This is a genomic window from Marinobacterium lutimaris, assembly GCF_900108065.1.
Classification (GTDB): domain Bacteria; phylum Pseudomonadota; class Gammaproteobacteria; order Pseudomonadales; family Balneatricaceae; genus Marinobacterium_D; species Marinobacterium_D lutimaris.
The window spans coordinates 400573-457930 of record NZ_FNVQ01000005.1 but is presented as its reverse complement, the minus strand read 5'-3'; the positions used below and the strand labels follow the sequence as shown (position 1 = coordinate 457930).

The window sequence follows — 57358 nt, the reverse complement described above, 5'->3', positions numbered from 1 at the left end:
ACATGGAGGCAAAGGCGAAAATCATCAGTGCGAAGAATTCGGCGGGGCCGAATTTCACGGCGACCATGGCCAGCAGCGGGGCAAACAGGGTCAGGCCGATAATGGCCAGGGTTGAGCCCACGAAGGACGCAATCGCAGACATCCCCAACGCGGGTCCCGCCAGGCCTTTCTGTGCCAGCGGATAGCCGTCTAGGGTGGTCATAACCGCACCGGCGTCGCCGGGTACGTTCAATAGAATACTGGACATGCGGCCGCCGTATTCGGAGCCACAGTAGATGCCCGCCAGCAGAATCAGTGCGGATTCAGGGGGCAAACCCAGGGTGTAAGCCAGCGGCATCAGAATGGCGATGCCGTTGATGGGGCCGATGCCGGGAAGTGCGCCAAACAGGGTACCCAGCAGCGCACCGCCCATGACCAGGGCGATGTTGAGCGGGGAGACGGCGACGGCAAAGCCTTGGAAGAGAAAATCCCACATAGAGTGTTACTCCGAAATCAGGCCAGAGAGGTCAGCCAGGCACCCCAGGGCAGCGTAATGCCCAGAGCGAAGGTGAACAGCAGGTAAGAGCCGATCGACAGCAAAACGCCGGAGATCACCGCTTTAGCCGGACCCGAATTGAACAACCAGGCAAGTACAGCGACAGTAATCGCCGTGGTGATAAGGTAACCCGCCAGAGTAAAGAACCAGGCGTACAGGCCCAGCAATACCAGCACGCCGAGCAGGCGCAGCAGCAGCGCTCCACGGGGCCATTTACCGCCCTGACCGGGACGGAAAAACAGAATCACGGAAAGAAGCGCGAGTATGCCGGACAACAGCATCGGGAAGGCCTTGGGGCCCACCGGATCATAGCTGAAGGGCACATCGAGCTGGCTGGCCTGGACAGCGATAAACGCTGCCAGACCGAGCAGCAGAATACTCAGCACTCGGTCGGCAGCACCACTCATTTAACCAGTCCCACTTCCTTGGCCAGACCGCGGAATTCCTCGACCTGGTCTTTCACATAAGTATCAAAGTCGCTACCGAACTTGCTCATCGGGAACAGTCCGCGCGCTTCACGCATTTCGGCAAATTCAGGTTTGCCATCCAGTTCCTGCAGACGCTCAACCCAGGCCTGGTAATCAGCATCGCTGACTTCCGGTCCCATGTAGTAACCGCGCCAGATCGGCCACTGAACGTCATAGCCCTGTTCTTTGGCGGTCGGGATCTCGGCATAGGCGCCATCCATACGCTCGTCGGAAAGTGCCGCAAGAACGCGGATGGTGCCGCTGTCGAGCTGAGGCTTGAGTTCGGCCAGGTCGCCGGTGAAGACCTGAATGTGGCCGCCCAGCAGTGCTGCCAGAGACTCACCACCGCCTTCGAAAGAAACGTAGCGCAGGGAGCGCGGATCAACGCCGCCAGATTTAGCCATCAGTGCGGCTTTCATCCAGTCCTGGCTGCCAACAGTACCGCCGGCACCGATAACGACGCTGGTCGGGTTGCTCTGCAGCTCTTTCATCAGCTCATCCAGGTTCTGCCAGGGAGCGTCGGCGGCAACAACCACGGCACCGTAGTCAACGCCCAGGGCGCCAACCCAGCGAACGTTGCTGGCGTCGTACTGGCGACCGAACTTGCCAAGAGCCAGGTTCAGGGCTGCACCGGTGCTGGCTGCAACGATCAGATCGGGGTCGCCTTTGCGCACGCCGTTCACATGGTTGAAGGCTACTGCACCGATACCGCCGGGCATGTAGTTAACCAGCATCGGGGTTTCCAGCAGGCTGGCTTGTTCCAGGCCGTTGGAAGCGAGACGACAGGTCAGGTCATAGCCGCCGCCGGGTTTGGCCGGGGCCAGACACTCGGGCTTGCCGCCCTGGGCGTAGCTGACAGAAGCGGCACCGGCCAGGGCAACAGCCAGCAGCGGGCGACGCAGGGATGCGAAAGAGAAAGTGGACATGCGCATTTCCTTATTTTTGATTCTTCTGATCTTTAGAAAAGCATTGGGGTCGGATTAACCGATTCTGCGAGTCTAGGGAGACAACCTTTCATCAACCTGTCATCTGGTTCATCTATGTGATGAATTTATCTCACCTAATGTGCAGCACGGTGCTGCAGCGGTGATATTACGAGCGATCGGAGGGAGGCAGGCTGGGAGTCTGCGAGGCTAAAACAGGGTGGGGATAGAGCGGAGATGGGAGGGGAGGAAGCCGCTCCCAGCCTGAAGCTGAGGGCGGCCATGCTCGGTTGAGCGTTATTGCGCAGCTTCGGCTTCAGCCGGAGCCTCAGCCGTCTCGGTGTGTTCCTTCCAGCCGCCGCCCAGGGCGCGGTAAAGGTCGACACGGGACTGCAGCAGTGACAGACGGGCGGTGATGCTGGCCTGCTGGCTGGAGACCAGGTTCCGCTGGGCATCCAGGCGGGTCAGCATGCTGTCGACGCCGTTGCGATAACGCTGTTCGGCGATTTCGAAGTAGCGCTGGTAGGCTTCTTCGGCACGCTGCTGGCTTTCCAGTTGCTGGGCATAACCGTCACGCTCGGCGATGGCATCGGACACCTCGGTGAAGGCGGTCTGGATGCTCTGCTGGTACTGGGCCAGGGCGATATCGCGATCGATCTCGGAGGTATCCAGCTGGGCGCTCAGGCGTCCGGCATTGAAGATCGGCAGGCTGATGCTCGGGGCGAACAGCCAAGTGTCGCTGCCGTGATCGAACAGGTTATCCAGGTCGCTGCTCATGGTGCCCGCATTGGCCGTCAGGCTAATGCTGGGGAAGAACGCGGCCTTGGCGGCACCTATATTGGCGTTGGCGCCACGCAGCTGATATTCCGCTGCGAGGATATCCGGGCGGCGGTTGATCAGGTCAGAGGTCAGGCCCGCCTGGACTTCACCGATGGCCACAGCCTGCAGAGACTCGGTAGGAGTCCAGCCCTGCGGCAGCGGTGCGCCGACCAGCAGGGTCAGTGCATTGCGGTCCAGCTTGGTTAGGCGCTGGTACTGGGCCAGGCGGACTTCCGCATCCTCGTAGGAGGCGCGCGCCTGGGAAAGCTCCAGCTCGGAAGCGACGCCCAGGTTGTAGCGTTTCTCGACCAGATCCAGGTTATCGGCCTCGATATCGCGGGTCTCCATGGCCAGCTTCAGCTGGTCGTTATCCGCCACCAGGTTCAGGTAGGCGTTGGCGACGTTGGCGACCAGGGTCAGCTGAGTGCTGAGCTGGGTCTGCTGCTGGGCGAGGAACTCTTCCAGCGCCTGCTGCTTGAGGCTGCGCACGCGGCCAAACAGGTCCAGCTCGTAAGAGGTCAGCCCCACGGTGGCGCTGTACTGGCTGGAGATGCTTGATTCTCCGGCACCGGAGTAGGTGGTCGGAATACGCTGTCGCGTACCGCCGCCATCTGCCGAGATCGACGGGAACAGATCAGAGCGCTGAATACGGTACTGAGCCTGGTAACGCTCCACGTTCAGCAGCGCGATCTGCAGGTCCTGGTTGCTTTCCAGTGCCAGTGTCACCACCTGCTGCATGGCAGGGTCGGCAAACAGGTCACGCCAGCCGGTCTCGGCGGATGAGATCTGGTCCGACTGATCGGCGTTCTGCCACTCGTTAACGCTCTGCGCTTCGGGGCGCAGGTAATCCGGGGCCAGGGAGCAGCCGCCCAGCAGGGCGGCGGCCAGTATCAAAGGTAAGGGTTTCATCGTCATCATTCTGCGGTTTGCTCCTCGGCATGGTTTGCCCGCTTGGCACCCGTCAGCTTCATTACAAGAATGTAGAACAGCGGTACGAAGAATATGGCCAGGAAGGTGGCTGCGAGCATACCACCGATAACCCCGGTACCGATGGCGTGACGGCTCTGGGCACCAGCACCGGAGCTGATCGCCAGCGGTGTCACACCGAGGATAAACGCCAGTGAGGTCATCAGGATCGGGCGCAGACGCATGCGGGCGGCTTCCAGGGTTGCCTTGGTAAGGTCCATGCCCTGATCGTACATCGACTTGGCGAACTCGACGATCAATATCGCGTTCTTAGCCGACAGACCGATGGTCGTCAGCAGACCAACCTGGAAGTACACGTCGTTGTCCAGTCCGCGCAGCGTGGCTGCAACCAGCGCGCCGAGTACACCCAGGGGCACTACCAGCATGACCGCGAAGGGTACGGACCAGCTTTCATACAGCGCCGCCAGGCAGAGGAACACGATCAGGATCGACAGAGCGTAGAGCGCTGGCGCCTGGTTGCCGGCCTGACGTTCCTGGTAGGACATGCCGGTCCATTCGATACCGAGGCCCGCAGGCAGATTCGGCAGCATCTCTTCCATCGCCAGCATCGCATCACCGGTACTGTAACCCGGTGCAGCCTGGCCCTGGATATTCATGGACGGCACACCGTTATAACGCTCCAGGCGAGACGGTGCGTAATCCCAGGACGAGGAGGCGAACGCCGAGAACGGCACCATCTCACCCTGATCGTTGCGCACGTACCAGTCGTTCAGATCGTCCGGCAGCATGCGGTAAGGCGCATCAGCCTGTACGTAGACCTTCTTGATACGACCGCGGTCGACGAAGTCGTTGACGTAGTTGGAGGCCCAGGCGGTGCTCAGCGTGCTGTTTACATCAGCGATGCTCAGACCCAGTGCTTCCACCTTCTGGTAGTCGATATCGATATGGAAGGTTGGTACATCTTCCATGCCGTTCGGGCGTACCGCGGTCAGGCGCGGATCCTCGGCAGCCATACCCAGCATCTGGTTACGTGCCTGCAGCAGTGCGTCATGGCCCAGGTTGTTTCGGTCTACCAGCATCATGTCGAAACCGGATGCAGTACCCAGCTCAGGAATTGGCGGCAGGTTGATCGGGAAGATCTGCGCATCCTTGATCTGGCTGAAGGCACCGAAGGCGCGGCCAATGATCGCCTGAGCGGACTGGCTTGGGTCGGTACGCTCATCCCAGGGCTTCAGGTTGATGAAGGCAAGGCCCATGTTCTGACCCTGACCGGCGAAGCTGAAGCCGGATACGGTGAAATACTCCTGCGCATTTTCTTCCGTTTCCAGGTACGCCTCGATCTGCTTCATTACCTCGATGGTACGCTCCTGGGTGGCGCCTGAAGGCAGCTGCACCAGCGTCAGGAACAGACCCTGGTCCTCTTCCGGCAGGAAGGAACTGGGCAGCTTGGTGTACAGGTAACCCAGGCCCACCAGCATGGCGACGAACACCATCATTACGCGCTTCGGCGCATTGATCGTTTTACGTACACCCTGGCCGTATTTATCGTTGGAGCGGTTGAATAAACGGTTGAACGCGCCGAAGAATCCCTTCTGGCCATGGCCCTCTTTGGGTGGCTTGAGAATGGTGGCGCAGAGCGCTGGCGTCAGGATCAACGCGGTCAGTACAGACAGCGCCATGGCGGATACGATGGTCAGTGAGAACTGACGATAGATCGCGCCGGTGGAGCCGCTGAAGAAGGCCATCGGAATAAATACCGCCGACAGTACCAGGGCGATACCGATCAGTGCGCTGGTGATCTGATCCATCGATCGGCGAGTCGCTTCTTTCGGCGGAAGCCCTTCCTCCTCCATGACACGCTCGACGTTTTCCACCACAACGATGGCGTCATCCACCAGTAGACCGATCGCCAGTACCAGGCCGAACATGGTCAGGGTGTTGATGCTGTAACCGAAGGCAGCCATAACACCGAAGGTCCCGAGCAGTACCACCGGTACGGCGATGGTCGGGATCAATGTTGCCCGGAAGTTACCCAGGAACAGGTACATGACCAGGAAGACCAGCAGAATCGCTTCGAACAGGGTGTGAACCACCTCTTCGATGGAGATCTCTACGAATGGTGTGGTGTCGTACGGGTAGATAACCTCAATGCCCTCGGGCACGAAGGCTTTCAGCTCATCAACGGTGGCGCGTACCGCTTCTGCGGTATCCAGCGCGTTGGCGCCGGTGGCCAGCTGAATCGCGATACCGGTGGCCGGAAGCCCCTTGTAACGGCTGTCGACCGCGTAGCTTTCAGCGCCCAGTTCCACGCGGGCTACGTCGCCCAGCTTAACCTGGGAGCCATCCTGTTCCACCTTGAGCAGGATGTCCTTGAACTGGTTTACGTCTTCCAGACGGGTTTGGGCGATGATCGGTGCGTTGAGCTGCTGGTCGGAAACGGCAGGCAAGCCACCGAGCTGGCCGGCAGTGATCTGTGCGTTCTGCGCACTGATGGCTGCGGTTACATCCGGCGGGGTCAGGCCGAAAGAGGTCAGCTTGTCCGGGTTCAGCCATATACGCATTGCGTACTGGGCACCGAAGACTCGAATCTCACCGACGCCGGAAGTACGGGATAGCGGATCTTTCAGGGTGCTTTCGGCAAAGTCAGACAGGTCAGCCTTGCTGTAGGAACCATCGGGCGAGTAGAGCCCCACCACCATCAGGAAGGAAGTGCTGGATTTGGTGACAGAGACACCCTGTGCCTGCACTGCTTCCGGCAGCAGAGTTTCTGCCAGCGCCAGTTTGTTCTGCGTCTGTACCTGGGCAATATCCGGGTCGGTACCCGGTGCAAAGGTCAGTGAGATGGTGGCGCTGCCGGAGTTGCTGCTGTTGGAGGACATGTACAGCAGGTTATCCAGCCCGGTCATGTTCTGCTCAATGACCTGGGTAACGCTCTCTTCAAGGGTTTCGGCCGAGGCACCCGGGTAGCTCGCAGAGATACGAACTTCCGGCGGTGCTATCGTCGGGTATTGCTGAACCGGCAGCTCGATGATCGACAGGGCGCCCGCCAGCATAACGACGATGGCGATGACCCAGGCGAAGATCGGTCTGTTAATGAAAAATCTGGCCATGAATCAAAAGCTCCTTACTGACCTTCGCCATTCTGAGCTGCGGGTTTACCACGCTCCTGGGGAACCACGGATGCACCCGGCTGAATTTTCTGCAGCCCGGCGACAATGATGCTTTCACCCGCCTCAAGTCCGGATTTGACCAGCCAGTTGGAGCCGATGGCGGCTTCAACTTCGATTGGGCGAGACTCCACGACGTTGTCGGAGTTGACGACCATGGCGATTACAGAGCCGTTCGGCTGGCGAATCACGCCTTCCTGAGGTGCCAGCAGTGCGCTGTCGCGGTGGCTCAGCACAACGGTAGCGCGCACGAACATGCCCGGCAGCAGCAGGCCGTCGCTGTTTTCGAAGACCGCACGTACGTTGACCGTGCCGGTGCCTTCATCGACGCTGCGCTCGGAGAACTTCAGCGTGCCGACCTCTTCCAGAGTGGTACCGTCTTCCAGTGTCAGGTGTACGCTTCGGTCGTTACTGTCACGTTTCATTTTCAGCGCGGTGGTCGCTGGCTGGCGGATATCTACGTAGGCCGGCGAGTACTGGCGTATGGTGGCCAGCGCCTGGCTCTGGCCCACGGATACCAGCGCACCTTCGGTGATGTTGGAGCGGCTGATGATGCCGGAGATCGGCGCGGTGATCTCGGTGTAATCCAGGTTGATCTGAGCGCTTTTTACAGCAGCCTGGGCTGACTGGATCTGTGCCTGTGCCTGTTTCCAGGCTGCGGCGGCGTCATCGGCTTCCTGACGGCTGACGGCAGAGCTCTGTACCAGCTGACCATAACGCTCTGCCAGCAGTTTGCTGCTCTGGGCGTTGGCCTGAGCCACTGCCAGCTGTGCCTTGGCGCTGGCCAGTTCCGCTTCATAGACGGCTGGGTCGATCTGGTACAGCAGGTCGCCGGCTTGAACTTCACTACCTTCTTCAAAGGTGCGCTTGAGGATAATACCTTCTACCTGAGGACGGATCTCGGCGGTGCGGAAGGCGGAAACCCTGGCCGCATAGGTGTCTTTAATATCTACCGGCTGTTCGTTCAGGGTGACCACGTCAACCTGAGCGGGAGGCTGCTCGGCGCCTGCCTGTTGTTCGCTGGAATCCTGGCAGCCGGCGAGGGCGATCAGCAGGCTGCTGACGACAACCAGAGGCCAGCGACGAGATGAATTGAAAGTTCTTTCCATGATGTCCTCGTTAGAAAAAGCCGGTAGTTCGCGATCTGAGAAAAGGGGGGATCAGCAACATATACTGACATGGATCACTTAAGATTAGGATTTTACATACATCCACGTTTGTATGTAAACTGTTGGCACAGTAAAAAAACGTTAAGTGATCAAAAAGTGCGAAGAACAAAAGAAGAGGCGGAAGCCACGCGCCTTCACATAATGCTCAAGGCCCTAGAGCTTTTCTCCGATCAGGGGATTTCAAACACCAGTCTCACCGAAGTAGCGAAAGCCGCGGGCGTGACACGGGGTGCCATCTATTGGCATTTCAAGAACAAGTGGGATCTGTTTAATGCGATCTGGGAGCGCTATTCCGCGCCGGTCAATGTGCTGGGGATGGCGACCGAATCGGAAGATGAAAGCGACCCCCTGGGTAAACTGGTCGACCTGCTGAAGCTGGTACTTGTCAGTGTGGAGCGTGATGAAGAGTTCCGCCGCATGATCATCATCTGCATCCAGGAAACCACCATGAAGACCCCGCGGGAGATCCCCGAGCCGATGGAGGCGTTCCAGGAAACCCTGCATCAACGTCGAGTGCGCTCCCTGGAAAACGCCAAGGCGAAGGGGCAGTTGCCCGCCGAACTGGACACCGATGCCGGCTCCATGATGATGAAAGTGATGCTCGAAGGAATGATCATGAGCTGGTTGCAGCGCCCGGACTGTTTTTCCCTGAGCGAACGGGCTGATCAGCTGGTTTACTCGGTGATTGTCGTGCTCAAGCATGGACTGCGTGCTCAGCCCTGATTTTGCGGGCTGAACTATGAAGATCATGCTATTAGCTGTTCACATAGATTCGTATTCGGCATGGAAGACAAGCCCGTAAGCTTGGGTATACTAGGGGTCTTCCTCAAATCCTATTGCCAGTGATACTAAGGGGTGAATCAGTGGGCACGAGCAAGGAGATCGAGGGTGCGGAAAAACTGTCCGTGCTGATGGCGCGACAGCCGATCTACACCAAAAGCCAGGATGTTGCCGCCTTCGAGCTGCTTTTCCGCGATCCGGATGGCAATTTCATCGAAGGTCTGAAAGACAAGGACGCGACCCTGGGGGTTTTGCTGGGTACCTACTCGAGTATCAGCCAGGGGGGCCAGGTACAGAATCTGCCCTGTTTTCTGAAGGTGACCGACAGTTTCCTGCTCGACAATGATATGCCCGAGCTGCCCCGCCACGCTTTCGTGATCGAGATCCTGGGCCACTCCAAGTTCACGCCGGCCTTTATTGAACGCATCAAAAGCCTCGCCAACGATGGCTATCGCCTGGCGCTGGCCGACTATGATCCCCGCGATCCCCGCTTTGGCGCCGTGCTCAATATCGTCCATGTGCTGAAACTGGATATCCAGAAGCTGGGGCTGAAGAATGTTCAGACCCTGGCGCAGAAACTGAAGCCCTTCCAGCTCGAACTGCTGGCCGACAAGGTGGAAACCCAGGAAGAGTTCCGTATCTGCCTGGAGATGGGCTTCGAGAAATACATGGGTTACTTCCTCAGCAAGCCTGAGCCGGTGCGCGGCAAGAAACTGTCCGGCAACAAGGTGCTGCTGATTCAGCTGCTGACCGAGCTTCAGCGCCCCAGCGCCACGGCGGAGTCGGTGGAAGAGATCGCTCTGAACGATCCGGCGCTGACCTATCGTATCCTGCGCGTTGTGAACTCGGCTGCGTTCAACCTGCGCAAAGAAATTACCTCACTCTCTCACGCCATCGCGCTGCTGGGCATGGAGCAGATCCGCCGCTGGGTGATGCTGTTTCTCGCTAATAACGATGAAGACAAGCCGGATGATCTGACCCGCAACATGCTGCAGCGTGGCCGTATGTGCGAGCTGCTGGCCGAGATGGCCGGGCGCGAAGAGCCGATCAACCACTTTATCGTAGGCCTGCTGTCCCAGCTTGATGTGATGCTCGATATCGACATGAAGGAGCTGATGGACCAGGTGCCGTTGCGCCAGGATATCAAGGATGCGCTGATCAGCCGTGAGGGCAGCTACGGCGAGATCCTGCAGGAAGTTGAGCACTACGAGCGTGGCGAGTTCGAGCATCTGCGCAAGCTGTTGGACCGCCAGTTCTATGAGGTCGCTTACCGTCACAGCATGAGCTGGGCGACCCAGGTGATGCAGGCGATGCAGGAGTCCGCGTGAGCGGATTGTTACCACCGGATCTTGCCCTTGCCGAAGCGCTGCTGCTGATCGTTACCGCTGGTTTCACCTCAATGTTGACCGCCGCCATGGGTATTGGCGGCGGCCTGCTTCTACTCGCAGTGATGGGGCAGATGGTACCCCTTACCGCGCTGATCCCCGTGCATGGGCTGGTGCAGTTAGGCTCCAACGCCAACCGCGCGCTGATGATGCGCAAACATATCGACTGGCGTATGGCTGGGCTGTTTACAGCGGGCGCGATTCCGGGCGCCATTCTGGCGTCGATGGTGGTGGTTCAACTGCCGCTGGTGACGATCCAGCTCTGTATCGGTCTGTTTATCCTCTGGCTGGTCTGGGGCCCCAAGCTCAGCAAACATGAGCTTTCCAAAGCCAGTTTTATGCTGATGGGTGCCCTGACCACGGTGCTCACCGTCTTCGTCGGCGCTACCGGTCCGATGGTGGGGGCTTTTATCCACCGCAACAGTTTTGACCGTTTCCGCACCGTGGGCACCTTTGCCACCTGTCTCTCGGTGCAGCATATGCTCAAGGCCGCGGTATTCAGCTTTATCGGCTTCAGCTTTATCGATTGGCTGGGGCTGTCACTGCTGATGATCGCCAGTGGCGCACTGGGCACCTGGATCGGTTTGAACCTGCTGAAGAAAATCCCGCCCGAGCGCTTCAGTCTTATCTTCAAGACGCTGGTGACGCTGCTGGCGCTGCGCCTGATCTGGCTGGCGGTAACGGAGCTGATGTAGGTCTCACCTTGCGGTCGATGCGGATCTTTTATGCGGAGGTTTTATGGATGAGTCCTTGCGCAAAAAACTGCAAAACCGGCTGCACGTCCGTGATGCCGGAGAATTTCATTTCCCCGAAATTTATGGTCCCGGCTGGGAGCAGCTGTGGATCGGTGACCGGGTAAAACTGGGTCACGCCTTTCTCAACGCGGTACGCAAGGGCGAGTTTCCCGGCGTTACCGATACCGGCGTTAAACGCGGCGGTGGTCGCTGTTACCGTTGGTCAGGTCTGAATGATGAGCGGAATGCAAGGCAGGACGAAGGATGATTCAAGCGAATTGAAGAAACAAAAAAGAGCGGCCGAAGCCGCTCTTTTTTTGTGCCTGATATTCAGCTGGCTGATCAGTCGAGCTGTTCCAGGTCGCGCACCGCGCCGGTATCGGCGGAGGTGACCAGCTTGGCGTAGGCCTTGAGTGCTGCGGAAACCTTACGCGGACGCTCTGCAGCCGGTTTCCAGCCCTTGGCATCCTGCTCGGCACGGCGCTTGGCCAGCTCCTCATCGGACACCAGCACGTCGATGGTGCGGTTCGGGATGTCGATGCGGATACGGTCGCCATTCTGTACCAGGCCGATAGCGCCGCCGGCAGCCGCTTCCGGAGAGGCGTGGCCGATGGACAGGCCGGAGGTACCGCCGGAGAAGCGGCCATCGGTCAGCAGCGCACAGGCTTTGCCCAGGCCCTTGGACTTGATGTAGGAGGTCGGGTACAGCATCTCCTGCATACCCGGGCCGCCTTTCGGGCCTTCGTAGCGGACGATGACCACATCACCAGCCTTGACCTTGTCGCCAAGGATGTTGGCAACGGCTTCGTCCTGGGACTCGGTCACGTGAGCCGGGCCTTCGAACACCAGGATCGACTCGTCGACACCGGCGGACTTAACCACGCAGCCATTCAGCGCGATGTTGCCGTACAGCACGGCTAGACCACCTTCCAGGGAGAAGGCATTTTCCAGGGAGCGGATGCAGCCGTTCTCGCGGTCGCCATCCAGGGTCGGCCAGCGGGTCGCCTGGCTGAACGCCTGCTGGGTCGGGATGCCGGCAGGACCTGCCTTGTAGAACTCGACCACTTCCGGCGTCGGGTTGCGCATGATATCCCACTCGTTCAGTGCATCGCCGAGGGTGGCGGAGTGAACGGTCGGAACATCGGTGTGCAGCTTGCCGGCACGGTCCAGCTCACCGAGGATCGCCATGATGCCACCGGCGCGGTGTACATCTTCGATATGGTATTTCTGGGTGTTTGGCGCGACCTTGCACAGCTGCGGAACCACGCGGGAGAGGCGATCGATATCCTTCATGGTGAAGTCGATCTCCGCTTCCTGGGCGATCGCCAGCAGGTGCAGGATGGTGTTGGTGGAACCGCCCATGGCGATATCCAGCGTCATCGCGTTTTCAAACGCCTCGATACCGACGGCACGCGGCAGAATGCGCTCGTCGCCACCTTCGTAGTATTTCTTCGCCAGCTCGACGATGGTTCTACCGGCACGCTGGAACAGCTGTTCGCGGTCAGCGTGGGTGGCCAGCATGGTGCCGTTACCCGGCAGGGACAGGCCCAGGGCTTCGGTCAGGCAGTTCATGGAGTTGGCGGTGAACATGCCGGAGCAGGAACCGCAGGTCGGACAGGCGGAGCGCTCAACCGCTTCGACTTCTTCGTCGGAAGCGTTCGGGTCGGCCGCCAGCACCATGGCGTCTACCAGGTCCAGCTTGTGATCGGCCAGCTTGGTCTTGCCGGCTTCCATCGGACCGCCGGAGACAAAGATAACCGGGATGTTCAGGCGCATGGCGGCCATCAGCATCCCCGGGGTGATCTTGTCGCAGTTGGAGATGCAGACCAGGGCATCGGCGCAGTGCGCGTTAACCATGTACTCGACAGAGTCGGCGATGATGTCGCGGCTCGGCAGCGAGTAGAGCATGCCGTCGTGACCCATGGCGATACCGTCATCCACCGCGATGGTGTTGAACTCCTTGGCAACACCGCCGGCAGCTTCGATCTGGCGAGCGACCAACTGGCCCATGTCCTTGAGGTGGACGTGGCCCGGTACAAACTGGGTGAAGGAGTTGGCAACGGCGATGATCGGCTTGTGGAAGTCTTCATCTTTCATGCCGGTTGCGCGCCACAGGGCACGGGCGCCTGCCATGTTGCGACCCGCTGTGGACGTCTTGGAACGGTACTCTGGCATCTGCGGAACCCTCGATAACTGGGTAGAGTTTTTTGAGGCGCAAATTATAGCAGAAACTGACTTTCTTCTCATCAGGTAGGAGGGAAGGGAATCGGCAAAGGTGAAAATCGAAAATGACCGTCTACACTGCCGTTGTCGAGAGAATTTACCCAGTAAGCCTGAAAAAGGCGGGAGGTCTATATGCGTATTGGCGTTCCCAAAGAGATAAAGGTTCATGAATATCGGGTGGGCCTGACGCCGATGGGGGTACGTGAACTGGTCGCACAGGGGCATGAAGTGCGGGTCGAGAGGGACGCGGGCAGCGCCATCGGCTACAGCGATCAGCACTATATCGATGCCGGGGCGGCCATTGTTGAGGACGCGGAAGCCGTTTTCCGTGAAGCGCAGATGGTGGTCAAGGTTAAGGAACCGCAGCTGCATGAGTGTGCCTGGCTCAGTGAAGGTCAGGTTCTGTTTACCTACCTGCATCTGGCGGCAGACAGGCCGCAGACCGATGCATTGTTGGCCAGTGGCTGCACCGCCATCGCTTACGAGACCGTAGAAGACCTGCATGGAGGCCTGCCTCTGCTGGCGCCAATGAGCGAGGTGGCCGGGCGCATGTCGGTACAGGCCGGTGCCCACTGCCTGGAGCGTGAGCAGGGCGGACGCGGCGTGCTCCTGTCGGGCGTACCCGGTGTGTCGCCCGGCAAGGTACTGGTGATCGGTGGTGGCGTCGTTGGTGGCCAGGCGGCGCGCATTGCGCACGGCATGGGCGCGGAGGTCTGGGTTGTGGATAAGTCTCTGCCACGGCTGCGTGAGCTCGATGAGCAGTTTAACGGACAGGTAAAAACGCTCTATTCCAGTGGCGAGAATATCCGCCAGAAGCTGGCGGAGTCCGATCTGGTGATCGGTGCCGTGCTGGTGCCCGGCGCCAAGGCGCCGAAGCTGGTTACCCGTGAGATGCTGGCGCTGATGCCGCCGGGTGCGGTGCTGGTGGATGTGGCGATAGATCAGGGCGGTTGCTTTGAGACCAGTCATCCGACGACCCATGCGGAGCCGACTTTTATGGTCGACGGGATTGTCCACTATTGCGTGGCCAATATGCCGGGTGCGGTTGCTCGTACCGCCACCCAGTCACTGACCAATGCCACGTTACCTTACGTGGAAGCGCTGGCGAATAAAGGCTGGCAGGCGGCACTGGCATCGGTGCCGGGCTTCGCGCCGGGGCTAAATGTTCATGCCGGCCGGCTCTATTGCGAGGGGGTTGCCGCCGCCTTTGACCTGCCGCTCGAGGAGATTGAGGAGTTACTGCAAAAAAACTGAAACCCCGTTGCGGGTTCATGCGCGATTCATCTGCCCGGCGTGAAAATGGCTGCTATGAAGAGGGCGTTCACCTGGGCAGGGAACCCCTCCCGTGGGGAAGGTCCCATTAGACTGGCAAAGCCCTGTTGATCGGGATATCCCACCATTACTGACCAGAGGGGAGATCCCCGGGAGGTAAGCATGAACCTGAAGAGTTTTTCATTATCGCTGGGGTTGGCGCTGTCAGTCGCGCTGACCGGGCAGGCCCTGGCCGGTCCCTATGATCCCTACCAGGGATTTAACGGCCGGCCCCACTACGACAAACACGGGCGTTTTAATTCGCACGATGAATACCCGCGACTGTATGAGCGCTACGACCGCAAGGACCGCAAGCGCCATCGTGGCCAGGTACTTGATGTCAAACCGATCTGGGGGCATGGCCGCCACTCTGATCGTTACTATGAGGACTGCCGCGATCACCGGGTTGATACCGGTGATAGGGACCGGGCGCGTATCGCGGGAGCCCTGGCGGGTGCCGCTGTGGGTGGTTTGATCGGTCGCGAGCATGACAACAGCGCGCTGGGCGCGGTTGCGGGAGCTCTGGCCGGCGTTGCCGGTGGCGATATCCTGGTTCGTCAGGGCTCCAGTCACAGGGGGCGGGAGTGTATCGAACCCCGTAAACTGAAGTATCATCAGAAACCGGTTGCCTACCTTGTGCGCTATCGTTATCGCGACCGGATCTATACCACAAGAACCCGAGAACATCCGGGACGTTATATAAGGATCAATTAAGGTTATGCGAAGGGAAGTTGAACCTGGTTCGCGACTGAGGCGGTCGGCAAAAGCAGCAGGAAAGGTGCTGATGCTGGCTTTCTCCCTGATGTTAGTCGTGCCCTTGCAAGCCGGAGCAGCCCAGGCTGCTTCGGTGCTGGCGCAGAACAGCGTTGATCTGAAACGTGCCGTAGAGATCGCCCGTCAAGCATTCGGCGGCGAGGTGGTCAAGGCTGAAGAGGTAACACGGTCGGGGCAGCGCCTGTTTCAGATCCGCCTGGTGAATAACGGCCGGGTGCGCGATGTGCTGGTGGATGCGACCTCCGGCGAGATCCTTAACCCCTGAAGGAGGCTGTCGTCATGAAGCTGCTGATCGTTGAAGATGATCCGGATCTGCGTCGGCAACTGAAAACCGGGCTTACCGAGCGTGGCTTTACCATCGAGGAAGCGGAAGATGGTGAGGAAGCGCTCTATCTCGGGCGCGAATACCCCTATGACCTGGCCGTGGTCGATATTGGGCTGCCCAAGCTCTCCGGTATTGAGGTGGTGCGCCGCTGGCGCAGCGAGGAGCGTAACTTCCCGGTACTGATTCTGACCGCCCGCGGTGGCTGGCAGGACAAGGTGGAGGGGCTCGAAGCCGGCGCCGACGATTACCTGGTCAAGCCGTTTCATGTTGAAGAGCTGGTAGCGCGCCTGAATGCGCTGCTGCGCCGCGCCGCCGGTCACGCGAGCCCGAAAATGGTGTTCGGGCCGCTGACGCTGGATACCACAGCGCGCACCGTGACGCTCAACGGCGAGGCGGTCAAGCTGACCAGCTACGAATACCGTACCCTGGAATATCTGGTGGTTAATGCCGGCAAGACCATCTCCAAGGCGGAGCTGACCGAGCACCTTTACCATCAGGACTTTGACCGCGATTCCAACGTGCTTGAGGTGTTTATCCGCCGCCTGCGCCAGAAGCTGGACCCGGACCAGACCCTGCAACCGATCGAGACCGTTCGCGGCCTCGGTTATCGCTTCGTTCTGCAGGCTTCCGATAACGCTGGATGACGCTCTCCTCATTACTGCCCCGCTCGCTCAAGGCGCGCCTGTTCTGGGCTTCGGTCGTGCTGCTGCCGATCGTCACGGTATTTGCCGGGGCGGCGCTGCAGCGGGCCTTTCATAACAGCCTGAAAGCCTCAGAAGCCAGCCAGGCGCGTCTGCATGTCTATCTGCTGCTTGGCGAAGCGCAGCTTCGCGATGGCAGGCTCTGGCTGCCCAACAGTGTGCAGGAACCGCGTTTCAGCCAGGTTCAGTCTGGCCTCTATGCCACCGTGCACTCCCGTGGAGGAGAGCTGCTCTGGCGCTCTCCCTCGGCGGAGCTGTTGCCGGAGGATCTGATGAATCGGCTGCCCAGGCCTAACCTGGAGCCGGGCCAGACCCTGTTCCAGCATCTGCCTGAGGATGGCTTGTTCCTGTTCCAGTATCCGGTGGTCTGGGAAGGCGAGGGTGGTGAACGTCACTTCCTGATGTCGATCCTGCATACCGATGACAGCGTGGATCGGGAGATTCAGGCCTTTGCCACCCAGCTCTGGGGCTGGCTCGGCGGTGTTTATATCCTGGCGCTGCTGATGCAGTACATGATTATGCGCTGGGGCCTGAAACCGCTGGACAGCCTGGCGGAGGACCTCAGCTCCATTGAACAGGGGCAGGCGGATAAGCTGAAGGGTAAATACCCGCTGGAGGTACAGGCGGTGACCGATAACCTGAACCGGCTGATCGAGAGTGAGCGCCGTCAGCGCGAGCGTTATCGCAATACCCTGGGTGATCTGGCGCACAGTCTGAAAACGCCGTTGGCGGTGATGAGTGGCGCCGCCGATGAGCAGATGGATAGCGAGCGTTACCGCCAGCTGGTCAGTGAGCAGACCGCCCGCATGAACCAGATCGTGCAGTACCAGCTCTCCCGCGCGGTTAAATCCCCCGGTGCGCCTCTGGCTGCGCCGGTGGCGGTGGAGCCGGTGGTGCGGCGTATTCTGTCTGCACTGGGCAAGGTCTACGTGGACAAGGCGATCGAGGTCAGCATTGAACTGGCGCCGGGGCTCAGCTTCGCGGGCGATGAGCATGATCTGATGGAGTTGCTCGGCAATGTGCTGGAGAACGCCTTCAAATACGGACGGCGGCAGGTGCGGGTGCGTGGCGGAGCCGGTCAGGGGCTGGTGTGGATAGAGGTCGCCGACGATGGTCCGGGTGTCAGCAAGGATATGCGCCAGGTGATTCTTGAGCGCGGCGCCCGCCTCGATTCTTCCGCGCCTGGGCAGGGGATAGGTCTTTCCGTGGCGGTGGATATTCTCAGCAGCTACGGTGGCGCGCTGGAGATACGTGACAGCGTCGAGCCCCCGGGGGCGGCCTTCCTGATTCAACTGCCGACGCTGGATTGAGCTCGTAATCCAGGCCTGAGCGCCGGCAGTTTAAACCGCGGATCAGTCCTTCAGTGGCTTGATGAAGACCTTGGAGTTGCGCTGGAAGTTGTACAGCTCCTTGCGCTGGCCCGGCAATTCATCCAGCGGTGCGGCGCGGAAACCGCGCTCCAGGAACCAGTGCGCTGTGCGCGTGGTCAGCACGAACAGCTTCTTCAGGCCGATGCGCTTGGCCTCTTCCTCGATATGCTCCAGCAGCAGATCACCACGATTGCCGCCGCGATATTCGTTGTTGATCGCCACACAGGCGAGTTCGCCCATGCTGTCTTCCGCGAACGGATAAAGCGCCGCACAGCCGATAATGGCGCCATCGCGGACTACCAGGTGGAAGCGCTCGATCTCAGCCTCAAGCAACTCGCGGGAGCGTCGCACCAGAATGCCTTTCTCTTCCAGTGGCTTGATCAGTTCGATCAGGCCGCCCACATCCTCGATATTGGCCGGGCGCACCTGCTCGTAGGATTCCTTGCTGATCATGGTGCCGGTACCGTCGCGGGTGAACAGCTCCAGCAGCAGGGCGCCATCCTGGGAGTGGCTGACCAGGTGACAGCGCGGCACGCCTTTGTCGCAGGCATCCACGGCGGCCTGCAGCAGGCAGGCGGTCTCGCTCCAGCTATCTTCGGCGGAAATGGTGGCGGAGTATTTGTGTACCAGTCGGCGTGCGGTTTCGGCCAGCAGCTCGCTGCGCAGTTCATCGTTGGAGTCGCGGATCCCCTCCTGCTCACCGAACAGAATCAGCTTGTCGGCTTTCAGTGCGGTGGCGACTCCGGTGGCAACCTCTTCCACCGACAGGTTGAACACCTCGCCGGTGGGAGAGTAGCCCAGGTTAGAGATCAGCACGATGTTATCCATATCCAGCTGCTGGTTGATCCCTTTGACGTCGACGCGGCGCAGCTCCCCGGTGTGACCCATGTCGACACCGTCCACCACGCCGAGAGGACGCGCTGTAATAAAATTACCGCCACAGACGCGGATACGGGCGCCGTGCATGGGTGTGTTGGCCAGCCCCATCGACAATTGCGCTTCGATCTCCATGCGCACGCGGCCCACGGCCTCTATAACACAGCGCAGGGTGTCGCTGTCGGTGACGCGCTGATCATGATGCAGGCGGGTTTCGATACCGGCTTCCTGCATGCGCGTGTTGATCTGCGGGCGGGCGCCGTGAACCAGCACCAGGCGCACATCCAGACTGTTAAGCAGCGCGATGTCCTGGACGATGCTGGCCAGGCGGGTATCGATAATCGCCTCGCCCCCGAGCATCACAACGAAGGTTTTGCCGCGGTGTGCGTGGATATAGGGCGATGAGTGGCGAAACCAGTTTACAAAATCTTGGGTTGTGTCGTTCACGCGGTCAACCTGTTCAGAAGCCTTTAGAAGCAATAACTTAGAGGCAATCACTTAGAGATCGTCAGTTAAAGATCACCAGTTAAAGACAGTAACGAGTTATCAGCTGTTGCAGAATATCGATGGTGGGCCGCAGCTGGTCCAGGGCCAGGTATTCATCCGGTTGGTGAGCCTGGTCGATGGAGCCGGGGCCCATGACGATGGTATCCATCCCCAGCTGCTGCAGAAACGGCGCTTCGGTGCCGAAAGCTACGGCCTGGGCCCGGTGTCCGGTCAGTTTTTCCGCCAGCGCCACCAATCCCTCGTTATCAGGGTTCTGGAATGGCGGAATACCGGGGAACAGGGGGCGGGTCGTCAGCTCTACACCAAACTGCGCACCCAGGGGCGTCAGGCGTTCGCCGATGGCGTTGCGCAGCCCGTCCAGTGACATGCCGGGCAGCGGGCGCAGGTCGAACTCCATCTCGCATTGGCCGCAGATACGGTTGGGGTTATCGCCGCCATGGATGCAGCCAAAGTTCAGGGTCGGAAAATCGACGCGGAAATCGCTGTTGCGATGCTTGGCCTTGAGCTCATTACGGAAGGCGGAAAGCTCGTTGAGCACCTGATGCATTGCATCCAGCGCGTTGGCACCCAGGGACGGATCGGAGGAATGACCGGAACGGCCTTCGATCCGCACCGCTTCCATCATGATTCCCTTGTGCATGTTGATCGGCTTCAGGCTGGTCGGCTCGCCGATCACCGCGGCCCGGGCCTTGGGGCGTCCCGCATCGACCAGGGCGCGAGCACCGGACATGGCGCTCTCTTCGTCGGCAGTGGCGAGAATAATCAGCGGTTGCTTAAGCGGCTGATCAACAAAGCTTTTTGCGGCCTCGATTGCCAGGGCCAGAAACCCTTTCATATCGCAGGTGCCCAGGCCATAAAGGCGCTGATCGCGCTCGGCGACGCGAAACGGATCGCTTTTCCAGAGCTCGGGATCGCAGGGCACGGTATCGGTATGGCCGGACAGAACCAGCCCCCCGGGCCCGGTGCCGAGCGTGGCGATCAGGTTGGCCTTGGTGGGCTGATGCGGGATCGGCATCACCTCGCAGCTGAAGCCCAGCTCCTCGAGCCAGGTGTGCAGCAGCTCAATCACCTTGAGATTGCTTTGGTCCCACTCCGCTGTAGTGGAACTGATCGAGGGGGCGGCGATCAGCTCACGCAGCATCGCCAGAGCGTCAGGAGGGGTGCGAGACATGTCGGACTCCGCATTGGGGTATGGGGTAAAGCCTTATTGTGCAGGCTTTAACTTACAGGGTCCATTATAGAAAAAGCAGCAAAAAGGGGCGCATCTGCGCCCCTTTTTTGATCTCTCCGCTGATGCAGTTTTGATCAGGAGAACATGCCTTTGAGCATGAAGAAGAACATGATCGCTAGCAGTGCGCCGGCCGGCAGAGTAACGATCCAGGATACGAAAATCGTACCGACGACACGCAGGTTCAACGCCGCCATACCGCGGGCGATACCCACGCCAAGCACGGCGCCTACCAGGGTGTGCGTGGTGGAGATCGGCAGGCCGGTACCGGAAGCAAACACCACGGTGGAGGCCGCCGCCAGCGTCGCTGCAAAGCCACGGCTCGGTGTCAGTTCGGTGATGTTGGTACCGACGGTGGCGATCACCTTGTGGCCGTACATTACCAGGCCGACCACGATACCCGCGCCGCCCAGCAGCAGAATCCAGGTAGGCATTGCCGACTGCTGTGCCACGCTACCACCCGCCGATACGACGCCGACGATGGCCGCCAGCGGACCTACGGCGTTGGCCACATCGTTGGAGCCGTGAGCAAAGGCCATGGCGCAGGCGGTAAACAGCATCAGGATGCCGAACACTTTCTCAACGCTGCTGAAGTGATACTCTTCATCAGCCTTGGGATCCGGCTTAATCTTACGCAGCATGAGGATGCCAGCGCCCATGACCAGCAGTGCAACAACCACGGAGATTGCCGCGCTTTCGCCGAAGCTCAGGTGCAGACCTATATGTTTCAGGCCCTTGGTGAAGGTCACCATGGCGACCATGAAGCCCACCAGGAAGATGTAGAAGGGCACGTAGCGTTTGGCGTTTTTGAACGGATCGGTGGTATCCAGAATCAGGTGCTGCACGGTTCGGAACAGGAAGAAGCCTATTATCCCTGCCGTCACAGGCGAGACCACCCAGCTCGCAACGATGGTGCCTACCTTGCCCCAGTGCACCGCGTCGACGGAAACACCCACGGCGGCAAAGCCTACGATGGCGCCGACAATGGAGTGGGTCGTTGATACGGGCCAGCCGAAGTGGGTGGCGATCAACAGCCAGACACCGGCCGCCAGCAGCGAGGCCAGCATGCCGTAAACGAGAAGTTCCGGGCTACCAGACAAGATGCCCGGTTCGATGATGCCCTTGCGTATAGTCGCGGTGACAGCCCCGCCCGCCAGGTAGGCGCCGGCAAATTCAAACAGGATAGCGATGATGATCGCCTGCTTGAGTGTGATCGACTTTGAGCCCACAGAGGTGCCCATTGCGTTGGCCACGTCATTGGCGCCCACGCCCCAGGCCATGAAAAAGCCGAAGACACAGGCCAGAATGACCAGTATGTCGCCGTACTGAGAGATGATTTCCATTGGATCCTCGTTTTACCGATTTAGCGTGCCAGTAGCAGTTGCAGGCGGCTGCCTACCTGTTGAGCGCGGTTGGCGAGATCGCCAATCCAGGTGATGATCTGATACAGGAACATCACATCAACCGGGTACAGATCGCGCTCTACAGCGAACAGGGCGCTACGCAGTTTGCGTTCGTGCGTATCGGTTTCGTGCTCGAGGCGGTCAAGCTCCACCAGCAGGCGTTCCACCAGATCAATTTCGTGGCCGCGAAAACCTGAGGTGACCAGTTCGTCGAGCTCGTTCAGCGCGGTTTTCGCCTGGTCCGTTGTCTGCAGAGCCGTATCCAGGAAACTGAGCAGGTCCTGCTGAAGGTTTTTCGGAATGGTCATCTGCCGTCCAAGAATCAGCCCGGCAATATCTTTTGCCTTGTTGGCGATCTTGTCCTGCATACGCACCAGATCCAGCAGGTCGGTACGTGCGACCGGCAGGAACAGGTTGCCGGGCAGGTTCTGGCGGATCTTGCGTTTGATATCGTCGGCATCATGTTCAAGCGAGGTGATACGCTGCTGACACTCGGCGACTTCAGCCCAGTCCTCCTTGATCACCGCCTGAAAAAACGGGACCAGCTCAGCGGCGCAATCCTGTGCCTTAGCGATATGTTCCTGAATCGGCAGAAAGGGGGAACGGGCGAACATCTGAAATAGGGGGCTGTTAACCATCGATGTATACCTGTTGGCCGGTTGTAATTTGGCGCAAGTATACGTATCGATTTGTCGTTTTTGTAATAAAACAACAATGAATTTGTCACACCGCACAGATCGATTTTAAAAAATAGCGTGAAAACCGGAAGTTAAGGTTCGCACGCGAATCGCTTTGAATCTGGTGCGGGCAGGGGACAAATTGCCCGATTCCCTAGAGTGTTTCGGCCCTGCCCCATAAAATGGAAGGATTGAATCAGTGGAGTTGGATGATGGGAGCGGAAACAGAACTCAAGCTTGGGCTGCTGCCCGAGTATGGTCCAGAAGTGGCGGGGTTGCCGATACTGGAGCAGTACGCCAAGGCCGAGCCCGAATGCAGACAGCTGGATAACACCTATTTCGATACCCCGGACCATGCGCTGACCGCCGCCCGGGTCGCGCTGCGCATCCGCCGCGACGGTGAGCGCTATATCCAGACCCTGAAAACCGCTGGCGACGGCCGTGGCGGCTTGAGCGTGCGTGGCGAGTGGGAGTGGGAACTGGCTGAGCCGGTGCTGGAGCTGGACAAGGTTCGTGCTCATCTGCCGCCGCAGTTAAACGATGACGCGCTGCTGACGACGCTGGAGCCTGTGTTCGATACCAATTTCGAACGTCATATCTGGCTGCTTGGCGGTGGCGAAGGAGCTGAAGCCTGGCAGGTGGAAATGGCGCTGGACCGCGGCGAGATCCGCGCCGGTCTGCAGAGTACGGAACTGTCGGAGCTTGAGCTTGAGCTGAAATCCGGTCCTACCGAGGCGCTGTTCCAGCTGGCGCTGGAGATAGCGCGTCAGATTCCGGTGCAGGTGCGTGATGACAGCAAGGCTCAGCGAGGCTACGCCCTGGCTGGACTGCAGCGGTCGCCGTTCCGGGTTGAGCTGGCGTTCAAGGGCGGGGAAGATCAAACCCTGGTTGAGCTGATTTCTGACTGCCTCAAAGCCTGGCCAGCACAGCTGGCGAAAGCGATTGCCGGCGATGATTCGGCGCTGCAGGAGCTGAACCGGACCCTGGACCTGATGCTGGTCGCGCTGGAATCCCAGCCCGATATTGCTGCGCATTGCCAGGTACTGATCTCGCAATATCAGCGGCTGCGGGCCGATACCGGTCGCGCCTGGGACTGGCGCCTGCTGGAGATGATGCCGACACAGTGGCGGCAGAAACAGCATGATCAGGCCGCCGGGCTGCTGCAGGGACTGAGTCGGAAAACCCTGCCGGGACAGCTGGCGCTGGCCACCGGGGAGCTGCTCTGGCAGATCGATGATGACGAGGACTAAGCAGTCCAATTGAACGCAGAGCAATGACGCTGAAGGATGAGGAGTGGCCGCGTGCAAGCTGACAAGGTGTTGATTATCCATACCGGTGGCACTATCGGTATGTTGCCCACGGAACAGGGGCTTGCGCCCGCAGCGGGCTTTGAGCAGCTGCTCAGGCAGAGGCTTGCCGAAAGGCTGGACACACTGCCGGCGTTCGATCTGATTGAACTTGATCCGCTGATCGACAGCGCGGAGCTCTCGCCCCTGCAGTGGCCTGGCATCGCCGCACCGATTATCGAACGGTACGAGGACTACGCCGGTTTTATCCTGCTCCACGGTACCGATACTCTGGCGTATACCGCGTCGGCACTCTCCTTCATGCTGCAGGGACTGACCAAGCCGGTGATTCTCACCGGCTCGCAGATCCCGTTGGCGGAGCGCAGAAGCGACGCCGACAGCAACCTGCTGGGTGCCCTGGAATTGGCGGTGCGGCCCGAGATCAACGAGGTCTGTATCTACTTCAATGGTCGATTGCTGCGCGGTAACCGCAGCGTCAAGGTTGATGCCAGCGCCTTGGCGGCTTTTGATTCACCGAATCTGGCGCGTCTGGGAGAAGTGGGCATCGAGGTTTCGCTACGCACTGATCTGATGCTGGAGTCCGCAAGTCCGGCGTTCAGCTCTCTCGAGTTTGATCCCGCCGCTGTGGCGGTGATTCGCGTCTTCCCCGGTATCAGCGCAACGCTGATCCAGGCGGTGCTGAGCCAGCCGGGTTTACGCGGTGTGATTTTGCAGAGCTACGGAGTAGGGAATGCGCCGACCTCGGACGCAGCTCTGATGGAAACGCTGGAATCCGCCATCGCCCGGGGTGTGACCATTCTGAACCTGACCCAGTGCAGCCGCGGCGCGGTGGCCAGCGATACCTACGCCACCGGCGCGGCTCTGTCGCGTATCGGCGTGATATCCGGTGCTGACCTGACGCTGGAAGCGGCCTTTGCCAAGCTGCACTGGCTTCTGGCGCAGAACTTATCTTCAGAAGATGTGGCGGCGAAGCTGCGCCAGTCGCTCTGCGGCGAGCAACTGGCGAACTGAGGCTTCTTAAAAGCTGGATCAGCTGGGCGAAAGCACAAAGGAGCGCATCGATATGGCGCCGCGGGTCAGCGATTCGTTATAGAAGCTGAGCTCGTCGCTGCTGCGCTGCAGGCCGATGCTGTAAAGCATCGGAATATAATGATCCGGCGTCGGTACCGACAGCTCCGCCGCTTTGCCGTACCACTGGTAGTTAAGAATACTCTGGTGATCACCGTCGATAAGCTTCCGTTTGATCTGCTCATCAAAGGCCACCGCCCAGTCGTAGCCGCCGTTGACGGCCTGCACCGCGCGCAGATTATGGACGATATTACCGCTGCCGATGATCAGCACACCGCGTTCGCGCAGCGCCGCCAGCTGCTGCGCCAGTGCATAGTGGTAGGCCATGGGCCGGTGGTAATCGATACTGAGTTGAAACACCGGGATATCGGCGTCCGGGTACATCTGTCTGAGCACCGACCAGGTGCCGTGATCCAGCCCCCGCTCGTGATCCAGCCTGACCACATCTTTTCCCGATTTCTGCCGGGTCAGTGTCTGCAACAGCTCGGCGCCTTCCGGTGAGCCCGGCGCCGGGTACTGCACGTCGAACAGTTCCTGCGGGAAGCCACCAAAGTCATGAATGGTTTCAGGCGCTTGCACGGCACCGACAAAACTGCCCCGGCTCAGCCAGTGCGCGGAAATACAGAGAATCGCTGCGGGCCTCGGCAGATCGCCGGCCATCGACTTCCAGGCCTGGCTGTAGAGGTTGTCCTCGATGGCGTTCATCGGCGAGCCGTGGCCGATAAAGGCGACGGGCTGAGTATCCGTCTTTGGCAGTGCTTCGGTGAGCTGCGCAAACAGGGAGCCTGAGAGTGGTGCACAGCACAGGCCCAGTGCGCCCTGAATCAATTGACGTCGTTTCATCGGATTTCCATAGTCCGGAAAGCTGGCGGGGAGGAGGATACTAACCCAGCCAGATGACTTTCTGTATTTAGCTTAATGACTCACTAGCTTAATGGCTCACGGTGACAAAAAAGGGTGACGCTCAACAGAGAGTCACCCTTTCGTATTCCTGTTCGCTGCAGTCGGCAGGATCAGTGATCGATGATCTGACTCAGGAACAGCTTGGTCCGTTCATGCTGCGGGTTGTTGAAGAACTCGTGTGGCTCGTTCTCCTCAACGATCTGGCCATCCGCCATAAAGATGACTCGGTCGGCCACGGTCTTGGCGAAGCCCATTTCATGGGTTACGCAGAGCATGGTCATCCCTTCCTGGGCCAGCTCGATCATGACATCGAGTACTTCCTTGATCATCTCCGGGTCCAGCGCCGAGGTAGGCTCATCGAACAGCATCACGTCCGGGTTCATGCAGAGCGAGCGGGCAATCGCCACACGCTGCTGCTGACCGCCGGAGAGCTGGCCGGGATACTTCTTCGCCTGCTCCGGAATCTTCACGCGCTCCAGGTACTTCATCGCCGTGGCTTCGGCTTCCTTACGCGGAATCTTCTTTACCCAGATCGGGGCCAGCACGCAGTTTTCCAGCACGGTCAGGTGCGGGAAGAGGTTGAAGTGCTGGAACACCATGCCCACGTCCTTGCGGATCGTCTCGATGTTCTTGATGTCATGAGTCAGTGGTACACCGTTAACGATGATATCGCCGCGCTGGTGCTCCTCCAGCCGGTTGATGCAACGGATCATGGTTGACTTGCCCGAGCCCGAAGGTCCGCAGATAACGATGCGCTCGCCCTTTTTGACCTTCAGGTTGATGTTCTTGAGCACATGGAACTCGCCGTACCACTTGTTCATGTCGCGCAGCTCGATCATCAGCTGCTCACCGGTATTGCTTGCCGCGTCTGTCATTGTCTCTTTCTCCGTGTTCAGGCTCGGTTGCCATGGCCGGTTTGTAGCCGTTTCTCAAGGTACTGGCTGTAGCGGGACATGCTGAAGCAGAAGATCCAGAACACCAGTGCCACGAAGACATAGCCTTCGGTGGCGTACCCGATCCACTTGGGATCGTTGGTGGCCGCCTGGACAATCGCCAGCAGGTCGAACAGACCGATGATCAGCACCAGGCTGGTGTCCTTGAACAGCGCGATAAAGGTGTTCACCACGCCGGGAATCATCATTTTCAGCGCCTGAGGCAAAATGATCAGAATCATCTTCTGCCAGTAGCCCAGGCCCAGTGAGTCGGCCGCCTCGTACTGCCCCTTGGGGATCGCCTGCAGACCGCCGCGCACCACTTCCGCCATGTAGGCGGTCTGGAACAGGGTGATACCGATCAGGGCGCGCAGCAGCTTGTCGAAGCTCATCCCTTCCGGGAAGAACAGCGGCAGCATCACCGATGCCATGAACAGCACGGTGATCAGCGGCACGCCGCGCCACACCTCGATGTAAACCACCGACAGGGACTTGACGATCGGCATCTCCGAGCGCCGGCCCAGCGCCAGCAGGATGCCCAGCGGCAGTGACGCCACCATGCCGACCACGGCCAGCACCAGGGTCAGGCTCAAGCCGCCCCACTGATGAGTATCTACCGCTTCCAGGCCGAATGCGCCGCCGGTCAGCAGGAAGAACGCCACCACCGGGAATACCACCAGCGTCAGCACGGCGGCGATACCCTTGGCGGGGATCTTCGGTATCGCCAGCCAGAGAATCAGCGCCAGCATCAGGAAGAACGACAGGTCCAGCCGCCAGGTTTCCTCACGGGGATAGAAACCGTACAGGAACTGCTCGATACGCTGACCGACGAACACCCAGCAGGCGCCGCCGCTGGTGCAGTCTTCACGGGTGGTGCCAGCCCAGTCGGCGCTGAAAAACGCCCAGTCGAACAGCGGCGTCAGCAGGGTAAAGGCGAGCCAGGCCAGAAACAGTGTGGCGATGGAGTTCAACGGTCCGTTGAACAGGTGCTTGCGCGCCCAGCCGATCACACCAATGGTGTTGGCGGGAGGCGGTAGCGTGGGTTGAAGTTCGTATTTCATACCTTGCCTCCTAGCGCTCGATCAGCGATTTGCGCTTGTTGTACCAGTTCATGAATATCGATGTGAGCACGCTCAACGACAGGTAGACCGCCATGGTCATCGATATCACCTCGATCGCCTGACCGGTCTGGTTCAGCGTGGTACCGGCGAACACGGACACCAGGTCCGGGTAGCCGATGGCGGTGGCCAGCGATGAGTTCTTGGTCAGGTTCAGGTACTGGTTAGTCAGCGGTGGGATGATCACGCGCATCGCCTGGGGGATAACGATCAGACGCAGGGTGCGGGTTTTCGGCAGACCCAGGGCCGAGGCCGCTTCCAGCTGACCGTGAGGTACAGAAAGGATACCACCGCGCACCGTCTCGGCGATGAACGCCGCGGTGTAGATGGTCAGTGCCAGCCAGAGAGCCACGAACTCGGGGATGATCGTCATGCCGCCGCGGAAGTTGAAACCGCGCAGCTCGGGATAATCCAGTGTCATCGGTGCGCCGCTGAGCAGGAACACCAGCAGGGGCAGACCGATAATCAGGCCCAGCGAGGTCCAGCCCACCGGGAATATTTTGCCGGTGGCATCCTGACGTTTGTGAGCCCACTTGGTCATCACGAAGGTGCCGACAATACCCACTGCCAGTGCAATCCAGACCAGGTTAAAGCCGGGTTCTGTCACCGGGGCCGGCATCGACAGGCCGCGGATGTTCAGGAAACTGCCAAGAAACTCGATACTGTCGCGGGGCGAAGGCAGTGCCCGCAGTACCGCGAAGTACCAGAAGAAGATCTGCAGCAGCAGAGGAATGTTACGGAAAATTTCGATATAGAGTGCGGACAGGCGTGAAATCAGCCAGTTGTCCGAGAGTCGCGCCACACCGAGGATGAAGCCAAGAATAGTGGCCGCGATGATGCCCAGGACCGATACCAGCACGGTATTGAGCAGGCCGACAATGAAGGTGCGGCCGTAGCTGGATGCTTCGGTATATTCCACCAGTGAGAGAGGAATACCAAAGCCCGCTTCCTGCGACAGGAAGTCGAAGCCGGTGGTGATACCGCGCTGTTCCAGGTTATTCAGGGTGTTGGATACGATAAACCAGACGAAGCCGCCCAGCACCAGCACCAGCAGTACCTGAAATATCAGGGCGCGCTTGCCGGGGTCGTTCCAGAATTTGATCTTGTGCTCCGGCTCGGAAGGGGGGGAGCTGCTGTTTTGGTTGGTGTCCGATGCCATCTCTTGCTTCTCCATACCCTAGACGGGATCGTCCGTCTCAGGGGCTTTCCCGGTTAAGGGATCTATGTCGGATGCAGGAGGCCGCCCGGAGGCGGCCTCTATGACTAACGGATGATCAGCGGATCGGCGCGGCGTACATGATGCCGCCGTTGTTCCACAGGTTGTTGATACCGCGGTCGATGTTCTGCGGAGAGTCCTTACCGACGTTACGGTCGAAGGATTCACCGTAGTTACCGACCTGTTTGACGATCTGGTAAGCCCAGTCATCGCTGATGCCCATGCCTTCGGCCAGGCCAGCTTCACCACCGAGCAGACGCTTGACGCTCGGGTTCTCGCTGGAAGCTTTCATCTCGTCCACGTTGGCGGAGGTAACACCCAGTTCCTCGGCGTTAAGCATGGCGTTCAGGGACCACTTAACGATGTTGAACCACTGGTCATCACCCTGGCGCACGGACGGGCCGAGCGGTTCCTTGGAGATAACTTCCGGCAGCGCTACCACGGATGACGGATCGGTCATGCGGGTACGCAGGCCGTAAGCCTGGGACAGGTCAGTGGTGAAGGCGTCGCAACGGCCGGTATCGAAGGCGGTAGCCGCCTGTTCGTTGGTGTCGAACACCACCGGAGTATGCTCCAGACCGTGGGTACGGAAGTAGTCAGCCATGTTCAGCTCGGTAGTAGTGCCGGACTGTACGCAGATGGTGGCGCCGTCCAGCTCCTTGACGCTGGTGAGGCCGAGATCTTTCTTAACCATGAAGCCCTGGCCGTCGTAGTAGTTCACGCCGGCGAAGTTGATACCCAGCTGGGTGTCGCGGGTCAGGGTCCAGGTGGTTACACGGGAGAGTACATCGATCTCACCGGAAGCCAGCGCAGTGAAGCGCTCCTTGGCGTTCAGCGGAGTGTATTTGACCTTGCTGGCATCGCCCAGTGCCGCTGCGGCGACAGCGCGGCATACGTCGACATCAAGACCTACCCAGTTGCCCTGCTCGTCCGGAACAGAGAAGCCGGGGACGCCTGAGGTCACACCGCACTGCACATAACCTTGTTCTTTAACCGCATCGAGCGTACCGGCGGCCTGGGCGCCAGTGGCAGCAGCTGCCAGTGAAAGCGTCGCGGTTGCGATAAAGGCTTTTCTCAACATTTTGTCGTCCTCTCTGGTGAGTTCTTTTTTGCAGCGTGTTGGAAATAAGGTTTTTTTCTGTTTCTAAAAGCTTGACCACTTAGTTAGCAAATCTTGTTCCAGTTACCCGGTGACAGTGTAGGTGCACTACGGGGGAGCGTTTTGCTCTGGCTCAGGCTTTTGCATCATCCTTGGGTGGACCCTTATATGTGTAGTAGGTAATCGACAGTTATTCCAGAAAAAGCAGGAGGTTAGATAGCATCTATAGAGTGAGGGCAGTCCGGCTTGCCAGCTGGCTTGTGGGTAGAGTCTTGTCTCCCGTGAATTTGAACCTGCCCTGTTGGAGAGCTGTCTGGGCACTTTTATGGTGCGTCTATTCCTGCTGCGTTCTTCTGGTTTACAGTAGAGGCCGCGTTGAGTGAGGAGAACGTCAGGATGTTGGAAGAACTCAAAAGCGGAACCCCCGCTGAGCTGCATACCGTATTGGAGGCAAATCTGCGGCGGGTAACGCCCGCACTGGAGCAGCTCGGGGCGGAGCTACCCGAACAGATCAGGCACGGACTGCCCCGAATTCTGATCGGCAGCGACTACGTTTGCGAACAGCTGGAACGGCAGCCGCAGCTGCTGGCTGAGCTGCACCAGAGCGGCGATCTATGGCGTAGCTACGAGCCTGGTGAGGTTCGCCAGCTGGCGCAGGCTACTCTGCAGGAGTGTGACAGCGAAGCGGAGCTACAGCGGCGCCTGCGCCTGATCCGCCGTCGGGAGATGGTGCGCATTATCTGGCGTGACCTGAATCGTCTGGCCGACCTGGCGGAGACCACCGGCACCCTGACACATATGGCCGACGCCCTGATCGATTTGAGCCTTGAATGGCTGCACGAAGCCACCGCTGCCCGCTGGGGCAGGCCAATGGCACGCGATGCCTCCGGTGAGCTGGTCGAGCAGCGCATGGTGGTGATCGGCATGGGCAAGCTCGGCGCCTACGAGCTGAACCTCTCCTCCGATATCGATCTGATCTTTGCCTTCCCGCAGAACGGCGAGACCGACCGCCAGGACAAGAACCTCAGCAACCAGGAGTTCTTCACCCGCCTGGGCAAGAAGCTGATCCAGTCTCTGGATAACACCACGGCGGATGGCTTCGTGTTCCGCGTTGATATGCGCCTGCGTCCCTTCGGCAGCGTCGGTCCGCTGGCGTGCAGCTTCGATGCCCTGGAAACCTATTACCAGGACCAGGGGCGTGAGTGGGAACGTTACGCCATGGTCAAAGCCCGTGTCGTGGCCGGGGACAAGGAGCAGGGCGATGAGCTCTTCACCCTGCTGCGGCCCTTTGTTTACCGCAAATATATCGATTTCAGTGCGTTCGAGTCCCTGCGCGATATGAAGGCGCTGATCAATCGTGAAGTGAAGCTCAAAAACCGTGATCAGAACGTCAAACTCGGTGCCGGCGGCATCCGCGAGGTGGAATTCATCGCCCAGGCGTTCCAGTTGATCCGTGGCGGTCGGGACCAGCGCCTGCAGCAGCGTGAGCTCAACCGCATACTGCCATTGCTACCGGAATGTGTCGGCATGCCGCAGCAGGTGGTCGATGAACTGCTGGAGGCGTACGGCTTCCTGCGTGATACCGAGCATGCGCTGCAGGCGCTGGCCGACCGCCAGACCCAGGAGCTGCCCCGTGATGAGCTGGGGCAGGCGCGGCTGGCCTTTGTCATGGGGGCCAAGGACTGGCAGTCGTTCAGCGAACGCCTTGATGGTTATCGTCGTACCGTATCCGCCCACTTTGCCGAGGTGATTGCACCGGCGGAGGAGGCGGCAGAGCAAACGGAACATGCCGATAAGTGTGCCGATCAGTGGCACTCGCTCTGGGATGCTGAGCTCGAAAGCGAGCCGGTGGAGCGTTACCTCCGTGAGCTGGGCTTTGCCGAGCCGCAACAGGCGCTGCAGCAGCTGCGTAGCCTGCAACAACAGCGTACCGTGCAGATGCTGCAGCAGGTCGGACATGATCGCCTGCAGGCGGTACTTCCCAAGCTGCTGAAGGCGGTGGGCGGGACCGAAAACCCGGAAGTGACCCTGGAGCGGGTGCTGCTGCTGATCCAGGCGGTGCTGCGTCGTTCCGCCTACCTGGTGCTGCTGAACGAAAATCCCGGTGCATTGCAGCAGCTGGTGCGACTCTGCTCCGCCAGCCACTGGTTTGCCGAGCAGTTGTCACGTCAGCCCGGTCTGCTCGATGAGCTGATCGATCCGCGTACGCTGTTCACACCGCCGGACAAGGCAAAACTGAACGACGAGCTGCGCCAGGTGCTGGTGCGTATCCCGGAAGACGACACCGAGCAGTTGATGGAGGCGCTGCGCTACTTCAAGCACTCCCATGTGCTGCGGGTGGCCGCCTCCGATATTACCGGTGCACTGCCGCTGATGAAGGTCAGCGATTATCTGACCTGGCTGGCCGAGGTGATCCTGGATGCGGTGCTGGAGATCGCCTGGCGCGATATGACCGCCAAGTACGGCATACCGCAGAAGTCGCCGGGCGAGCCCTGTGACCCGGATTTCATCATCGTCGGTTACGGCAAGCTCGGCGGTATCGAGCTCTCCTATGGCTCAGACCTGGACCTGGTGTTTATCCACGATGCCGATTCCAACCTGATGACCCAGGGCGGCAAGCGGGAGTTGGCCAACGCGGTATTCTTTACACGGCTTGGCCAGCGGATTATCCATATCCTCGGTACGATAACGCCCTCAGGACAGCTCTACGAGGTGGATATGCGGCTGCGGCCCTCGGGCAACTCTGGCCTGCTGGTGAGCTCGTTGAATGCTTTCGAGCAGTACCAGCGTAATGACGCCTGGACCTGGGAACATCAGGCCCTGGTGCGCGCCCGGGTGGTCAGCGGCAGTGAGCGCGTTGCCAGGAGCTTCGAAGCCGTGCGTGCCGATGTGCTGGGGCAGGCGCGTGAGCGCAGTGCACTGCAGCAGGAGGTGCGCGAAATGCGCGAGAGGATGCGCCAGCAGCTTGGCACTGCTCCGAGCCGTGAAAGCGAAGCGTTCGACCTGAAGCAGGATCGGGGTGGTCTGGTTGATATCGAGTTTATGGTGCAGTACCTGGTGCTGGCGAATGCACACGACGATGCGCGTCTGCTGACCTATACGGACAACATCCGCATTCTTGAATCGCTGGAGGAATCCGGCCTTATGCCCGCCGAGCAGGCGGAGGAGCTGCGTGAAGCCTACAAAGCCTATCGTGCCTTTGGCCATCGCCAGACCATGCAGAACCAGCCGCGGGTGATCAGCGGTGATCAGTTGGTTGAGTATCGTGAGCGGATCAGTGGGTATTGGGGTGATTTGATGGAGTGAATTGAATACCCGCATAAACGAAAAGACCGGGCATCAGCCCGGTCTTTTCATATCTGACGGATTCTTTTGACTTAAACGTCGATCAGCCAGCCGAATTTGTCTTCGCTGCGGCCCCACTGGATATCGTTCAGGGCGCGACGCAGTTTGACAGTGGTTTCGCCGATGGCGCCGTTGCCGACGGTGAACTCCTGACCGTTGTGGATCAGGGTGCCGACGGAGGTCAGTACAGCGGCTGTGCCGGACAGGGCGGCTTCGCAGCCCGGCTTGGCGGAGCGCTCCAGCAGCTCTTCAATGCTGAGCTGGCGCTCGGAGACTTTCATGCCCATATCGCGAGCGATGGTGAGGATCGAGTCGCGGGTCACGCCGTGCAGGAAGGTGCTGTCCAGCGCCTTGGTGATGATCTCGTCGCCATCGATCAGCAGGAAGTTGGCAGCGCCGGTTTCCTGAACATCGCCGTTGGGGCAGAACAGAACCTGGTCGGCCTGGAATTCGGCGCGTGCTTTCATGGTCGGCTGCAGGGCGCCGGCGTAGTTACCACCGCTCTTTACCATGCCCATATGCGGCGGGCAGCGCATGTTCTTGTCATCGATCAGCAGACGCAGGGCGCGGTCGCCGCCGGAGAAGTAATCGCCTACCGGCGACAGCAGCACGTAGAAGCAGGATGACAGCGTCGGCGCAGCGGCCTTGCCGATGGCGGGCTCGGTGCCGATATGGGTCGGGCGGATATACATGGAGCCCGGCGCTTCCGGAACCTCCGCTGCAAACTTCGCGACCACCGATTTGATCATCTCGGCGACCTGGTCCTTGTTGATCTCCGGCAGTGCCAGTAGCTGGGAGCTCTGCGCGATACGGTCGATGTTACGATCCATACGGAAGATCTTGATCGAGCCGTCTGCATGGCGGAACGCCTTCAGGCCTTCGAAGCAGGTGCTGGAGTAGTGCAGTACGTGGGCACCGGCGTGCAGATGCAGGCTTTCGCTCGGCACGACCTGGCTTTCGCTCCAGCTCGAACCATCAAACCAGGAGATTGCCATTTCAGGCATGAAAACAGAGCCGAACGCCGACATATCAGACCATCCTAAAGACCGGGTAAACAGGAAAGTGCCCCAGAAATGCTGATAAAGCACCGGGACTTTTACGCAAGATTGTAGATTGTATGCTTTCACGCGAAAAATGGAATTGCCTCAACAGTGAAATCCTGCTTTTAGCCGGATTATCCTGCTCAGGTTGATTTGTTTATCATGATCGCGTCCTCTTCGGGACGGAATAACACCCAAGCCATCAACGCGAGAGCGACCGTGAAGCGAATTGTTATTGTCAGTGACGGCAAGCCGGGCCATCTCAACCAATCGCAGGGTCTGGCCGAGGCGTTGCAGCGCCTGCTACCTGAGGTCGAAATTGAGACTCTGCCGCCGTTTACTCGGGGTGTCGCCCTTAAAGAGCTGCTGCTGGGTCGGTCGTCCGCACAGATAGCCAAGCCGGATCTGCTGATTGGTGCAGGCCACGCAACGCACCTGACGCTGTTGGCGCTGAAACGTGGCTGGCGTGTGCCGGCGGTGGTGCTGATGAAGCCCAGCCTGCCGCTGTCGCTGTTTGATCTTTGCCTGATTCCAGAGCACGACAGCCCGCCGTCGCAGGGCAATGTGGTTGCCACCCGCGGTGCATTGAACCGGATGCGACCGGGTGAGAAAACGCCGGACAGCGGCATGATCCTGGTGGGCGGTCCCTCCAAACACAGCGGCTGGGATGAGACGGGTCTGATCCGGGCGATCGAACGGATAGTGTCTGAGGATGGTCGCAGCTGGCGCGCCACCAGCTCGCGCCGCACCCCCGCCGAAACCGAGGTGAAACTTGCGCACCTTAGCGGGCTGGAATTTGTTCCGGCGGCACAAACCCCTTCCGGCTGGCTGCCGCAACAACTGGCGGTAACGGAGTGCTGCTGGGTCAGCGCCGACAGCGTATCGATGGTCTATGAAGCGCTGAGCGCAGGGTGCGCGGTCGGTGTTCTGCCGGTGCCGCAACTGAAGCAGAACCGGCTGCAGGCCGGGCTGCAGCAGTTGGTTGATGCTAAGCGTGTGGTGCCGCTGGAGCAATGGCGCGGTGAAGCGCTGCAGCCGGATGCAGAGCCTCTGGATGAGGCGGGCCGCTGCGCCCGTGAGTTAATGGCGCGCGGCCTGTTTGGAGCCCAGGCTTAGCCGCGTTTGTGGCGTATCTCCTCGTAGAACTCTGCATAGCGTTGGACGATGTACGCTTTGCTGTGGCCTTCGGCGTACACCCGGCTGGCGTCTTCGATCAGTTGCTGGCGCAGATCATCGCTTTTCAGCACCCGGTCGATCGCCTTGGCCAGCGCCGGGGCTTCATCAATTGGCGTGATCAGGCCGCTCAGCCCGTCGGTGATCAACTCGCCCGGTCCTTGCGAGTCTGTGGCGACGATGGGGCAGCGGTGCGCCCAGGATTCCAGCACGATTGAACCCAGTCCCTCGTGACGTGACGGGCAGACGAACAGATCGACGCTGGCCATCAGGGTGGTGACATCGGTACGCCAGCCGAGAAAACGCACCCGCGACTCCAGCCCCAGCTGTTTGCACAGCGCCTTGAGATTCGCTTCTTCCGGACCCGCACCGGCCAGCCAGAGCGTCACATCCGGCAGTTCGGTAAGGCTGTGCAGCAGCACATCGAACGCCTTGTTAACGTGCAACCGGCCGGCGCTGAGGATGATCGGTTTGTCGGCAGGGGTATCGAAGCTGTCGCGTGGAATCGGCGTGACGGGGGTTTCGTCGGCAAAGTTGGAGATATGCACCACGCGCTCGGCCGGGAAGCCGCCATCGATCATGTGCTGGCAGATCCCTTTACTGTTACCGACCCAGTAATCGCAGTGCTGGTAGTACTTGAGCTTGTAGTAGTGGCCCAGGCGGCTGACCAGGGTGTAACGCTTGGAGTTTGGTGTGTACGCGGTGGCGCGGCCCATCCAGGACATAACCACGTCGGGCTCGAAGGCGTTCAGCGCTTTGCGAAAACGATGGCGGTCGATCAGGTCTACGGGGGAGCCGAACCTGAACCCCTCGGTCTCGACGCCGCCCTGGCGCAGGGCGTTGACCCTATGCTCATGGTCACGGATAAAGGCTTTGACCTGCATATCCGGGTGTTCGTGCATGCCGGTCACCAGGCGCACGAAAAAGTTCTCAGCGCCGCCATTTTCGGCGCCGGCGAGAACCTGAGCGGTGCGGATCGTAGAATTGGTCATAGTGTTAAGCCTTTAAAACTCAGTTGTTCGCGGAATGATGAGCAGTGGCCATGCCATGGTTGCCGGGCGAAGCGCCGCGTTCCTTTTTAGCCAGCAGGTCGTTTATACGCTGATACAGGTTGGCCACCTTGCGTTCTACCTTGGCATGTTTCAGGGTGCCGGGCAGCCAGTTGAACGGAATGATATTCGGGCTGCCGAGGCCATCGATCACTACCAGTCGCTCTATTTTTCCGTTGCTGTCTTTCTGCACCAGGATGTTGTGTAGCAGCAGGTCGCGGGACGGAATTTTTAGTTTCAGCCAGCGCTGGCAAAAGGCCTCAACGGCGGCGCGGCATTCGTCGCTGTAGCCCTCAAACCAGATCTGCGCTTTCAATGACTGGGAGATGCGGCCATCTCCGTCGCGCACCAGTTCCAGCACCAGCCCCGGTCCAAGATCGCTCTCTTCAAAGCCATAACAGCGGCTGATCACGTCAAATACCGCTTCGCCCTGGCGTTTGGCGAGGCCGGAGATAACATCGAACTCTTCCTGGTTATCGTCAAACGCACTCAGTGGCAGCAGGGTTTTCGGGAAGCCTTTTTTGCGCCGCAGATCCGCCAGCGTAAAGTCAGGCCGGCGTACCTTGATGCAACGCGATGGATCCCCCGGGTACTCGAAACAGAGCCGGTTGCCACCCTGGGCAAAGGCCTGCTCTGTTTGTAGCTTGAGCGTCATTTCAGGCTGCCATCCAGATTGATGTCCCGTGCCCAGACGTAGTCGTGGCTGAACGGGGTCTGGGTGGTGGCTTCGACGATGTACTGGGCGTAAAGGGTTGAGTTGATCTCCTGGTGGAAAAACTCACGTGCTTTCGAGGCCCAGGCCTGACGCTTGGCGTCATCGCCCTGGAACTCACGGATCCGCTCCATCAACGAGGCTTCGTCGTCGAAATAGACAATCGATTCGGCCGGGAACAGTTCATCGAATTTATTCGCCGAGTGGGTGAACTGGAGGATTCCGTTACCGCCCAGCTGAGCCATGCGGGCCGAGGCGTACCAGTAATCGCCTTCCTGACGGTTGAAGTTCAGGCCCATCTTGCTCTTCTCCAGCGCGCGGTCATAGTCGCGTCCCCAGACCGGCGCTTCGCCGAAGCTGCCGAAGGTCTTGAACGTCATGATCGGGTCCAGCTGCTCCTTCATGCGCCCGATCATCTCCAGGCGCTTGGTGAAGTTCTGGCTGTTACTGCAGAAAATCAGGTCGATCGGCAGTTCCGAGTCGGCTTTGACCGAGTTGTCGAAGCTCTCCACTGAGGGCTCAACCGGGTTGGGCATATGGTAAACCCGGGCCCGGGAGCCCTCGAACTGGGTCAGTTCGCGACGACCGGTGGATACGAAAATGGCGTCAGCGACTTCGGCCCGGTACTTGAGGCGGTCCACGTTAGAGGGCACGAATAGCGGGTCGTTGTTGCAGTGTGCGATGACGCAGTTAGGCGCGATTTTGCGGATCTCGGCCAGGGTTTCGTTGCTGATCATGTCGCAGTGGCCGGCGATCACCAGATCCGGCTCGAAGGACTCAACGGTTTCCAGCAGGCGCTTGTTGGCCTTCTTTGTGCCCAGGTCGCGGATCCCCAGCGGGGCCTCAAAAGCCGCTACGTCACGATCGCTGAATCCATGCACCAGGTGATCGTTCTTGATCAGGCCGAAGGTCAGCTTCTGTGCCCAGCTGACGCGGGTGTGGCCGTAACGACGCAGTTGTTGGTAGGCAATATGAAGTACTCGCATGGCGAATCCGTCCAGTCGGGGGTAAAAATGCAGTAGCGCGAAGTGTAGCCGATCCGGGTATTGAGGGGCAGCCTCAGCCGGGCGGCGAGGCCAGCAGCCGGCGATAGACTTCCAGTGTGGCGTCGGCCTGGTGCTGCAGGTAGAACTCTTCGGGCAGGTGGATATCGATCGCCTCACGCTCCAGAAGTTCATGGGCGCGCTGGGCAAAGGCTTTGGGGTTGTCCGCCTCTACCAGACCCTCGGGGAATGCCTGGTGCAGAGATTCGGCGGCGCCTCCACGGTCATAGGCGATGACCGGGCAGCCACAGGCCAGTGCCTCAGGCACGGTGCGGCCAAAGGGTTCCGCCTTGTTGGACAGGTGGCAGGTGATATCCGCCAGTGAATAGAACGCCTGGATATCGGAACGGTGGCCGACGAAGGTGACTTTGTCGTCCAGCCCCAGTTCTTTGCGCTTATCGAGCAGCTCCTGCAGATAGTGCTGCTTGTTATCCTCAGCGCCACCGACCACTACACCGTGGCAATCATCGCGCAGAGCGCAGAGATCCCGCATGACATCGAGAAAGGCTTCCTGCCCCTTCCAGCGTGACAGGCGTCCGGGCATCAACAGCAGGCGTTTACCCTGGAATTGAGGGTATTCCCGAAACAGGTTTTCCCGCCACTGGCTGAGATCGACAGCATCGTTAAACACTGAAGGGTCCAGACCGCGATAGATTCGGGTGATATGGCGGGGGTCTATGCCGTAATTCTGCGTAATGTAATCGTGCACACAATCGGAAATAGCGATTATGTGTTCCGCTTTTGTCATAATGGCGCTGTAAGCATTCACCGAGTACATTCCATGCACGGTACTTACCAGGCGCGGGCGATCAGCCTTAGGCAATTTGCGCCAGGCAAGCCAGGCGATCCAGGCGGGAGCGCGGGAACGGACATGAATAATATCGGGTTTGAGTTCGGCCAGCAGGCGGCGCATGGGACGAACCAGTGCCAGCGAGCGCAGCGACTTGCGATGCACCGGCATGCTGATATGCCGGGAGCCCTCCGCTTCCAGGTTGGCCACCTGGCGACCGCCATTGGAGATAACGATAGATTCGTGCCCCTGTTTGACCAGCTCGCGGGCGAACTCGACTGTTCCGCGTTCGACACCGCCTGAATCCAAGGCGGGAAGTAGTTGCAGGATCTTTAAGGGGCGATGTGTTTGGCTCATGATCATCCTACGAAAGCCTGATGTTTCGTATGGTACATCAATACAGTTTTCTTGTAATTGAATTGTGAAATGATAACTCCTAAAGCTTACTATTTGTGCTCTCAATATCATGGAAGTAATAAGCAGCTCGGTAGCGTTGCTGAGCATATCTTTCCTGAGCATGAAACTTCAGCTCTTAAGGTTGATCTAAGAACTCGAGCGAAGTTGTTTTTTCCTTTTTATGAGCTTTTTATTTTTCTTATTGGCCTATTCGGAGCAGATAGTCATATCGCAAAATTTCTAAAAAGGATAGCGATGCGCGGTCATATTCCTGTAGTGAATGACTCGGATGTGATCGTTCTTAAAACACCTCCTTTTGAATATGTTGCGTTATTGCTTGCTGCAGGAAGTAAAGCAAAATTATTTTATATTGGATCGCCAAAAAGAGTTAAATCTGAAAGATTTGGTGAACTAATATCGACTCCATCGACCCCTTGTGCTTCAGCAACCGTCATGCTCGATATGTTGCCAACGGAGAAGTCTTATGCTGAGTACAGAGAAAGATCGGAGGTTTTTCAGGGTTCCAGGTATGCGCTATTGCTTCTCGGAGGAGATGCTAAAGGTTACCACTATCAAAGTGATGACTGGGTAAAAATATCTAACTTTGTGAATAATTATAGCGATATTACTGGCATTAAATGGGTTGTTTCGACATCACCCAGAACGGGGATTGATGCCGAAAAAATATTGAAGAGCCAGATTGATAAAAATGCCTGTGAATGCTTTGTTTGTTGGGGTGATGGTGATCGAAAAACTGTCTTCGATTGTTTGACTGGCGCCTGTGAGGTTTTCGTAACCCATGACAGTGCGTCAATGATCTCCGAAGCGATTAATGTGCGTCTTCCAACTATAGTGATTCGACCCGACAAAACTGAATACAATAGCCTTACGGTACCATTGGTAGATCACATGGTATCGAAAAGAGCTGCCATGGATATTAAATGTAGTGACTTATCTTTAGAGAGCGTCGGTGAATGGAAAAATAAAGAATTTAAACCTATCAACAAGTGCTGGGTCGAAGCCTGGGAACGCGGCGATTGATTGTTAGTATTTGAAGATCCAAATAAAATTTCTTTGAAGTATTAAGTGACTTTATTAATGATGTATCCTGAGAAAAAATTGGGAAAGAATAATCTTGAAACAGGATTTTTCTTGTCCATCGCGCTGTCTATGTCAGTTTTTGTTATTCTTGGCCTTCAACAAAATATAGTTTACGTATTTACTCTTTTACCTGCGCTAGTTGCCATTTTTTTCTATAAGCCAAAGTTTTCAATAAACCTTGGTTGGCTTTTTGCGTACTTTGCATACGTTCTTTTAAGTATATATTGGTCGGGCAATGACTTTTTGTTTTTCTTGAAGCAGGTTAAGTACGTCGCATTTATTTATTTGTTCGTATTTGCGATGCATCTGTATCAGGAACGTGAATTCCCTTTCAATTTTCTGCTGATTCCTTTATTGATATCGTCAGTTTCACTAGCAGGGTTGTCAGTACTATTCTTCGTGCAAAACTATGGTTTCTTGGCATGGGTAAATGATTTTCCCCGTATAGCCTTGGATGACGTTGTGGGTCTGCATGAGCAAATTTATCTTTCGTGTATATTGGTATTTACAGCGCTTTCCCTTATGTCTGTGAATAACCTTAAACCAATTTCTTGCGTTCTGGTTTTTCTATTGGCTTGCTTGATTATAGCGCCATTCCAGACTCGAGCTGCTTATCTAGGCTTGGGAGCTGGATTGCTTGTTCTTTTCTTTCAGAAAAAACAATATAAAACAGTTATTATGGCTTCAGCATTCTTGGTAATTTTGGGCGGATTTATCTATTTCAATGTCGATAGATTCGAACACAATAATTACCCGAGGCTTATTATCTGGGAAAATGCGTACAATAAAGTATTATCAGAATGTAATGTATGGGCTGGCTGTGGTTACAGTTATGACTTCAATCTTTACGTCGGGGAAGTGAAAATAGCGCAGCTACACAATTTAATATTCTCCCAATTTTTCTACGGTGGTATTATTGGGGCCGTTCTATTTCTTCTTCTCATGCTAAGGCTGACTTGGGTCCTTTATAAATCTGAATCCGTATGGCTGAGCCCATTTTTATGTTCGATGGTGATGTTTCTGACGATGAGACATCATATTATCAGTGGGCCAAACATCTCTTGGCTTTTGATATGGATGCCGCTTGCGCTTTCAGGGATATTCTTTAAGCCTCTGTTCGCCAAAAGCTCACAGTCAGCAAAAGAGAAACTTGCTTAAAGTTTGGCAGGCTTGGACTTTGTGTGTCTCTCGAAGAGCTTTTATCTTAAAAGCTCTTCGATTTTAGCCTCTTCGTTGCCGTAAAGGTGCTGCTTGGCTTTTTTGAAGGTGCCGGGCATCTGACCAAAATCGATCGCCTGATATCCTGCTTTGGCCAGGTCATAGGCCAGGATGGTAGCGGTAGGGCCTAGTACTGGGAGTATCAGGTAGTTCTCTTTGGGGTACTTCTTCTGGATGTCGCTCAGTATCTCTTCATAGCGGTCGAATGCGTTTTTTGACGGGGCGTAAAAGAACTCGACAGAGGCCGCGTTATTAAAGAGCTCTTCTTCGAATGTGAAACGACTGTTTTTTCCCGTTACCAGCACCACATTCCGGCCTTCCCAGATCTCTTTAATCAGCCGCACACGCTTTATGAGGGATTCTTTGCTATCCCTGGGCAATACGCGGAAGGCTCCCATCGAGGGATACTCGCGTTGCAAATCCAAAAGGCCAAGTACTTCATCGCCTATACGGATGATGAATTTTTGCCAGATTCTACCCAGAGCGTGAAAATTCCTTACCGGGTGAACTCCGATCAGTATGTTGGGGTCATCGCTGTGCAATACTTCAAGCAGCCGATTATTCAGCGCAGGATTCACATCCTGAAATGACTTGTGACGCTCACCTACAATCAGTTTAAGTTCACCATCCCCATACCTGCATATACTTGCTTTGTGGTCGATGATGTACTGAATTGTTTCCTCTTCGCTCCAGACTTTCGGGTAGCGGCGAATAAACGACTCTATATCGTCCCGGTAGAGGCTGATGATCCGGTCGTCGAAGAATTCCCGGACGCGTGCTCTTCCGTTACGGGTTATGCCGAAAGGCGCCAGAATAAGGGCTGATTTGCGCAGCACGCCTCTCAGAAACGGCTTTAAAGGTCCGGGCGTGGCGTGGTTGTTAGCTGATTCAGTCATGGCTTCTGGCTGTAGAGACGGTTTTTACCATCAGGCTGGGTTTTGAAGCGTCGATGTACCCACATGTACTGTGTCGGGTCTTTGCGGATGGCGCGCTCAATCTCCGCGTTGACCAGTGATGCGTCGGTTTCTTCGTTGCCGGTCGGGAAGCCCGTGATGGGCGGAAAGAGCTCCAGCTCATAACGACCATCTGGCAGACGATGCTGGGCCAGCATCATCACCGGTGAGCCGTTGAGCTTGGCCAGACGGGCCGTCGCCGTAATTGTGGCGGCATTAACACCGAAGAAAGGCACGAACACCGATTGCTTGGAGCCAAAGTCCTGATCGGGTGCATACCAGATGATGTGATTTTTACGCAGTGCGCGAATCACCGAACGGATGTCAGCTCGCTCGATGGATTGACCGAAGTAGCGGCTACGGCCTTTTTTGATAATCTCTTCCATCAGCGGGTTGTTGTGCCTGCGATACATGGCATCAACGGGATAGAACTCAGAGAACAGCAGTCCTCCGAGGTCCAGCGTCGAAAAATGCGCACCCAGCAGGAGTATACCCTTGCCCTGCTCCAGTGCCTGGTCCAGGTATTCGCGCCCTTTGAGCTCGACCCTGTTCTCAAAATGCCTGCGAGGCGTCCACCAGGCCATGGATGTTTCGAAAACACCGATACCGTTATTGATAAAAACGTCACGTACAAAACGCTTCCGTTCCTGCTCTGTCAGTTCCGGGAAGCACAATCTTGCGTTAACCTCGACAACCTGGCGTCGCGCAGGAACCAGTCGGAAAAGGGCGAGACCAAGCAACTTACCAAGGCCCAGCTGGGCTCGATAGGGAAGTCGGTTAAGTACCCACAGTGCTCCGGTGCTGAGCCAGTTGGGCCAGAAGATTGGGTGCCAGAACGGCCTGTTCTGGAATCTCTGTCGTTTTTCGCGTGCCATGAAATCTGTCCCCAGGGTTCGCGGCTATTCTAAGTCGCGCTCCTGTAGGCGGCAAATGATTCGGGATTTGGGGCCGGTCGGGCGTGGCGGATCTCCTCACAGCGCCGCCAGTGCCAGCTGTGTATAATGTTGCCCGCTTGCCGAGAGTATCGATTGAGAGGCTTATGAGTAGTAAAACGAGCAGTCAGAATCAGGAGGGCGCCGTTCATAGCACCTGGCAGTTGTATAAGCGCCTGCTCGGCTATGCCCGGCCATACTGGGTAGCATTTGTTGCCAGTTTTATCGGTTTCGCGATCTATGGTGCGACTCAGGCCTGGTCCGCGCGCTGGCTGGAACAGGTGGTCAATGCGGTGCAGGCGGGGGAACTCGATCAGCGCGGTATGCTGGCTCTGACCGTGCTGGTGATCTTCGCGCTGCGCGGTATAGGCACTTTCATCGGAACCTATACGATCAGTCATGTGGCGCGTCAGGTGGTTCATGCCCTGCGCACCGACCTGTTCGACCGGATGCTGACGCTGCCAAGCAGTTACTATCAGCGCACCGCCAGCGGCGAGCTGCTGGCCAAGCTGACCTATAACGTGGAGCAGGTGACAGGGGCGGTCACCAATGCCATCAAAACCGGTCTGCGTGAGGGCCTGACCGTGGTCGGCCTGATGGGATACCTGCTCTATCTCAACTGGAAACTGACCCTGGTGTTCGTGCTGGCGGCGCCGTTTATCGGCATTGTCGTCACCATTGCTTCAAAGCGGATGCGGATGCTCAGCCGTCGTCTGCAGAAATCGGTGGGAGATATCACCAGCTCGGCTTCCGAGTCGATCAAGGGTTACCAGGTGGTACGAATCTTTGGTGGAACGCAGCAGGAGCGGCAGCGATTCCACAAGGCCAGCGACAATAATCGACGTCAGATGATGAAGATGGTGGTCACCCAGTCGCTGAACACGCCAATAGTACAGTTCATTATCGCCATGGCTCTGGCGGGGCTGCTGTTTATCGCCATGCATCCGTCGGTGATGGGCACCATGACCACGGGCGGTTTTGTGGCCTTTTTGACCGCGGCCGGGCTTATCACCAAGCCGCTGCGCCAGTTAACCGAGATCAGCTCGATCATCCAGAAGGGTGTGGCTGCGGCAGAATCGATCTTTGACGTGATGGATCAGCCCGCCGAGCGTGACTCCGGTGAGCGCAACGCCAAGGGTGTTAGCGGTGATCTTCGCTTTGAACAGGTGCGTTTTACTTACCCAGGGCAGGACACACCTGCGTTGAAGGGTATCTCCCTGGATATTCCCTCCGGCTCAACGGTGGCGCTGGTGGGGCGTTCCGGCAGTGGCAAGTCGACCCTGGCGGCGATGCTGCCGCGTTTCAATGATGGCTGGGAAGGCAATATTTTGCTCGATGGGGTCTCCCTGAACGACTATTCGTTGCTCTCCCTGCGTGAACAGATCGCCCTGGTCAACCAGCATGTGGTGCTGTTCAACGGTACTCTGGCCGATAACATCGCCTACGGGGCAATGGCCGGGGCCAGTCGTGAGGCGATCATGGCGGCAGCAGAAGCTGCTCATGTCACCGAGTTTCTGGACCGGCTGGAAAATGGACTGGATACGATGATCGGCGAAGATGGCGTGATGCTCTCAGGTGGTCAGCGTCAGCGTATCGCGATTGCCCGTGCCATTCTCAAGGATGCACCGCTGCTGATACTCGATGAGGCCACATCGGCGCTCGATACCGAGTCTGAACGGCATATCCAGGCGGCACTGGAGTCTGTTGTCAAAGGTCGTACAACGTTAGTGATCGCTCACCGACTTTCTACAATTGAGAAAGCGGACATGATTGTTGTCATGGACGATGGCGAGATCATTGAAAAAGGCTCCCACCAGGAGTTGCTGGCAAAAGAGGGCGCCTATGCCAGCTTCCGCGTTCAGCAGGAGGCCGGAGGGGCCTGAGCCGTGCCGCAGAATGCCGCGTTTAAGGGGGTGGTGTATCTGCTCCTCGCGCAGCTGCTGATCTGGGGGCTACTGCCTGGCCTATTGGTCGAAAGCCTGCCTCTCGACGTTGTTGAGGGGGCCTACTGGGGAAGGGAATGGCAGTGGGGCTATTACAAGCACCCGCCGTTTCCGGCCTGGGTACTTCATCTCTTCTATTCCACCTTAGGGGACATGGGCCCCTTCATTCTCAGCCAGCTCTGTATCGCTCTGACATTGTACTGTGTCTGGCGGATTGGCTGCCGGCTATTGAGCTGCGAGCAGTCAGCCTTTGGGGTATTGGCGCTGATGGGCGTTTACTACTTCACCTGGCCCAGCATGGAGTTCAATCACAACATCGCGCAGATGCCGCTCTGGGCAGCGGCAGTGCTGCTGTTCCACCGTGCTATTACCGACTGGCGCTATGGCGACTGGCTGCTGCTGGGCCTGGTGGCGGGACTTGGCCTGTTAACCAAGTACTCGACGCTGGTGCTGCTGGCGGCGATGTTCCTGTGGCTGCTCTGGCGGCCGGAACTGCGCAAGGAGCTGCTGCGTCCCCAGCCGTGGGTTGGGGTTCTGGCCATGGTATTGTTGTTTCTGCCGCATCTGTTCTGGTTGATGCAGCATGAGTTTCTGCCGTTCTCCTATTTTGAGGGCCGCTCTGCCAGGGCTGTTGAACAGGGCTGGTCCGCTTGGGGGGCGTTACGCTTCCTGCTGGTACAACTGATCGACCATTTACCGCTGTTTATTCTACTGCTGGTTGCCGGCTTCTGGCGGCGCAGCTATTGGCAAAAGCCCGATTCGAACGCCGGGTTTATCCTGTTTATGGGGCTGGCTCCCGCACTGCTTACCGTGATTGGCGCCATGATTACCGGAGCGGGTACCCGGGATATGTGGGGCACGCCGATGTGGAATCTGTCCGGGCTGATGCTGGCGTCGATGATCCCGGCCGAGGTTCTAAGGCAGCGCCAGCGACCGCTGCTATGGGCCTTTGGTGGTTTCCTGCTGCTGCTGACTGTGCTGATGCTGCTGTTCGTCGGTTTTAAGGATCAGATCCGCGATAAGCCTTCCCGCACCGGTTGGCCCGATGAGGCCCTGGCGCAGACTCTGTCGCAAGTCTGGGGAGAGCATACGGAGTGCCCGCTTCAGCTTGTGGCCGGACAGTACTGGCCGGCGGAGCTGCTAGCGCTGGAGTTGCCTGGCGTATCGGCGGTGCCCGAGTCCGATCTCAGGCTGGCGCCCTGGGCTGATGTCCGGTGGGTCGCAGAGCAGGGGATGATCGAGATTGCGGAGGGCGACCGCCCCCGCTGGGATAAAACGCTGGCAGAACTAGGCGACTGGGATGCCGAGGGACAGTTCAGCGTGCCTTGGCCGCGTCTGCCCGACCATGAGCCGCTGACGCTATCCTGGCGTCTCTGGTTGCCGCACACAGAGTGTGTGGACTAATCGCTTCAGGAAAAGGTAGGTTCTGTATGAAGTGAGCGATCACTATTGCGCAGAGCCTCTATAAAAAGATCACTCGAAAGCCATTCATATTCCCTGCGCCGGGCACGGGCTAGGGAGGATTCGTCCCCAGTTTTGCCCGGGTGACACATTATCAGCACCCCGTCCGGCTCAGTGTTTAGCCAGAGCTGCATCATGCCGGCAAAATCCGCCTCTGGGCTCAGTGAATAGAGGCCTGCAAAGGCTGCGCTTCCCTTGGTGTGGAAGCGGCGGCGGGCTGACTCGAAACCCAGCCCGATTAGCCGCAGCACCATCGCCTTGAAGCCTGAATCGTGGCCGGAAAGCCGGGGGGTGGATGCGCGAACCCAGGGTGCCTGCTTGCCGTAGCGCTGCTGCAAGCGATCTAGCAGCAGCTCGCGGATAACCGGAAACATCTGGATATGTTGATGGCCATCGACAAAATCCGGCGCCGAGCCGATCAGCTCCTCGAAACTATCCAGCTGCTCATCGAATTGTTTGAGCAGCGCCTGTCGGTCTAACTGCCGGACCAGGCTTTTCAGCATCAATTTTCCCAGCGGAACGGCGTGCACGCCTTCGGTCAGGTTAAAGTGCAGCCCCAGCGCGGCCTTATGCCGTCGCGCCTGCAACTGCTCAGCTGCCTCCCGTGTCCAGCAGAGCATATTGGTCATACAGCTGGTAGCGGACAGGCGGCCGAGATCGATCAGCTCCAGTATCGCTTGGTTAATCCCTTCCGACATGCCGAAGTCATCGGCGCAGATAACTACAGTACGGCTCATGCGAACGCCCAGAATTTGCCCAGCAGGTAGGTCAGTACGGCAACGCTGCCCAGCACGATGAACAGGGCCACGTCGTAGCGCAGCGGTGTCAGGCTCAGCAGGGCCCAGTACATCGCTTCATTGAGCAAGAAACTTGTGGCGGCAACGGTGGCGAAGCGTGGCAAGGTCTGGCGGTGAGAGAGTTCCTGGGCACGAAAGGTTAGGTGGCGATGACCGAAGTAACTGACGTTGAAGGCCAGCAGAAACGCGATCACATTGGCGATCAGCGGATGCAGGTGCGCCAGGGGCACCAGCAGGAACACCACCAGCCAATGCATCAGCAGTGCGGAAACGCCGACGGCTATAAAGCTCAGTGCTTCACGCGTCATTCGCTTCCTCCCCTGCAGGTTGCTGCTCTGGCCGCCTCTGTTTGCGGAAGGATATTTCGTTGCTAACCAGGTAGAGCGGGCGGGCTTTCACCTCGGAGAATATACGCGCGATATATTCGCCGAGAATGCCGACCGAAAACAGCTGCATACCGCCGAGGAAGGCGATGCCGGCTGCGATGGATGGCCAGCCGGGAATGTCCGAGCCGAAAATCAGTGTGCGGATGACGATGATCAGGGCGTAAAGCACCGAGAGTACCGAGGTGGCAGCACCAATCAGCATCCACATTCGCAGCGGCGCGTTACTGAAACTGGTAAAACCGGTCAGCGCCAGAGCCGAGAGTTTACTCAGACCAAAATGCGAACTGCCGGTGATCCGTCCGATTGGCTGAAACGGCACCGCCTTGCTGGAAAAGCCCACCCAGGAGTAGAGCCCTTTCATCATTCGTGAGCGTTCCGGCAAACGGCGCAGAGCAAGCACCACCCGTCGGTCCAGCAGCCGGAAGTCGCCGGCATCCGGCTGCATTTCGATCTCGGCGCTGCGGCTGAGCAGGCTGTAGAACAGTTTGGTCAGGTAGCGTTTGGCGCGGGACTCGTCCGAGCGATTCTCGTGCACGCCAAAAACCATGTCCCAGCCTTCATGCCAGTGGTGGAAAAACTGGTCCACTACTTCGAAAGGGTGCTGGCCATCAGAATCCATCAGCAGGACAACATCGCCGTCTGCATGGTCGAGACCCGCACTCAGTGCGGCCTCTTTGCCAAAATTGCGCGACAGCTGGAGCAGCGTGACAGGGTAGTGATCCAGCATGGCGGACACGACCGCCAGGGTGTCATCCCGACTGCCATCATCGACGACGAGCAGCTCTATCTGGTCGGAGAACTTTTTCAGGTATTCGGTTAATTCGGGGATGAGATGGCGCAGGCTGCCGGCCTCGTTGTAGGCTGGCAGAACGCAGGTGACGCTGGGTCGCTCACTCCTCGGGAGCTGTGCGGAAAAGTCGATGTGATGCATAGACTGTCCGTATAACGCACGCTTTTGTTCCCATTGTGGCTGATCCGGCACGTTGATTCCAGCGCCTGTGCCCTGAGCGACCATGTTACACTTCAGCCTCAAATTTTGGTGGTGTGCCAGCCGATGCGTTTACTCTATACCCTTCTTTTCTACCTGCTGATACCGCTGCTACTGGCGCGTCTTTGGTGGCGTGGGCGCAAAGCTCCAGGGTATCGAAAAAACTGGACGCAAAGGCTGGGATTAGGAGACCGTCTTAGCGGGCCGGTGATCTGGATTCATGCGGTCTCCGTGGGTGAGACCCTTGCGGTGGTGCCTATGGTGGAAAGGCTGCTCAAGCGCTATCCCAGTCACCGCATCCTGATGACCAATATGACGCCCACCGGAGCAGCCCAGGTGGAGAAAGCCTTTGGCGATCGGGTCGAACAGCGCTTCTGCCCCTGGGACCTGCCGCTGGCCTGGAGTGCCTTTCTGCGCCGCGTGAAGCCGGCAATCTGCATCGTGGTGGAAACCGAACTCTGGCCCAACCTGGTATCCGGCTGCGCCCGCAAAGGTGTACCGGTGATGCTGGTGAATGCCCGTCTGTCAGAGCGCTCGGCAAGAGGCTATCGTCGCTTTTCGGCGCTGACCCGGCCCATGTTGCAGCGGCTGAACCTGATCGCCGCCCAGCATGAGGCGGACGCTGGCCGCTTCCGCGAACTTGGAGCGCCGCCGGAGCGAGTCAGCGTCACCGGCAGCATCAAGTTTGATATTTCGCCGGATCTCTCGTTGCGTGACTCAGGCAGGGCGTTGCGAACACTCTGGGGAGCAGAACGGCCCGTTGTGATCGCCGCCAGTACTCATGAGGGAGAGGATGAACTGCTGTTACGCTGCTGGCGTAGTCTCAAGGAGCGTCAGCCAGATCTGCTGCTGGCGCTGGTGCCGCGGCATCCGGAGCGCTTTGCCGGTGTGACCGAGCTTGCAAGTCAGTTCAGTCACAATGTCTGTGCCCGCTCCAGCGGTGAGACGCCCGATAGCCAGACCGATATTTATATTGGCGATACCATGGGCGAGCTGATGATGCTCTACGCAGCGGCGGATATCGCCTTTGTCGGCGGCAGTTTCAGCGGCACCGGCGGACACAACCCGCTTGAACCCGCGGCGCTTGGCCTGCCAGTTATCATGGGGCCGGATACCTTCAACTTCGCGGCGATCTGTGAGGCGTTAAAGGACGCTGGTGGTATGAGTCAGGTGGTCGATGAGAAGGGGCTGACCGCTCAGCTTGGCACCTGGCTGGATCAGCCGGATCAGGCGAGGGCCGCGGGCCGTGCCGGTGAGGCGTTCCTGAAACAGAACCAGGGCGCGCTGGACCGGCTCGAGGCGCTGATAGCCGAGCGCCTCGATACACGGCACTGAGGAAAGGGCGGGCCGCTCAGATATCGCTGAAGTCGAACTGCTCGCCGGCCTGCTCGGCGAAGGCTTTGGTGAGCATGGAATTCAGGCTGGTGCCGTCGCTGTCGAGCTTCCACTGACCCGCGTCCTGGTCGTAATCGAAATGGTAACCGCCGCCCGGCAGAGCCAGCCAGAGCTGCTTCAGCGGTGGCTGACGGGTAAAGATAATCTGGCTGCCGTTCTCGCATTTGACGGTCATCATGCCGCCGTTGCTCTCGTAATCCAGATCGGATTCCGCTTCGTCGAGGATCTCCTCAATCTGCTGCAGCGTTTCATCGACCTGCACCATAAATTCCGATTCAGTCATCGGTTTCTCCAGCCTGGTAAGTTTTCTGCGCAGTATATGCCTTCGGCTGCCATGAAACACCCCGAAAATCCCGCGTATTTTCCTGCTTCCGGACTGGTCGCGAGGTACTCAATGGCCCCTGTATCGGGGTATACTCCGGGGTTTGAATTTTACCGGCTGTGCCGGTTCTGCGTGAGGATAGGTCGTCATGAAACGCTGCTGGCCAATATTGTTGCTGGGAACGCTGCTGCTGGTCGGCTGCGGTCAAAAAGGGCCGCTGACCCTGCCACCGCCGAGCGATGAAGCCGAGACTGCGCAACAGTAAACGAGAGAGATGATGGACAACTTTGAATACCTGAACGGCAGCCTGAACTGTGAAGAGGTGCCGTTAAGCCGCATCGCCAATGAAGTGGGTACGCCGACCTACGTTTACTCCCGTGATGCGATCGAGCGCGCTTACCTGGCCTATGCCGAAGCGCTGAAAGGTCGTGATGCGCTGGTCTGCTATGCGGTGAAAGCCAACTCCAATATCGGCGTGCTGAATATCCTGGCGCGCCTAGGTGCCGGCTTCGATATCGTTTCCCTCGGTGAGCTCGAGCGTGTGCTGCGCGCCGGCGGTGATCCCGCCAAGGTGGTTTTCTCCGGCGTTGCTAAAAAAGCCGATGAGATCAAACGTGCACTGGAAGTGGGTATTCACTGCTTCAACCTGGAGTCCGATGCCGAGCTGGATCGCGTCAACGCCGTGGCCGGCGAAATGGGCCAGACAGCGCGCATCTCCTTCCGCGTCAATCCGGATGTGGATGCCAAGACGCACCCGTACATCTCCACCGGCCTGAAAGAGAACAAGTTCGGTATCGATATCGACTCCGCGCTGGATGTTTATCGTCGCGCCGCCGCGCTGGAAAACGTCGAAGTGGTGGGTATCGACTGCCATATCGGCAGCCAGCTTACCGAGCTGAGCCCGTTCCTGGATGCGCTGGATCGCCTGCTGGTGCTGATCGATCAGCTCGCCGACGAGGGCATCAAGCTGAAGCACCTCGATCTCGGCGGTGGCCTGGGGGTCTGCTACACCGACGAAGTACCGCCGACTCCGGCCGAATATATCGCAGCGATCAGCGAGCGCCTTGGCGATCGCGAGCTGGGTCTGGTGTTTGAGCCGGGCCGCTCCATCGCCGCCAACGCTGGCGTCATGCTGACCCGCGTTGAGTTTCTCAAGCAGACCGGTGAGAAGAACTTCGCCATTATCGATGGCGCCATGAACGATCTGATACGCCCGTCCCTGTACGGCGCCTACCAGGAGATCGTACCGGTGGAGCTGCGTGAAGAGGGCGAGACCAAGATCTGGGATCTCGTTGGCCCTGTTTGCGAAACCGGCGATTTCCTTGGCAAAGACCGCGACCTGAACCTGGCTGCGGGCGACCTGCTGGCGGTCTGCTCGGCTGGTGCCTACGGCTTTGTTATGGCCTCCAACTACAACACCCGTGGCCGCCCGGCCGAGGTGATTGTCGATGACAACAAGTTTGTTGTGGTGCGCGAGCGTGAGCGCGTCAGTGATCTGATGCGGGGCGAGCACCTGCTGCCGAAGGATGCCTGATCATGCTGGTGCGATTCACCAAAATGCACGGGCTCGGCAATGACTTCATGGTCATCGATGCGATCTCCCAGCGTATCCGCCTGAGCAGTGATCAGGTGCGTAGCCTGGCCGACCGTAATTTCGGCATCGGCTTCGACCAGCTGTTGCTGGTGGAGCCGCCGACGCGGCCAGAGATGGACTTCCGCTACCGTATCTACAATGCGGATGGGTCCGAGGTTGAGCACTGCGGCAATGGTGCGCGCTGCTTCGCCCGCTTTGTTCGCGACAAGCGTCTGATCATGCGTGATCGCATCGCCGTGCAGACCGCGCGTGGTGAGGCGATTCTGCAGATCCATGAAGACAAGCAGGTCGAAGTCGATATGGGTGCGCCGGAGCTGATACCGGCGGAAATCCCGTTCGAGGCGGCGGAAAAAAGCGCCATTTACAGCGTTGACGTGAACGGTGACAGCGTTGAGCTGAGCGCCATTTCCATGGGTAACCCCCACGGTGTTCTGGTGGTCGATTCGGTCGACAGCGCGCCGGTGGAAACGCTGGGGCCTGCGCTGGAGGCGCATCCGCGTTTTCCACGGAAAGCCAATATCGGCTTTATGGAAGTGGTGTCACGCAACGAGATCCGTCTGCGCGTGTTCGAACGTGGCGCCGGCGAAACCCAGGCCTGCGGCACCGGCGCCTGTGCGGCGGTGGTAGCCGGGCGTTTGCGTGGTCTGCTGGATGAGCAGGTGCTGGTGCATCTGCCCGGCGGCGATCTGAAAATCAGCTGGGCGGGCGAGGGCCAGCCGGTGATGATGACCGGGCCTGCGACCACAGTTTTTGAAGGGCAGATCTACCTATGAGCGAAACGGAACAGCCGGTCAGCAATGAAGTCGAGGCCGTCAGTGCGGAGCAGGTGGCCGAGTACCTGAAGCAGCACCCGGACTTTTTCACCGAGCACACCCATCTGCTGGAGAAGCTCTATGTGCCGCATCAGCGCGGCACGGCGGTGTCCCTGGTGGAGCGCCAGACTTCGCTGCTGCGCTCGCGCAACGAGCAGCTGCACGGGCGTCTGTCCGAGCTGATCGATGCGGCGCGTTTCAACGACGGCCAGTTCGAGAAAACCAAGCGCATGGTGCTCGGCCTGCTGGAAGCGGAAACGCTCGACGAGGTCGCCGTGGCTGTGGAAGAGAGCCTCTGCCGTGATTTCTACGGTGATGAAACCGTCCTGCTGCTGTTCAGCGAAAGCCCGCTGGATACCAACGACCTGCGCGTGCTCTCCCGCGGTGAGTGCAGCATCGTGCAACCGCTGATCGACACCAACCTGCCCAGCTGTGGCCAGCTGTCCGAGGCGATGAACCGCTTCCTGTTCCAGGATGCATCGGTTCGCGTGCAGTCCTCCGCCGTGGTGCCGCTGGTCAAAGGTGAGACCCTGGGCCTGCTTGCCATCGGCAGCCATGACGCCAACTACTTCCAGAGCAGCCAGGGCACCCTGTTCCTGAGCTATGTGGGTGAGGTGCTGAGCCGCGTCGTGGCCCGCATCCTGCGTCAGCAAGGCCAGCTCTGAGATGCAAGCCGGGGATGAGCGCCTGCTGGCGGCATTCCTGCGCTACCTCGAAGGGGAGCGACAGCTCTCCGCGCATACCCTGAAAAACTACCAGCGCGATCTCGAACGCCTCGACGAGCAGCTTCAGGAGCTGGGTCAGGCCGGCTGGCGCGCACTCGATGAGCGCCGCCTGCGTCGTGCCGTGGCACAACTCCACGGCAACGGCCTCTCCGGCCGTTCGCTGGCGCGGCTGCTCTCCGCCGTGCGCAGTTTCTACCGTTATCTCAGCCGTGAGGGTGAGGTGACCCAGAACCCGGCGCTGGCGGTGCAGGCGCCCAAGGCGTCGCGTCGCTTGCCGCAGACGCTGGATGTGGACCAGCTGGGTACACTGCTGGATCAGCGCACTGATGATCCCCTGGAGATCCGCGACCTGGCGATGATGGAGCTGCTTTACTCCTCGGGCCTGCGTGTTTCGGAACTGGCATCGCTGGACCTGATCGATCCGGATCTTCGCGATGGCAGCCTGAGGGTGACCGGCAAGGGCAACAAAACCCGTGAAGTGCCGATCGGCCGCAAGGCGGTCGAGGCGCTTGAGCGCTGGATACGTGAGCGTAACGCCATCGCGCTGCTGGATGAGAGCGCCCTGTTTGTCGGCAAGCAGGGGCGCCGCCTGGGCGTGCGTGCCATCGAACAGCGGCTGAAACGCCAGGGCGAACACGTCGGCGTCAGTGGACGGGTCTATCCGCATCGGTTGAGACACAGCTTCGCCAGCCATATGCTGGAATCCAGCGCCGATCTGCGCGCGGTGCAGGAGCTGCTTGGACACGCTGATATCGCCACCACCCAGATCTATACTCATCTGGACTTCCAGCATCTGATGGAGGTCTATGAACATTCCCACCCCCGGGCCAAACGCAAGAAAGAGCAGTAAACCGCTGTAATCAATGAACAGGAGCCGGACATGCTGAAGTGCGCCACTTTCGATCTCGACGATACCCTCTGGGAGGTTGACCCGGTCATCCGTCTGGCCAACCAAACGCTCTGGCAGTGGCTCGAAGATAACGCCGGCAGCTTTACCCGGTTACATCAGCCCGCGGACCTGGTCGAAGGCTCCAAACTGCGCGACGAACTGCTGGCGGAGCAGCCGGAGATCGCCCACAGCATGTCACTGGTGCGCCTGCGTCTGCTGGAGAAAGGGCTGGAGCGCAGCGGTTATAGCGCGCAGGACGCCGAGGTATTGGCTGTTAAAGCATTTGAGACATTCATGCGTGCCCGCCACGAAGTGGAGTTTTTCGAACACGCGTTGGAGATGCTTAAAATCCTGCGCAGCGAGGGGCTGGTGATCGGCGCGCTCAGCAACGGCAACGCCGACGTGAGCCTGACAGGTGCCAGCGAGCTGTTCGATTTCCAGTACAACGCCGACAAGGTTGGGACTGCAAAGCCGCACCCGCTGATGTTCGAGCGCGCGCTGGAACATACCAAGCTACGGCCGGAACAGGTGGTGCATATCGGCGATCACCCGATCAACGATGTAAAGGCCGCCCGCGACGTGGGCTGCTGGACCATCTGGGTAAACCTGCCGGGCCAGGAGTGGCCGGAAGAGGCGCAAGCGGACGAGAAAGTGACCTCACTGGATCAGATCCCCGCTGCCGTAAAACGGATCGCAGAGAAGGCGACGCATCGCGCTACGCTTTGATTTTCTCAAACAAACAGGACTAAAACGGAGTTCGATTGCCACTAATCCGTCTTAGTGCAGCAATTCCCCTTCGGCGCAGCCGAGCATCGCAGGCTGAAAGAGAAACAAGGGAAAGGCTGTTTGAGCGAAGCGAGTTTCCTTTCCCGCTCTTTCAGGCGAGAAGCGGAGGGTAATCGGCGTAGCCGATCAAGCCGTAGGGGCGGTTTCGGGTCATTAGGGGCCTTGGCCGTCCAAGGCCCCTAATTCGCCAGCAGGCGAAACCGGCGTAGAAAGGAAGGAAGATGCAAATGACGCCTACCTTCGCGCCTGAATTGCTCCTGCTTTACGACCTCAGTGCTTAAACCTCGACATCAGATCCTCAAGCCCATGCGCCTGCTGAGACACCGAGTGGCTTGCCTCGGCATTCTGCTCGGTTTGATGCACCGCCTGCTCAATGATCGAGCTGATCACCTCCACATTACGGGTCACTTCCGCCGCCACTGAGGCCTGCTCTTCGGTGGCCGAGGCGACCTGGGTGGTCATATCGACGATGCTGCGTGCGCCCTCGGTGATGGTGTTCAGTGCTTCGATGGTTTCGTTGGCGCTGGCGGCACCCTGTTCGCTCTCTTCGACGCTTTCCTGCATCAGCACTTCCACATCACGGGTACGGGTCTGCAGCTGAATCACCAGCTTGGCGATCTGTTCGGCGGACTGCTGCGAGCGTGATGCCAGGTTACGTACCTCGTCGGCTACCACTGAGAAACCGCGACCCTGCTCGCCGGCACGGGCTGCCTCGATGGAGGCGTTCAGTGCCAGCAGGTTGGTCTGCTCGGCGATATCTTTGATCACATCGAGCATGGTGCCGATCTCGTCGCTGTCGGAGCGCAGCTGGGACACGACATCAGCGGTGTCCCGCGCCTTCTGCGCCATCTTGTGCAGGCCTTCCATATTCAGGCTGACACGGTGGCTGCTGTCTACCGCACCGTCCAGTGAGTCCTGTGCCGTGGCGGCGGTACGCTCGGTGTTGCCGGCGATCTCCTGCATGGCGCTCTCCATCTCCTGGATCGCAGCGGCCACCTGCATCACTTCAGCCTGCTGGGTGTTTAGGCCCCTAGTGGTGTCCTTGGTGGTGGCTGAGAGCTCTTCAGCTGCGGCCGCCAGTTGGGTGGAGGTGCCGGCGACACGGTCGATAACGCTCTGGAAGGCGTCCATCATCTGGTTGAAGTCGGTGGCCATCTGGCCAACCTCATCCTTGCGTTCGTGGCTGTAGCGCAGGGTCAGGTCGCGATTCTCCTGCGCCTGCTGCATGGTTTTCGCCAGCGCCTTGATCGGCACCACGATGCTGCGTCCGATCAGGAAGGTGGGCACCAGTGCCACCAGGATGAACAGGATCGCGGCGATCACCATGATTGTATTGAGTGTAGCGGTGCGCTGCTGCAGCGCCTGTTTGATCAGGCGGTCCATCTCGGCAAAGTTGCTGTCGGTGGCCAGCACCGATGCGATGATCTCCTTGGTGATCCCCTGATCAGGCGCCAGGCCCAGCTGCTCGTAAGCTTCGGTTACCGCCAGGAAGTCCTTGCGGTAGGCTTCGAGTTTGGCCTCCAGATTGCTGCGCTGCTGGGGTGTCAGCGTCATGGAGGCACCC

The 57358-nt window shown here is 58.7% G+C and carries 52 protein-coding genes (2 of these 52 running past the window's edge); 24 read left to right on the top strand and 28 right to left on the bottom strand.

Going from position 1 to position 57358, the window contains the following annotated elements; genetic code table 11:
- From C4S72_RS21445 to C4S72_RS21420, 6 genes are all read right to left on the bottom strand, one after another.
- Positions 1-475 carry the start of a tripartite tricarboxylate transporter permease gene (locus tag C4S72_RS21445; RefSeq protein WP_104005224.1) on the bottom strand. The gene continues 1028 nt to the left of window position 1, outside the view, so the window shows 475 of its 1503 coding nt (coding positions 1-475); its start codon is at positions 473-475; the stop codon falls past the left edge of the window.
- A gap of 17 nt (positions 476-492) precedes the next feature.
- Complete coding sequence (locus C4S72_RS21440) at positions 493-942, bottom strand: tripartite tricarboxylate transporter TctB family protein (protein WP_104005223.1); 450 nt, start codon at positions 940-942, stop codon at positions 493-495.
- Positions 939-1928: a Bug family tripartite tricarboxylate transporter substrate binding protein gene (locus tag C4S72_RS21435; protein ID WP_235009230.1), complete on the bottom strand. Its 990-nt coding sequence runs from the start codon at positions 1926-1928 to the stop codon at positions 939-941. The genes C4S72_RS21440 and C4S72_RS21435 overlap by 4 nt, the downstream gene beginning before the upstream one ends.
- Positions 1929-2222: 294 nt before the next feature.
- Positions 2223-3662 carry an efflux transporter outer membrane subunit gene (locus tag C4S72_RS21430; RefSeq protein ID WP_327332985.1) on the bottom strand — a complete coding sequence of 480 codons (1440 nt, stop codon included), beginning with the start codon at positions 3660-3662 and terminating at the stop codon, positions 2223-2225.
- Entirely contained in the window at positions 3659-6781 is a 3123-nt protein-coding gene (locus tag C4S72_RS21425; RefSeq protein ID WP_104005221.1) for an efflux RND transporter permease subunit, read from the bottom strand. Before C4S72_RS21425 ends, C4S72_RS21430 begins: the two co-directional genes overlap by 4 nt.
- A gap of 14 nt (positions 6782-6795) precedes the next feature.
- Positions 6796-7947: an efflux RND transporter periplasmic adaptor subunit gene (locus C4S72_RS21420; protein ID WP_104005220.1), complete on the bottom strand. Its 1152-nt coding sequence runs from the start codon at positions 7945-7947 to the stop codon at positions 6796-6798.
- Positions 7948-8103: 156 nt separating this feature from the next.
- On the opposite strand from C4S72_RS21420, the gene C4S72_RS26080 reads away from it, so the two are divergent.
- From C4S72_RS26080 to C4S72_RS21400, 4 genes are all read left to right on the top strand, one after another.
- Positions 8104-8730, top strand: a complete 627-nt coding sequence (locus C4S72_RS26080) for a TetR family transcriptional regulator (protein WP_327332984.1) — start codon at positions 8104-8106, stop codon at positions 8728-8730.
- 140 nt (positions 8731-8870) lie between these two features.
- On the top strand, positions 8871-10115 hold the full coding sequence (locus C4S72_RS21410; protein WP_235009229.1) for an EAL and HDOD domain-containing protein: 1245 nt from the start codon (positions 8871-8873) through the stop codon (positions 10113-10115).
- The gene (locus tag C4S72_RS21405) at positions 10112-10867 is read left to right on the top strand and encodes a sulfite exporter TauE/SafE family protein (protein WP_235009228.1); all 756 of its coding nucleotides are present in this window, start codon (positions 10112-10114) and stop codon (positions 10865-10867) included. Before C4S72_RS21410 ends, C4S72_RS21405 begins: the two co-directional genes overlap by 4 nt.
- Before the next feature lie 43 nt (positions 10868-10910).
- Positions 10911-11174 (top strand): DUF1413 domain-containing protein, encoded by a 264-nt coding sequence (locus tag C4S72_RS21400; protein WP_104005218.1) that lies wholly within the window; start codon positions 10911-10913, stop codon positions 11172-11174.
- Positions 11175-11248: 74 nt separating this feature from the next.
- Here C4S72_RS21400 and ilvD read toward each other — a convergent pair whose 3' ends face one another.
- On the bottom strand, positions 11249-13081 hold the full coding sequence (ilvD, locus tag C4S72_RS21395; protein ID WP_104005217.1) for a dihydroxy-acid dehydratase: 1833 nt from the start codon (positions 13079-13081) through the stop codon (positions 11249-11251).
- 180 nt (positions 13082-13261) lie between these two features.
- Between ilvD and ald the strand changes: the two genes are divergently transcribed.
- From ald to C4S72_RS21370, 5 genes are all read left to right on the top strand, one after another.
- Positions 13262-14383 (top strand): alanine dehydrogenase, encoded by a 1122-nt coding sequence (gene ald / locus C4S72_RS21390; protein ID WP_104005216.1) that lies wholly within the window; start codon positions 13262-13264, stop codon positions 14381-14383.
- A 180-nt stretch (positions 14384-14563) separates the two neighbouring features.
- A complete protein-coding gene (locus tag C4S72_RS21385; RefSeq protein ID WP_104005215.1) occupies positions 14564-15154 on the top strand; it encodes a hypothetical protein in 591 nt (196 codons plus the stop codon).
- Positions 15155-15224: 70 nt separating this feature from the next.
- Positions 15225-15479 carry a PepSY domain-containing protein gene (locus C4S72_RS21380; protein WP_160115564.1) on the top strand — a complete coding sequence of 85 codons (255 nt, stop codon included), beginning with the start codon at positions 15225-15227 and terminating at the stop codon, positions 15477-15479.
- A gap of 14 nt (positions 15480-15493) precedes the next feature.
- Entirely contained in the window at positions 15494-16183 is a 690-nt protein-coding gene (locus tag C4S72_RS21375; RefSeq protein ID WP_104005213.1) for a response regulator transcription factor, read from the top strand.
- Positions 16180-17550 carry an ATP-binding protein gene (locus C4S72_RS21370; RefSeq protein ID WP_104005212.1) on the top strand — a complete coding sequence of 457 codons (1371 nt, stop codon included), beginning with the start codon at positions 16180-16182 and terminating at the stop codon, positions 17548-17550. Before C4S72_RS21375 ends, C4S72_RS21370 begins: the two co-directional genes overlap by 4 nt.
- Before the next feature lie 42 nt (positions 17551-17592).
- Here C4S72_RS21370 and argA read toward each other — a convergent pair whose 3' ends face one another.
- The 4 genes from argA to C4S72_RS21350 all read right to left on the bottom strand — a co-directional run bounded on the left by argA (position 17593) and on the right by C4S72_RS21350 (position 22262).
- Positions 17593-18933 carry an amino-acid N-acetyltransferase gene (gene argA, locus C4S72_RS21365; protein WP_104005211.1) on the bottom strand — a complete coding sequence of 447 codons (1341 nt, stop codon included), beginning with the start codon at positions 18931-18933 and terminating at the stop codon, positions 17593-17595.
- A 79-nt stretch (positions 18934-19012) separates the two neighbouring features.
- A complete protein-coding gene (argE, locus tag C4S72_RS21360) occupies positions 19013-20164 on the bottom strand; it encodes an acetylornithine deacetylase (RefSeq protein WP_104005210.1) in 1152 nt (383 codons plus the stop codon).
- Between the two features lie 134 nt (positions 20165-20298).
- Positions 20299-21564, bottom strand: a complete 1266-nt coding sequence (locus C4S72_RS21355) for an inorganic phosphate transporter (protein ID WP_104005209.1) — start codon at positions 21562-21564, stop codon at positions 20299-20301.
- 20 nt (positions 21565-21584) lie between these two features.
- Entirely contained in the window at positions 21585-22262 is a 678-nt protein-coding gene (locus tag C4S72_RS21350) for a TIGR00153 family protein (protein WP_104005208.1), read from the bottom strand.
- 251 nt (positions 22263-22513) lie between these two features.
- Between C4S72_RS21350 and C4S72_RS21345 the strand changes: the two genes are divergently transcribed.
- Together C4S72_RS21345 and ansA are read left to right on the top strand one after the other, a co-directional pair.
- Positions 22514-23551 carry a CYTH domain-containing protein gene (locus C4S72_RS21345; protein ID WP_160115563.1) on the top strand — a complete coding sequence of 346 codons (1038 nt, stop codon included), beginning with the start codon at positions 22514-22516 and terminating at the stop codon, positions 23549-23551.
- 51 nt (positions 23552-23602) lie between these two features.
- On the top strand, positions 23603-24619 hold the full coding sequence (gene ansA, locus C4S72_RS21340) for an asparaginase (RefSeq protein WP_235009227.1): 1017 nt from the start codon (positions 23603-23605) through the stop codon (positions 24617-24619).
- An 18-nt stretch (positions 24620-24637) separates the two neighbouring features.
- Here ansA and ygiD read toward each other — a convergent pair whose 3' ends face one another.
- The 5 genes from ygiD to C4S72_RS21315 form a co-directional block, all read right to left on the bottom strand.
- A complete protein-coding gene (ygiD, locus tag C4S72_RS21335) occupies positions 24638-25519 on the bottom strand; it encodes a 4,5-DOPA-extradiol-dioxygenase (protein ID WP_104005205.1) in 882 nt (293 codons plus the stop codon).
- 170 nt (positions 25520-25689) lie between these two features.
- Positions 25690-26418: an amino acid ABC transporter ATP-binding protein gene (locus C4S72_RS21330; protein WP_200826857.1), complete on the bottom strand. Its 729-nt coding sequence runs from the start codon at positions 26416-26418 to the stop codon at positions 25690-25692.
- A gap of 53 nt (positions 26419-26471) precedes the next feature.
- Positions 26472-27572, bottom strand: coding sequence for an amino acid ABC transporter permease (locus C4S72_RS21325; protein ID WP_104005203.1), 1101 nt, complete (start codon positions 27570-27572; stop codon positions 26472-26474).
- Positions 27573-27582: 10 nt separating this feature from the next.
- Complete coding sequence (locus C4S72_RS21320) at positions 27583-28788, bottom strand: amino acid ABC transporter permease (RefSeq protein ID WP_104005202.1); 1206 nt, start codon at positions 28786-28788, stop codon at positions 27583-27585.
- 115 nt (positions 28789-28903) lie between these two features.
- Positions 28904-29926, bottom strand: a complete 1023-nt coding sequence (locus C4S72_RS21315; protein WP_104005201.1) for an amino acid ABC transporter substrate-binding protein — start codon at positions 29924-29926, stop codon at positions 28904-28906.
- A 414-nt stretch (positions 29927-30340) separates the two neighbouring features.
- Between C4S72_RS21315 and glnE the strand changes: the two genes are divergently transcribed.
- Positions 30341-33250, top strand: coding sequence for a bifunctional [glutamate--ammonia ligase]-adenylyl-L-tyrosine phosphorylase/[glutamate--ammonia-ligase] adenylyltransferase (glnE, locus tag C4S72_RS21310; protein ID WP_104005200.1), 2910 nt, complete (start codon positions 30341-30343; stop codon positions 33248-33250).
- Positions 33251-33321: 71 nt separating this feature from the next.
- On the opposite strand, the gene C4S72_RS21305 is transcribed toward glnE, so the two are convergent.
- Positions 33322-34317: a branched-chain amino acid aminotransferase gene (locus tag C4S72_RS21305; RefSeq protein WP_104005199.1), complete on the bottom strand. Its 996-nt coding sequence runs from the start codon at positions 34315-34317 to the stop codon at positions 33322-33324.
- A gap of 231 nt (positions 34318-34548) precedes the next feature.
- Between C4S72_RS21305 and C4S72_RS21300 the strand changes: the two genes are divergently transcribed.
- Positions 34549-35445: a mitochondrial fission ELM1 family protein gene (locus C4S72_RS21300; protein WP_235009226.1), complete on the top strand. Its 897-nt coding sequence runs from the start codon at positions 34549-34551 to the stop codon at positions 35443-35445.
- On the opposite strand, the gene C4S72_RS21295 is transcribed toward C4S72_RS21300, so the two are convergent.
- From C4S72_RS21295 to C4S72_RS21280, 4 genes are all read right to left on the bottom strand, one after another.
- Positions 35442-36494: a glycosyltransferase gene (locus tag C4S72_RS21295; protein ID WP_104005197.1), complete on the bottom strand. Its 1053-nt coding sequence runs from the start codon at positions 36492-36494 to the stop codon at positions 35442-35444. The genes C4S72_RS21300 and C4S72_RS21295 overlap by 4 nt on opposite strands.
- A gap of 19 nt (positions 36495-36513) precedes the next feature.
- Positions 36514-37206 (bottom strand): YrbL family protein, encoded by a 693-nt coding sequence (locus tag C4S72_RS21290; RefSeq protein ID WP_104005196.1) that lies wholly within the window; start codon positions 37204-37206, stop codon positions 36514-36516.
- The gene (locus tag C4S72_RS21285) at positions 37203-38249 is read right to left on the bottom strand and encodes a glycosyltransferase family protein (protein ID WP_104005195.1); all 1047 of its coding nucleotides are present in this window, start codon (positions 38247-38249) and stop codon (positions 37203-37205) included. Before C4S72_RS21285 ends, C4S72_RS21290 begins: the two co-directional genes overlap by 4 nt.
- 73 nt (positions 38250-38322) lie before the next feature.
- Entirely contained in the window at positions 38323-39453 is a 1131-nt protein-coding gene (locus C4S72_RS21280; protein WP_104005255.1) for a glycosyltransferase family 4 protein, read from the bottom strand.
- A gap of 69 nt (positions 39454-39522) precedes the next feature.
- Here C4S72_RS21280 and C4S72_RS21275 point away from each other — a divergent pair, with 69 nt between their 5' ends.
- Positions 39523-40533, top strand: coding sequence for an ELM1/GtrOC1 family putative glycosyltransferase (locus C4S72_RS21275; RefSeq protein WP_104005194.1), 1011 nt, complete (start codon positions 39523-39525; stop codon positions 40531-40533).
- A gap of 57 nt (positions 40534-40590) precedes the next feature.
- The gene (locus C4S72_RS21270) at positions 40591-41751 is read left to right on the top strand and encodes a hypothetical protein (RefSeq protein ID WP_104005193.1); all 1161 of its coding nucleotides are present in this window, start codon (positions 40591-40593) and stop codon (positions 41749-41751) included.
- A gap of 41 nt (positions 41752-41792) precedes the next feature.
- On the opposite strand, the gene C4S72_RS21265 is transcribed toward C4S72_RS21270, so the two are convergent.
- Complete coding sequence (locus C4S72_RS21265; RefSeq protein ID WP_104005192.1) at positions 41793-42707, bottom strand: GT-D fold domain-containing glycosyltransferase; 915 nt, start codon at positions 42705-42707, stop codon at positions 41793-41795.
- Positions 42704-43639, bottom strand: a complete 936-nt coding sequence (gene lpxL, locus C4S72_RS21260) for an LpxL/LpxP family Kdo(2)-lipid IV(A) lauroyl/palmitoleoyl acyltransferase (RefSeq protein WP_104005191.1) — start codon at positions 43637-43639, stop codon at positions 42704-42706. Before lpxL ends, C4S72_RS21265 begins: the two co-directional genes overlap by 4 nt.
- Positions 43640-43803: 164 nt before the next feature.
- Here lpxL and msbA point away from each other — a divergent pair, with 164 nt between their 5' ends.
- Together msbA and C4S72_RS21250 are read left to right on the top strand one after the other, a co-directional pair.
- On the top strand, positions 43804-45579 hold the full coding sequence (gene msbA, locus C4S72_RS21255) for a lipid A export permease/ATP-binding protein MsbA (protein ID WP_104005190.1): 1776 nt from the start codon (positions 43804-43806) through the stop codon (positions 45577-45579).
- 3 nt (positions 45580-45582) lie between these two features.
- Complete coding sequence (locus C4S72_RS21250; protein ID WP_104005189.1) at positions 45583-47043, top strand: glycosyltransferase family 39 protein; 1461 nt, start codon at positions 45583-45585, stop codon at positions 47041-47043.
- A gap of 5 nt (positions 47044-47048) precedes the next feature.
- On the opposite strand, the gene C4S72_RS21245 is transcribed toward C4S72_RS21250, so the two are convergent.
- Genes C4S72_RS21245 through C4S72_RS21235 form a run of 3 tightly spaced genes read right to left on the bottom strand, consistent with a single transcriptional unit; the run spans position 47049 to position 49214 of the window.
- A complete protein-coding gene (locus C4S72_RS21245; protein ID WP_104005188.1) occupies positions 47049-47837 on the bottom strand; it encodes a ChbG/HpnK family deacetylase in 789 nt (262 codons plus the stop codon).
- Positions 47834-48205 (bottom strand): GtrA family protein, encoded by a 372-nt coding sequence (locus C4S72_RS21240; RefSeq protein WP_104005187.1) that lies wholly within the window; start codon positions 48203-48205, stop codon positions 47834-47836. The genes C4S72_RS21245 and C4S72_RS21240 overlap by 4 nt, the downstream gene beginning before the upstream one ends.
- On the bottom strand, positions 48195-49214 hold the full coding sequence (locus C4S72_RS21235) for a glycosyltransferase family 2 protein (RefSeq protein ID WP_104005186.1): 1020 nt from the start codon (positions 49212-49214) through the stop codon (positions 48195-48197). The genes C4S72_RS21240 and C4S72_RS21235 overlap by 11 nt, the downstream gene beginning before the upstream one ends.
- 123 nt (positions 49215-49337) lie before the next feature.
- Between C4S72_RS21235 and waaA the strand changes: the two genes are divergently transcribed.
- Positions 49338-50606, top strand: a complete 1269-nt coding sequence (gene waaA, locus C4S72_RS21230) for a lipid IV(A) 3-deoxy-D-manno-octulosonic acid transferase (protein ID WP_104005185.1) — start codon at positions 49338-49340, stop codon at positions 50604-50606.
- Positions 50607-50622: 16 nt separating this feature from the next.
- Here the strand turns inward: waaA and cyaY are convergent, their stop codons facing one another.
- The gene (gene cyaY, locus C4S72_RS21225) at positions 50623-50949 is read right to left on the bottom strand and encodes an iron donor protein CyaY (RefSeq protein WP_104005184.1); all 327 of its coding nucleotides are present in this window, start codon (positions 50947-50949) and stop codon (positions 50623-50625) included.
- Between the two features lie 187 nt (positions 50950-51136).
- Between cyaY and lptM the strand changes: the two genes are divergently transcribed.
- From lptM to C4S72_RS21200, 6 genes are read left to right on the top strand one after another with little or no spacing between them, the layout of a single operon-like run.
- Positions 51137-51253, top strand: a complete 117-nt coding sequence (gene lptM, locus C4S72_RS25675; protein WP_132285812.1) for an LPS translocon maturation chaperone LptM — start codon at positions 51137-51139, stop codon at positions 51251-51253.
- Between the two features lie 12 nt (positions 51254-51265).
- Positions 51266-52522 (top strand): diaminopimelate decarboxylase, encoded by a 1257-nt coding sequence (lysA, locus tag C4S72_RS21220; RefSeq protein ID WP_104005183.1) that lies wholly within the window; start codon positions 51266-51268, stop codon positions 52520-52522.
- Positions 52523-52524: 2 nt separating this feature from the next.
- Positions 52525-53355: a diaminopimelate epimerase gene (gene dapF / locus C4S72_RS21215; RefSeq protein WP_104005182.1), complete on the top strand. Its 831-nt coding sequence runs from the start codon at positions 52525-52527 to the stop codon at positions 53353-53355.
- Complete coding sequence (locus C4S72_RS21210; protein ID WP_104005181.1) at positions 53352-54059, top strand: DUF484 family protein; 708 nt, start codon at positions 53352-53354, stop codon at positions 54057-54059. The genes dapF and C4S72_RS21210 overlap by 4 nt, the downstream gene beginning before the upstream one ends.
- Position 54060: 1 nt before the next feature.
- Entirely contained in the window at positions 54061-54969 is a 909-nt protein-coding gene (gene xerC, locus C4S72_RS21205) for a tyrosine recombinase XerC (protein WP_104005180.1), read from the top strand.
- 30 nt (positions 54970-54999) lie between these two features.
- On the top strand, positions 55000-55734 hold the full coding sequence (locus C4S72_RS21200) for an HAD family hydrolase (protein WP_104005179.1): 735 nt from the start codon (positions 55000-55002) through the stop codon (positions 55732-55734).
- Positions 55735-56064: 330 nt separating this feature from the next.
- Here C4S72_RS21200 and C4S72_RS21195 read toward each other — a convergent pair whose 3' ends face one another.
- Positions 56065-57358, bottom strand: the 3' portion of a protein-coding gene (locus C4S72_RS21195; protein ID WP_104005178.1) for a methyl-accepting chemotaxis protein. The gene runs 572 nt beyond the window's last position; only the last 1294 of its 1866 coding nucleotides appear in the window; its start codon lies off the right edge, out of view — the gene reads right to left on this strand; the stop codon is at positions 56065-56067.

Bases quoted from the DNA above. Each gene is read 5' to 3' on its own strand.
- ygiD (WP_104005205.1), bottom strand. From the start codon at position 25,519: ATGAAACGACGTCAATTGATTCAGGGCGCACTGGGCCTGTGCTGTGCA.
- C4S72_RS21325 (WP_104005203.1), bottom strand. From the start codon at position 27,572: ATGAAATACGAACTTCAACCCACGCTACCGCCTCCCGCCAACACCATT.
- C4S72_RS21245 (WP_104005188.1), bottom strand. From the start codon at position 47,837: ATGAGCCGTACTGTAGTTATCTGCGCCGATGACTTCGGCATGTCGGAA.
- C4S72_RS21210 (WP_104005181.1), top strand. From the start codon at position 53,352: ATGAGCGAAACGGAACAGCCGGTCAGCAATGAAGTCGAGGCCGTCAGT.
- C4S72_RS21430 (WP_327332985.1), bottom strand. From the start codon at position 3,662: ATGATGACGATGAAACCCTTACCTTTGATACTGGCCGCCGCCCTGCTG.
- C4S72_RS21440 (WP_104005223.1), bottom strand. From the start codon at position 942: ATGAGTGGTGCTGCCGACCGAGTGCTGAGTATTCTGCTGCTCGGTCTG.
- C4S72_RS21385 (WP_104005215.1), top strand. From the start codon at position 14,564: ATGAACCTGAAGAGTTTTTCATTATCGCTGGGGTTGGCGCTGTCAGTC.
- C4S72_RS21330 (WP_200826857.1), bottom strand. From the start codon at position 26,418: ATGATCGAGCTGCGCGACATGAACAAGTGGTACGGCGAGTTCCATGTG.
- C4S72_RS21370 (WP_104005212.1), top strand. From the start codon at position 16,180: ATGACGCTCTCCTCATTACTGCCCCGCTCGCTCAAGGCGCGCCTGTTC.
- glnE (WP_104005200.1), top strand. From the start codon at position 30,341: ATGTTGGAAGAACTCAAAAGCGGAACCCCCGCTGAGCTGCATACCGTA.
- C4S72_RS21280 (WP_104005255.1), bottom strand. From the start codon at position 39,453: ATGAGCCAAACACATCGCCCCTTAAAGATCCTGCAACTACTTCCCGCC.
- C4S72_RS21235 (WP_104005186.1), bottom strand. From the start codon at position 49,214: ATGCATCACATCGACTTTTCCGCACAGCTCCCGAGGAGTGAGCGACCC.
- ald (WP_104005216.1), top strand. From the start codon at position 13,262: ATGCGTATTGGCGTTCCCAAAGAGATAAAGGTTCATGAATATCGGGTG.
- C4S72_RS21435 (WP_235009230.1), bottom strand. From the start codon at position 1,928: ATGTCCACTTTCTCTTTCGCATCCCTGCGTCGCCCGCTGCTGGCTGTT.
- msbA (WP_104005190.1), top strand. From the start codon at position 43,804: ATGAGTAGTAAAACGAGCAGTCAGAATCAGGAGGGCGCCGTTCATAGC.
- C4S72_RS21400 (WP_104005218.1), top strand. From the start codon at position 10,911: ATGGATGAGTCCTTGCGCAAAAAACTGCAAAACCGGCTGCACGTCCGT.
- C4S72_RS21240 (WP_104005187.1), bottom strand. From the start codon at position 48,205: ATGACGCGTGAAGCACTGAGCTTTATAGCCGTCGGCGTTTCCGCACTG.
- C4S72_RS21380 (WP_160115564.1), top strand. From the start codon at position 15,225: ATGCTGGCTTTCTCCCTGATGTTAGTCGTGCCCTTGCAAGCCGGAGCA.
- lpxL (WP_104005191.1), bottom strand. From the start codon at position 43,639: ATGGCACGCGAAAAACGACAGAGATTCCAGAACAGGCCGTTCTGGCAC.
- C4S72_RS21375 (WP_104005213.1), top strand. From the start codon at position 15,494: ATGAAGCTGCTGATCGTTGAAGATGATCCGGATCTGCGTCGGCAACTG.
- xerC (WP_104005180.1), top strand. From the start codon at position 54,061: ATGCAAGCCGGGGATGAGCGCCTGCTGGCGGCATTCCTGCGCTACCTC.
- C4S72_RS21265 (WP_104005192.1), bottom strand. From the start codon at position 42,707: ATGACTGAATCAGCTAACAACCACGCCACGCCCGGACCTTTAAAGCCG.
- C4S72_RS21290 (WP_104005196.1), bottom strand. From the start codon at position 37,206: ATGACGCTCAAGCTACAAACAGAGCAGGCCTTTGCCCAGGGTGGCAAC.
- C4S72_RS21320 (WP_104005202.1), bottom strand. From the start codon at position 28,788: ATGGCATCGGACACCAACCAAAACAGCAGCTCCCCCCCTTCCGAGCCG.
- cyaY (WP_104005184.1), bottom strand. From the start codon at position 50,949: ATGACTGAATCGGAATTTATGGTGCAGGTCGATGAAACGCTGCAGCAG.
- C4S72_RS21345 (WP_160115563.1), top strand. From the start codon at position 22,514: ATGGGAGCGGAAACAGAACTCAAGCTTGGGCTGCTGCCCGAGTATGGT.
- lptM (WP_132285812.1), top strand. From the start codon at position 51,137: ATGAAACGCTGCTGGCCAATATTGTTGCTGGGAACGCTGCTGCTGGTC.
- waaA (WP_104005185.1), top strand. From the start codon at position 49,338: ATGCGTTTACTCTATACCCTTCTTTTCTACCTGCTGATACCGCTGCTA.
- C4S72_RS21420 (WP_104005220.1), bottom strand. From the start codon at position 7,947: ATGGAAAGAACTTTCAATTCATCTCGTCGCTGGCCTCTGGTTGTCGTC.
- C4S72_RS21315 (WP_104005201.1), bottom strand. From the start codon at position 29,926: ATGTTGAGAAAAGCCTTTATCGCAACCGCGACGCTTTCACTGGCAGCT.
- ilvD (WP_104005217.1), bottom strand. From the start codon at position 13,081: ATGCCAGAGTACCGTTCCAAGACGTCCACAGCGGGTCGCAACATGGCA.
- argE (WP_104005210.1), bottom strand. From the start codon at position 20,164: ATGTCTCGCACCCCTCCTGACGCTCTGGCGATGCTGCGTGAGCTGATC.
- C4S72_RS21305 (WP_104005199.1), bottom strand. From the start codon at position 34,317: ATGTCGGCGTTCGGCTCTGTTTTCATGCCTGAAATGGCAATCTCCTGG.
- C4S72_RS21425 (WP_104005221.1), bottom strand. From the start codon at position 6,781: ATGGCCAGATTTTTCATTAACAGACCGATCTTCGCCTGGGTCATCGCC.
- C4S72_RS21270 (WP_104005193.1), top strand. From the start codon at position 40,591: ATGATGTATCCTGAGAAAAAATTGGGAAAGAATAATCTTGAAACAGGA.
- C4S72_RS21200 (WP_104005179.1), top strand. From the start codon at position 55,000: ATGCTGAAGTGCGCCACTTTCGATCTCGACGATACCCTCTGGGAGGTT.
- C4S72_RS21355 (WP_104005209.1), bottom strand. From the start codon at position 21,564: ATGGAAATCATCTCTCAGTACGGCGACATACTGGTCATTCTGGCCTGT.
- lysA (WP_104005183.1), top strand. From the start codon at position 51,266: ATGGACAACTTTGAATACCTGAACGGCAGCCTGAACTGTGAAGAGGTG.
- C4S72_RS21285 (WP_104005195.1), bottom strand. From the start codon at position 38,249: ATGCGAGTACTTCATATTGCCTACCAACAACTGCGTCGTTACGGCCAC.
- C4S72_RS21295 (WP_104005197.1), bottom strand. From the start codon at position 36,494: ATGACCAATTCTACGATCCGCACCGCTCAGGTTCTCGCCGGCGCCGAA.
- dapF (WP_104005182.1), top strand. From the start codon at position 52,525: ATGCTGGTGCGATTCACCAAAATGCACGGGCTCGGCAATGACTTCATG.
- C4S72_RS21350 (WP_104005208.1), bottom strand. From the start codon at position 22,262: ATGGTTAACAGCCCCCTATTTCAGATGTTCGCCCGTTCCCCCTTTCTG.
- C4S72_RS21275 (WP_104005194.1), top strand. From the start codon at position 39,523: ATGATAACTCCTAAAGCTTACTATTTGTGCTCTCAATATCATGGAAGT.